This window comes from Agrococcus sp. DT81.2 (assembly GCF_049844935.1).
Taxonomy (GTDB): domain Bacteria; phylum Actinomycetota; class Actinomycetes; order Actinomycetales; family Microbacteriaceae; genus Agrococcus.
In genome coordinates this window covers 101,134-156,256 of record NZ_JBNCLZ010000004.1, presented here as the reverse complement: position 1 = coordinate 156,256, position 55,123 = coordinate 101,134, and the positions used below count along the sequence as shown (strand labels likewise).

General features: G+C 71.9%; 56 protein-coding genes (1 of these 56 cut by a window edge). 43 read left to right on the top strand and 13 right to left on the bottom strand.

Going from position 1 to position 55,123, the window contains the following annotated elements:
- From ACLQ21_RS09370 to rplQ, 8 genes are all read left to right on the top strand, one after another.
- On the top strand, nucleotides 1-841 hold the 3' portion of the coding sequence (locus ACLQ21_RS09370) for a mannitol-1-phosphate 5-dehydrogenase (protein ID WP_425663083.1). It extends 278 nt beyond the left edge of the window; only the last 841 of its 1,119 coding nucleotides appear in the window; its start codon lies beyond the left edge, outside the window; it ends in the stop codon at nucleotides 839-841.
- Between the two features lie 54 nt (nucleotides 842-895).
- Nucleotides 896-1,789: a hypothetical protein gene (locus tag ACLQ21_RS09365; protein ID WP_425663081.1), complete on the top strand. Its 894-nt coding sequence runs from the start codon at nucleotides 896-898 to the stop codon at nucleotides 1,787-1,789.
- Between the two features lie 134 nt (nucleotides 1,790-1,923).
- A complete protein-coding gene (gene infA, locus ACLQ21_RS09360) occupies nucleotides 1,924-2,145 on the top strand; it encodes a translation initiation factor IF-1 (RefSeq protein ID WP_123697078.1) in 222 nt (73 codons plus the stop codon).
- 68 nt (nucleotides 2,146-2,213) lie between these two features.
- Entirely contained in the window at nucleotides 2,214-2,327 is a 114-nt protein-coding gene (gene rpmJ / locus ACLQ21_RS09355; protein ID WP_004008316.1) for a 50S ribosomal protein L36, read from the top strand.
- Between the two features lie 268 nt (nucleotides 2,328-2,595).
- On the top strand, nucleotides 2,596-2,973 hold the full coding sequence (gene rpsM, locus ACLQ21_RS09350; RefSeq protein ID WP_425663078.1) for a 30S ribosomal protein S13: 378 nt from the start codon (nucleotides 2,596-2,598) through the stop codon (nucleotides 2,971-2,973).
- A 24-nt stretch (nucleotides 2,974-2,997) separates the two neighbouring features.
- Complete coding sequence (gene rpsK, locus ACLQ21_RS09345; protein ID WP_297344016.1) at nucleotides 2,998-3,396, top strand: 30S ribosomal protein S11; 399 nt, start codon at nucleotides 2,998-3,000, stop codon at nucleotides 3,394-3,396.
- A 98-nt stretch (nucleotides 3,397-3,494) separates the two neighbouring features.
- Nucleotides 3,495-4,484, top strand: a complete 990-nt coding sequence (locus ACLQ21_RS09340; RefSeq protein WP_425663076.1) for a DNA-directed RNA polymerase subunit alpha — start codon at nucleotides 3,495-3,497, stop codon at nucleotides 4,482-4,484.
- A gap of 36 nt (nucleotides 4,485-4,520) precedes the next feature.
- Nucleotides 4,521-5,198, top strand: coding sequence for a 50S ribosomal protein L17 (rplQ, locus tag ACLQ21_RS09335; RefSeq protein WP_425663074.1), 678 nt, complete (start codon nucleotides 4,521-4,523; stop codon nucleotides 5,196-5,198).
- Nucleotides 5,199-5,263: 65 nt separating this feature from the next.
- Here the strand turns inward: rplQ and ACLQ21_RS09330 are convergent, their stop codons facing one another.
- Complete coding sequence (locus ACLQ21_RS09330) at nucleotides 5,264-7,057, bottom strand: glycoside hydrolase family 15 protein (RefSeq protein WP_425663072.1); 1,794 nt, start codon at nucleotides 7,055-7,057, stop codon at nucleotides 5,264-5,266.
- 76 nt (nucleotides 7,058-7,133) lie between these two features.
- Between ACLQ21_RS09330 and truA the strand changes: the two genes are divergently transcribed.
- The gene (gene truA / locus ACLQ21_RS09325) at nucleotides 7,134-7,958 is read left to right on the top strand and encodes a tRNA pseudouridine(38-40) synthase TruA (RefSeq protein WP_425663070.1); all 825 of its coding nucleotides are present in this window, start codon (nucleotides 7,134-7,136) and stop codon (nucleotides 7,956-7,958) included.
- Nucleotides 7,959-7,973: 15 nt separating this feature from the next.
- Here truA and ACLQ21_RS09320 read toward each other — a convergent pair whose 3' ends face one another.
- Nucleotides 7,974-8,618, bottom strand: a complete 645-nt coding sequence (locus ACLQ21_RS09320) for an HAD hydrolase-like protein (RefSeq protein WP_425663068.1) — start codon at nucleotides 8,616-8,618, stop codon at nucleotides 7,974-7,976.
- Between the two features lie 287 nt (nucleotides 8,619-8,905).
- Here ACLQ21_RS09320 and rplM point away from each other — a divergent pair, with 287 nt between their 5' ends.
- Genes rplM through glmM form a run of 3 tightly spaced genes read left to right on the top strand, consistent with a single transcriptional unit; the run spans nucleotide 8,906 to nucleotide 11,207 of the window.
- On the top strand, nucleotides 8,906-9,352 hold the full coding sequence (gene rplM, locus ACLQ21_RS09315) for a 50S ribosomal protein L13 (protein WP_425663066.1): 447 nt from the start codon (nucleotides 8,906-8,908) through the stop codon (nucleotides 9,350-9,352).
- A gap of 19 nt (nucleotides 9,353-9,371) precedes the next feature.
- Nucleotides 9,372-9,851: a 30S ribosomal protein S9 gene (rpsI, locus tag ACLQ21_RS09310; RefSeq protein ID WP_425663064.1), complete on the top strand. Its 480-nt coding sequence runs from the start codon at nucleotides 9,372-9,374 to the stop codon at nucleotides 9,849-9,851.
- 3 nt (nucleotides 9,852-9,854) lie between these two features.
- Nucleotides 9,855-11,207: a phosphoglucosamine mutase gene (glmM, locus tag ACLQ21_RS09305; RefSeq protein ID WP_425663063.1), complete on the top strand. Its 1,353-nt coding sequence runs from the start codon at nucleotides 9,855-9,857 to the stop codon at nucleotides 11,205-11,207.
- Nucleotides 11,208-11,277: 70 nt separating this feature from the next.
- On the opposite strand, the gene ACLQ21_RS09300 is transcribed toward glmM, so the two are convergent.
- Complete coding sequence (locus ACLQ21_RS09300; RefSeq protein ID WP_425663062.1) at nucleotides 11,278-12,648, bottom strand: APC family permease; 1,371 nt, start codon at nucleotides 12,646-12,648, stop codon at nucleotides 11,278-11,280.
- A gap of 51 nt (nucleotides 12,649-12,699) precedes the next feature.
- Entirely contained in the window at nucleotides 12,700-13,233 is a 534-nt protein-coding gene (locus tag ACLQ21_RS09295) for a CGNR zinc finger domain-containing protein (protein ID WP_425663061.1), read from the bottom strand.
- Between the two features lie 105 nt (nucleotides 13,234-13,338).
- On the opposite strand from ACLQ21_RS09295, the gene ACLQ21_RS09290 reads away from it, so the two are divergent.
- A complete protein-coding gene (locus ACLQ21_RS09290) occupies nucleotides 13,339-14,310 on the top strand; it encodes an EamA family transporter (protein ID WP_425663059.1) in 972 nt (323 codons plus the stop codon).
- A 164-nt stretch (nucleotides 14,311-14,474) separates the two neighbouring features.
- On the opposite strand, the gene coaA is transcribed toward ACLQ21_RS09290, so the two are convergent.
- Entirely contained in the window at nucleotides 14,475-15,410 is a 936-nt protein-coding gene (coaA, locus tag ACLQ21_RS09285) for a type I pantothenate kinase (RefSeq protein WP_425663057.1), read from the bottom strand.
- A 34-nt stretch (nucleotides 15,411-15,444) separates the two neighbouring features.
- Here coaA and glmS point away from each other — a divergent pair, with 34 nt between their 5' ends.
- The 9 genes from glmS (at nucleotide 15,445) to ACLQ21_RS09240 (ending at nucleotide 23,499) form a co-directional block, all read left to right on the top strand.
- Nucleotides 15,445-17,289: a glutamine--fructose-6-phosphate transaminase (isomerizing) gene (gene glmS, locus ACLQ21_RS09280; protein WP_425663055.1), complete on the top strand. Its 1,845-nt coding sequence runs from the start codon at nucleotides 15,445-15,447 to the stop codon at nucleotides 17,287-17,289.
- Nucleotides 17,290-17,346: 57 nt separating this feature from the next.
- Nucleotides 17,347-17,712, top strand: coding sequence for a holo-ACP synthase (locus ACLQ21_RS09275; RefSeq protein WP_425663053.1), 366 nt, complete (start codon nucleotides 17,347-17,349; stop codon nucleotides 17,710-17,712).
- Nucleotides 17,712-19,610: a tRNA (adenosine(37)-N6)-threonylcarbamoyltransferase complex ATPase subunit type 1 TsaE gene (tsaE, locus tag ACLQ21_RS09270; RefSeq protein WP_425663052.1), complete on the top strand. Its 1,899-nt coding sequence runs from the start codon at nucleotides 17,712-17,714 to the stop codon at nucleotides 19,608-19,610. Before ACLQ21_RS09275 ends, tsaE begins: the two co-directional genes overlap by 1 nt.
- On the top strand, nucleotides 19,607-20,176 hold the full coding sequence (tsaB, locus tag ACLQ21_RS09265) for a tRNA (adenosine(37)-N6)-threonylcarbamoyltransferase complex dimerization subunit type 1 TsaB (protein WP_425663050.1): 570 nt from the start codon (nucleotides 19,607-19,609) through the stop codon (nucleotides 20,174-20,176). Before tsaE ends, tsaB begins: the two co-directional genes overlap by 4 nt.
- Nucleotides 20,173-20,643 carry a ribosomal protein S18-alanine N-acetyltransferase gene (gene rimI / locus ACLQ21_RS09260; protein ID WP_425663049.1) on the top strand — a complete coding sequence of 157 codons (471 nt, stop codon included), beginning with the start codon at nucleotides 20,173-20,175 and terminating at the stop codon, nucleotides 20,641-20,643. The genes tsaB and rimI overlap by 4 nt, the downstream gene beginning before the upstream one ends.
- On the top strand, nucleotides 20,640-21,722 hold the full coding sequence (gene tsaD / locus ACLQ21_RS09255) for a tRNA (adenosine(37)-N6)-threonylcarbamoyltransferase complex transferase subunit TsaD (protein WP_425663047.1): 1,083 nt from the start codon (nucleotides 20,640-20,642) through the stop codon (nucleotides 21,720-21,722). Before rimI ends, tsaD begins: the two co-directional genes overlap by 4 nt.
- 84 nt (nucleotides 21,723-21,806) lie before the next feature.
- Nucleotides 21,807-22,172, top strand: a complete 366-nt coding sequence (locus tag ACLQ21_RS09250; protein ID WP_425663045.1) for a DUF4190 domain-containing protein — start codon at nucleotides 21,807-21,809, stop codon at nucleotides 22,170-22,172.
- A 95-nt stretch (nucleotides 22,173-22,267) separates the two neighbouring features.
- Nucleotides 22,268-23,188 carry a hypothetical protein gene (locus ACLQ21_RS09245; RefSeq protein ID WP_425663043.1) on the top strand — a complete coding sequence of 307 codons (921 nt, stop codon included), beginning with the start codon at nucleotides 22,268-22,270 and terminating at the stop codon, nucleotides 23,186-23,188.
- On the top strand, nucleotides 23,185-23,499 hold the full coding sequence (locus ACLQ21_RS09240; protein WP_425663041.1) for a hypothetical protein: 315 nt from the start codon (nucleotides 23,185-23,187) through the stop codon (nucleotides 23,497-23,499). The genes ACLQ21_RS09245 and ACLQ21_RS09240 overlap by 4 nt, the downstream gene beginning before the upstream one ends.
- 33 nt (nucleotides 23,500-23,532) lie before the next feature.
- Here ACLQ21_RS09240 and ACLQ21_RS09235 read toward each other — a convergent pair whose 3' ends face one another.
- Nucleotides 23,533-24,699 carry a THUMP-like domain-containing protein gene (locus ACLQ21_RS09235; RefSeq protein WP_425663040.1) on the bottom strand — a complete coding sequence of 389 codons (1,167 nt, stop codon included), beginning with the start codon at nucleotides 24,697-24,699 and terminating at the stop codon, nucleotides 23,533-23,535.
- A gap of 155 nt (nucleotides 24,700-24,854) precedes the next feature.
- Here ACLQ21_RS09235 and groES point away from each other — a divergent pair, with 155 nt between their 5' ends.
- Nucleotides 24,855-25,151 carry a co-chaperone GroES gene (groES, locus tag ACLQ21_RS09230; protein WP_123697098.1) on the top strand — a complete coding sequence of 99 codons (297 nt, stop codon included), beginning with the start codon at nucleotides 24,855-24,857 and terminating at the stop codon, nucleotides 25,149-25,151.
- 68 nt (nucleotides 25,152-25,219) lie between these two features.
- Entirely contained in the window at nucleotides 25,220-26,131 is a 912-nt protein-coding gene (gene rarD / locus ACLQ21_RS09225; RefSeq protein ID WP_425663038.1) for an EamA family transporter RarD, read from the top strand.
- Nucleotides 26,132-26,147: 16 nt separating this feature from the next.
- Here the strand turns inward: rarD and ACLQ21_RS09220 are convergent, their stop codons facing one another.
- Nucleotides 26,148-27,281 carry an AI-2E family transporter gene (locus tag ACLQ21_RS09220; RefSeq protein ID WP_425663037.1) on the bottom strand — a complete coding sequence of 378 codons (1,134 nt, stop codon included), beginning with the start codon at nucleotides 27,279-27,281 and terminating at the stop codon, nucleotides 26,148-26,150.
- Nucleotides 27,282-27,523: 242 nt separating this feature from the next.
- On the opposite strand from ACLQ21_RS09220, the gene ACLQ21_RS09215 reads away from it, so the two are divergent.
- Nucleotides 27,524-28,813: an ABC transporter substrate-binding protein gene (locus ACLQ21_RS09215; protein WP_425663035.1), complete on the top strand. Its 1,290-nt coding sequence runs from the start codon at nucleotides 27,524-27,526 to the stop codon at nucleotides 28,811-28,813.
- 194 nt (nucleotides 28,814-29,007) lie between these two features.
- Here ACLQ21_RS09215 and ACLQ21_RS09210 read toward each other — a convergent pair whose 3' ends face one another.
- The 4 genes from ACLQ21_RS09210 to ACLQ21_RS09195 are packed head-to-tail and all read right to left on the bottom strand — an operon-like array spanning nucleotide 29,008 to nucleotide 33,184.
- Complete coding sequence (locus ACLQ21_RS09210; RefSeq protein WP_425663033.1) at nucleotides 29,008-29,808, bottom strand: ABC transporter ATP-binding protein; 801 nt, start codon at nucleotides 29,806-29,808, stop codon at nucleotides 29,008-29,010.
- Complete coding sequence (locus tag ACLQ21_RS09205) at nucleotides 29,805-30,821, bottom strand: ABC transporter ATP-binding protein (RefSeq protein ID WP_425663031.1); 1,017 nt, start codon at nucleotides 30,819-30,821, stop codon at nucleotides 29,805-29,807. Before ACLQ21_RS09205 ends, ACLQ21_RS09210 begins: the two co-directional genes overlap by 4 nt.
- Nucleotides 30,814-31,830, bottom strand: a complete 1,017-nt coding sequence (locus ACLQ21_RS09200; RefSeq protein ID WP_425663029.1) for a branched-chain amino acid ABC transporter permease — start codon at nucleotides 31,828-31,830, stop codon at nucleotides 30,814-30,816. Before ACLQ21_RS09200 ends, ACLQ21_RS09205 begins: the two co-directional genes overlap by 8 nt.
- A gap of 1 nt (nucleotide 31,831) precedes the next feature.
- Entirely contained in the window at nucleotides 31,832-33,184 is a 1,353-nt protein-coding gene (locus tag ACLQ21_RS09195) for a branched-chain amino acid ABC transporter permease (RefSeq protein WP_425663027.1), read from the bottom strand.
- A gap of 220 nt (nucleotides 33,185-33,404) precedes the next feature.
- Between ACLQ21_RS09195 and guaB the strand changes: the two genes are divergently transcribed.
- The 11 genes from guaB (at nucleotide 33,405) to ACLQ21_RS09140 (ending at nucleotide 45,506) form a co-directional block, all read left to right on the top strand.
- Nucleotides 33,405-34,913 (top strand): IMP dehydrogenase, encoded by a 1,509-nt coding sequence (guaB, locus tag ACLQ21_RS09190; protein ID WP_425663025.1) that lies wholly within the window; start codon nucleotides 33,405-33,407, stop codon nucleotides 34,911-34,913.
- Nucleotides 34,914-35,269: 356 nt separating this feature from the next.
- A complete protein-coding gene (locus ACLQ21_RS09185; protein ID WP_425663023.1) occupies nucleotides 35,270-36,136 on the top strand; it encodes a DUF4097 family beta strand repeat-containing protein in 867 nt (288 codons plus the stop codon).
- Complete coding sequence (locus tag ACLQ21_RS09180; protein ID WP_425663021.1) at nucleotides 36,133-36,864, top strand: PadR family transcriptional regulator; 732 nt, start codon at nucleotides 36,133-36,135, stop codon at nucleotides 36,862-36,864. Before ACLQ21_RS09185 ends, ACLQ21_RS09180 begins: the two co-directional genes overlap by 4 nt.
- 34 nt (nucleotides 36,865-36,898) lie before the next feature.
- Nucleotides 36,899-38,023, top strand: coding sequence for a GuaB3 family IMP dehydrogenase-related protein (locus ACLQ21_RS09175; protein WP_425663020.1), 1,125 nt, complete (start codon nucleotides 36,899-36,901; stop codon nucleotides 38,021-38,023).
- 37 nt (nucleotides 38,024-38,060) lie between these two features.
- Entirely contained in the window at nucleotides 38,061-39,848 is a 1,788-nt protein-coding gene (locus ACLQ21_RS09170; RefSeq protein ID WP_425663018.1) for a glycerol-3-phosphate dehydrogenase/oxidase, read from the top strand.
- Nucleotides 39,849-39,873: 25 nt separating this feature from the next.
- A complete protein-coding gene (locus tag ACLQ21_RS09165; protein WP_425663016.1) occupies nucleotides 39,874-40,719 on the top strand; it encodes an SURF1 family cytochrome oxidase biogenesis protein in 846 nt (281 codons plus the stop codon).
- Nucleotides 40,720-40,728: 9 nt separating this feature from the next.
- Entirely contained in the window at nucleotides 40,729-41,247 is a 519-nt protein-coding gene (locus ACLQ21_RS09160; RefSeq protein ID WP_425663015.1) for a DUF3817 domain-containing protein, read from the top strand.
- Complete coding sequence (guaA, locus tag ACLQ21_RS09155; protein WP_425663014.1) at nucleotides 41,247-42,818, top strand: glutamine-hydrolyzing GMP synthase; 1,572 nt, start codon at nucleotides 41,247-41,249, stop codon at nucleotides 42,816-42,818. Before ACLQ21_RS09160 ends, guaA begins: the two co-directional genes overlap by 1 nt.
- 207 nt (nucleotides 42,819-43,025) lie before the next feature.
- Nucleotides 43,026-43,733 (top strand): hypothetical protein, encoded by a 708-nt coding sequence (locus tag ACLQ21_RS09150; RefSeq protein ID WP_425663012.1) that lies wholly within the window; start codon nucleotides 43,026-43,028, stop codon nucleotides 43,731-43,733.
- Between the two features lie 44 nt (nucleotides 43,734-43,777).
- Entirely contained in the window at nucleotides 43,778-44,227 is a 450-nt protein-coding gene (locus tag ACLQ21_RS09145) for a YciI family protein (RefSeq protein WP_425663011.1), read from the top strand.
- 4 nt (nucleotides 44,228-44,231) lie between these two features.
- Nucleotides 44,232-45,506, top strand: a complete 1,275-nt coding sequence (locus ACLQ21_RS09140) for an RNA polymerase sigma factor (RefSeq protein ID WP_425663009.1) — start codon at nucleotides 44,232-44,234, stop codon at nucleotides 45,504-45,506.
- Between the two features lie 4 nt (nucleotides 45,507-45,510).
- Here ACLQ21_RS09140 and ACLQ21_RS09135 read toward each other — a convergent pair whose 3' ends face one another.
- Nucleotides 45,511-46,296 (bottom strand): alpha/beta fold hydrolase, encoded by a 786-nt coding sequence (locus ACLQ21_RS09135; protein ID WP_425663008.1) that lies wholly within the window; start codon nucleotides 46,294-46,296, stop codon nucleotides 45,511-45,513.
- Nucleotides 46,297-46,352: 56 nt separating this feature from the next.
- Here ACLQ21_RS09135 and ACLQ21_RS09130 point away from each other — a divergent pair, with 56 nt between their 5' ends.
- The 5 genes from ACLQ21_RS09130 (at nucleotide 46,353) to ACLQ21_RS09110 (ending at nucleotide 50,245) form a co-directional block, all read left to right on the top strand.
- Entirely contained in the window at nucleotides 46,353-47,657 is a 1,305-nt protein-coding gene (locus tag ACLQ21_RS09130) for a SufS family cysteine desulfurase (protein ID WP_425663007.1), read from the top strand.
- The gene (gene sufU / locus ACLQ21_RS09125) at nucleotides 47,654-48,100 is read left to right on the top strand and encodes a Fe-S cluster assembly sulfur transfer protein SufU (RefSeq protein ID WP_425663006.1); all 447 of its coding nucleotides are present in this window, start codon (nucleotides 47,654-47,656) and stop codon (nucleotides 48,098-48,100) included. The genes ACLQ21_RS09130 and sufU overlap by 4 nt, the downstream gene beginning before the upstream one ends.
- A gap of 70 nt (nucleotides 48,101-48,170) precedes the next feature.
- Nucleotides 48,171-49,163: a bile acid:sodium symporter family protein gene (locus ACLQ21_RS09120; RefSeq protein ID WP_425663005.1), complete on the top strand. Its 993-nt coding sequence runs from the start codon at nucleotides 48,171-48,173 to the stop codon at nucleotides 49,161-49,163.
- Between the two features lie 78 nt (nucleotides 49,164-49,241).
- Nucleotides 49,242-49,640, top strand: coding sequence for a VOC family protein (locus ACLQ21_RS09115; protein WP_425663004.1), 399 nt, complete (start codon nucleotides 49,242-49,244; stop codon nucleotides 49,638-49,640).
- 5 nt (nucleotides 49,641-49,645) lie between these two features.
- On the top strand, nucleotides 49,646-50,245 hold the full coding sequence (locus ACLQ21_RS09110; RefSeq protein ID WP_425663003.1) for a class I SAM-dependent methyltransferase: 600 nt from the start codon (nucleotides 49,646-49,648) through the stop codon (nucleotides 50,243-50,245).
- A gap of 53 nt (nucleotides 50,246-50,298) precedes the next feature.
- Here the strand turns inward: ACLQ21_RS09110 and ACLQ21_RS09105 are convergent, their stop codons facing one another.
- The gene (locus ACLQ21_RS09105; RefSeq protein ID WP_425663002.1) at nucleotides 50,299-51,279 is read right to left on the bottom strand and encodes a Bax inhibitor-1/YccA family protein; all 981 of its coding nucleotides are present in this window, start codon (nucleotides 51,277-51,279) and stop codon (nucleotides 50,299-50,301) included.
- A gap of 132 nt (nucleotides 51,280-51,411) precedes the next feature.
- Between ACLQ21_RS09105 and ACLQ21_RS09100 the strand changes: the two genes are divergently transcribed.
- A complete protein-coding gene (locus ACLQ21_RS09100) occupies nucleotides 51,412-52,401 on the top strand; it encodes a glycerophosphodiester phosphodiesterase family protein (protein ID WP_425663001.1) in 990 nt (329 codons plus the stop codon).
- Nucleotides 52,402-52,444: 43 nt separating this feature from the next.
- Nucleotides 52,445-54,823 (top strand): ATP-dependent helicase, encoded by a 2,379-nt coding sequence (locus tag ACLQ21_RS09095; protein WP_425663000.1) that lies wholly within the window; start codon nucleotides 52,445-52,447, stop codon nucleotides 54,821-54,823.
- Nucleotides 54,824-55,123 lie beyond the last annotated feature (300 nt).

Sequence of the window (55,123 nt, the reverse complement as noted above, 5' to 3'; positions counted from 1 at the left end):
GCTGCGCTTCATCGCGCCGGTGATCCGGGCGGGCCTCGCGCTGCGCGACGGCGAGCCGGTGACGGTGATGGCGTGCGAGAACGCGATCGGCGCGTCCGACACGCTGCGCGAGCTCGTGCTCGACGGCGCCCCGGAGGTCGCCGATCGGGCGGTCTTCGCCAACACGGCCGTCGACCGCATCATCCCGCCGCAGGACCCGCACGGGCTCGACGTCGTCGTGGAGGACTTCTTCGAGTGGTCGATCGATCGCACGCCCTTCGGGGGCAGGGAACCGGAGATCGCCGACGCGCACTTCGTCGACGACCTCGCCCCGTTCGTCGAGCGCAAGCTCTTCACCGTCAACACCGGGCACGCGACGACCGCCTACGCCGGCTGGGTCGCCGGCATCGAGACGATCGCGGAGGCGCTGCAGTCGCCCGAGATCCGGCGGGCGGTCGAGGCGTCGCTCGACGACACGTCGCGACTGCTCGTCGCGAAGTTCGGCTTCGACCCGGCAGAGCACGCCGCCTACGTCGCGCGCGCCATCGCGCGCTTCGAGAACCCGGCGCTGCCCGACACGTGCGAGCGCATCGGCCGCCAGCCGCTGCGCAAGCTCTCGCGGCACGAGCGATTCGTGCAGCCCGCGGTCGAGCTCGTCGAGCGGGGAGAGCGGCCGGATGCGCTCGTCGCGGCCTACGCGACGGCGCTGCGCTTCGACGCCGAGAGCGACGAGCAGGCGGTCGAGCTGCAGCGCATGCTCGTCGAGCTGGAGCCCGCGGCGTTCGTCGCGGAGGTGAGCGGCGTCGAGGATGGGCCGCTGCAGGCGGAGCTCGTGGCGGCGGTCCGCGCGGCTCGCGGCTGAGCGGCCTCGCACCTCGATGCGGCAGGATCGGGGCATGGGGATGGAGCACCGGCCGTGCTGACGCGCGGCTCCCGCCGCAAGGGCCGTTCGAGCGCGAACCCGCGGCAGCGGCTGCTGCACGGGTGGGACTGGGCTGACCCGCGCATCGAGCTCGAGGAACTCGCGCCCGCCAGCCGGGTCCTGGTCACCGCCGGGGCAGGCGAGGTGATCGCGACGCTCGCGGACGCCGGCCACCACGTCACCGCCATCGGGGCCAACCGCGAGCAGCTCGACTACGCCCGCCGGCGTGCGGCGGGCGGGCCCTTCGAGCCGGGCGCGGCGGAGCGCCTGTTCGAGCTCGGCCGAGGCATGGTGCGCGCGGCGAGCCCCGCGTGGAGCCGTCGCCGCGTGCGGCAGTTCCTGCAGGAGGACGATCCGATGCGGGCGACCGCCGTGTGGAAGGAGCAGCTCGACAACCGGACGCTCGCGTCGATCCTGCGCACGATGCTCGGACCGGCCGGCATGCTCTCGGCGCTCGTCCTGCGCGACTTCTCGACACCCATCCCGCCCCACTTCGACGAGGCGATCCGGGGACGCATCGCTCGCGCGCTGCGCAAGCACGCGCCGGCGGGCAACCCGTATGCGTGGCGCCTGCTGCTGGGGGAGGACCTGCCGGGACACCGGCTGCCGCGGGTCGACACGGCGTCGATCGCCTGGATCGACGCGCCGCTGCTCGACCACCTCGAGCGCGCCGACCCCGGCACGTACGACGCGATCTCGCTGTCGAACGTCGTGGACGGGGCGGACGAGCGATGGGTCCGCGACCTGCGCAAGGCGGCGATCCGCGCGGTGGCACCCGGTGGCCCGATCATCGCCCGCTCGTTCGCGACCACGATGGACGACGATGCGGCGAAGCGGGCGCGTCGGGACCGCGCGATGCTGTGGGGATCGATCGTGGTGATCCGGTGAAGCGGCCGGCGCCGGTGCGCGACACGCCCGGCTTGCACAACGATGCCGCTCCCGCGTAGAGTTGACCGTTGGTGTCGTGCGCGCTCTGTGCGCGGCACTCGCATGACCGGCAACCAAACGTTACAGAAGAGGCTATGGCCAAGAAAGACGGCGTCATCGAGATCGAAGGCTCGGTGATCGAGGCGCTCCCCAACGCGATGTTCCGCGTCGAGCTCTCGAACGGGCACGTGGTGCTCGCACACATCTCCGGCAAGATGCGGCAGAACTACATCCGCATCCTCCAGGAAGACCGAGTGATCGTGGAGCTGAGCCCCTACGACCTCAGCCGCGGCCGCATCGTCTACCGCTACAAGTAACCACTGGCTGCTGGACAAGGAACGGCTCGCGCACTCGCGCGAGCACGAGGCCAGCGAGGAAAGCACACATGAAGGTCAACCCCAGCGTCAAGCCCATCTGCGACAAGTGCAAGGTCATCCGCCGGCACGGTCGCGTGATGGTGATCTGCGAGAACCCCCGCCACAAGCAGCGGCAGGGCTGATGCCGCAGCGCTCAATGCGACGGAGTCGCGTTGAGCGCGGAGGCATCAGGATCGAGTAGCACGCGCCGAAGGCGCGCGCGTATCGAGATCTCGCCGTCCCAGACGGAGCAGACACAACTCAATACGAACCTCCTGGTCTCGATAGCTCGAGCACCGGGAGGGGAACCCCAGCAGCGGTAAGAGCTCTCATGCGAGAGCGACACCTTGGGGAGAGGCCCAGGCACCTCCGCTGCTCCATACCTCTCAACACTCCTGAAGGAGACACACGATGGCACGCATCGCAGGTGTCGACATCCCGCGCGAGAAGCGCGTGGAGATCGCACTGACGTACATCTTCGGCGTCGGCCGCACCCGGTCGATCGCAACGCTCGAGGCCACCGGCATCGATCGCAACACTCGCGTCAAGGACCTGTCGGACGACCAGCTCGTCCTGCTCCGCGACCACATCGAGGGCACGTTCAAGGTGGAGGGCGACCTCCGTCGCGAGGTCGCGTCAGACATCCGCCGCAAGGTCGAGATCGGCTCGTACGAGGGCATCCGCCACCGTCGCGGCCTCCCCGTCCGCGGGCAGCGCACCAAGACGAACGCGCGCACTCGCAAGGGCAAGAAGCAGACGGTCGCCGGCAAGAAGAAGGCCGGCCGCTAGGCCGCGGGGAAGAGGTAGAGAACAATGGCAGCTCCCAAGTCCGCGGTCCGCAAGCCGCGTCGCAAGGACAAGAAGAACGTCGCCGTGGGCCAGGCCCACATCAAGTCGACGTTCAACAACACGATCGTCTCGATCACCGACATCACGGGCGCCGTGCTCACGCAGGCGTCGGGCGGTGCGGTCGGCATGAAGGGCTCGCGCAAGTCGACGCCGTACGCCGCTCAGCTCGCTGCTGAGTCGGCTGCGCGTCAGGCGCAGGACCACGGCATGAAGAAGGTCGACGTCTTCGTCAAGGGCGCAGGCTCTGGCCGCGAGACGGCGATCCGCTCCCTCCAGGCCGCTGGCCTCGAGATCGGCGCGATCCACGACGTGACGCCGCAGGCGCACAACGGCGTTCGCCCGCCGAAGCCGCGCCGCAACTAGTCGCTCCTGCCGGGCAGGCGGTCCACGCCTGCCCGGCATTCCGCCGTCACTGAACACGCGAGTCATATAGCGGACTCGCGACCGAAAGGAACCGACACGTGCTGATCGCCCAGCGCCCCACTGTCACCGAGGAGATCATCGCAGAGCACCGCTCGCGATTCACGATCGAGCCGCTCGAGCCGGGCTTCGGCTACACCCTCGGCAACTCCCTCCGCCGCACCCTGCTGTCGTCGATCCCGGGCGCCGCCGTCACGAGCATCCGCCTCGATGGCGTGCTGCACGAGTTCTCGACGATCTCCGGTGTCAAGGAGGACGTCACCGAGATGATCCTCAACATCAAGCAGCTCGTCGTCTCGTCCGAGCACGACGAGCCCGTCGTCGCCTACCTCTCGCGCCAGGGCGCGGGCACGGTGACGGCCGCCGACATCACGGCTCCCGCCGGTGTCGAGATCCACAACCCCGAGCTGGTGCTCGCGACGCTGAACGACTCGGCGAAGCTGCAGCTCGAGCTCACGATCGAGCGTGGCCGCGGCTACGTCTCGGCTGCGCAGAACCGCGACGAGTTCGCCGAGGCCGGGGTCATCCCGATCGACTCGATCTACTCGCCCGTGCTCAAGGTCACCTACCGCGTCGAGGCGACGCGTGCCGGTGAGCGCACCGACTTCGACTCGCTGGTCGTCGACGTCGAGGCGAAGCCGGCCATCACGCCGCGCGACGCCATCGCATCCGCCGGCCGCACGCTCGTCGAGCTGTTCGGCCTGACGCGCGACCTGAACGCCGAGGCCGAGGGCATCGAGATCGGCCAGGCGCCCGCCGAGGCCATCGGCTCTGGCGAGCTCGCCACGCCGATCGAGGAGCTCGACCTCTCGGTCCGCTCGTACAACTGCCTCAAGCGCGAGGGCATCAACACGGTGTCCGAGCTCGTGGCGCTGAGCGAGACGCAGCTCATGAACATCCGCAACTTCGGCCAGAAGTCGGTCGACGAGGTGAAGGACAAGCTCACCGAGCTCGGCCTCTCGCTCAAGGATGCGGTGCCCGGCTTCGACGGCGCGCACTTCTACAGCGGTTACGACGAGGACGCTCGCTGAACGCGGGCCGACTGAAGAACTAGAGGGATACGAACCATGCCCAAGCCCACCAAGGGTCCCCGCCTCGGAGGCGGTCCGGCGCACGAGCGCCTGCTGCTCGCGAACCTCGCGGCCGCGCTGTTCACGCACAAGTCGATCAAGACGACCGAGACGAAGGCCAAGCGCCTGCGTCCGATCGCTGAGCGCCTCATCACGTTCGCCAAGCGCGGCGACCTGCACGCGCGTCGTCGCGTGCTCGGCGTGATCGGCGACAAGGGCGTCGTGCACGAGCTGTTCACGGAGATCGCGCCGCTCGTCGCGGAGCGCGAGGGCGGCTACACCCGCATCACGAAGCTCGGCTTCCGCAAGGGCGACAACGCCCCCATGGCGCAGATCGAGCTCGTGCTCGAGCCGGTGCAGAAGAAGGCCTCGAAGTCGAAGGCCTCCGCTGCCGCGACGTCGGCCGCCGCCGACCAGCAGGCCGAGGAGGCCAAGCGGACCGCGGAGCAGGTCGCCGAGGCAGCCGACGAGACGCCCGAGGTCGAGGGCGTCGAGGCGCCGGTCATCGCCGGTGCTGACGGCACGGACGCTGACGGCACCGAGGCGCAGCAGGCCGACCTGCAGGCGGACCAGTCCGCCGCGGAGGCCTCGAACGCCGCGACGGTCAACACGCAGGACGACGGCGAGATCGCCGCGACCCGGACCGAGCAGCAGCAGGGCCGCGACAACCTGTAGTCGCGAGCACGCATGCGCGAAGGGGCCCCGCACCAGCGGGGCCCCTTCCTGCATGCGCGGCGGACTCAGACGCTCGTGCGCTCCGCCCTCGCGATCTCGGTCGCAGCGAGCACGAGCCCGAGGTGCGAGAACGCCTGCGGGAAGTTGCCCCAGTGGTGGCCCGTCGTCGGATCGATCTCCTCGGCGAGGAGTCCCACGTCGTTGCGCAGCGCGACGAGTCGATCCATGAGGGCTCGGGCGTCGTCGAGCCGGCCGCACTGGGCGTAGGCGATGACGAGCCAGAAGGCGCACAGCACGAACGGATGCTCGTCGCCCGTCAGCCCGTCGAGGCCCGTCGTGCGGTACCGCAGCGGCAGCCCGTCGACGAGCAGCTCCTGCTCGATCCGGGCGACGGTGCCGAGGAAGCGCGGATCGCTGGCGTCGACGATGCCGATGGTCGGCAGCTGCAGCAGCGACGCGTCCACGTCGCTCGTGCCGTAGTGCTGACGGAACGAGCCGGTCGAGGCATCGAAGCCGTGCGTGAGCACCTCGTCGCGCAGCGCATCCCGCAGCTCGATCCAGCGGGTCGGGTCTCCCTCGCAGCCCTCCTCGATCGCGCGCACGCCGCAGTCGAACGCCGCCCACATCATGGCGCGCGAGTGCGTGAACCGCTGCGGCTCGCCGCGCATCTCCCAGAGCCCGTGATCCGGCTGCTCCCAGTGCGTCGCGAGCTCGTCGAGCAGCGCCCGCTGCAGATGCCAGGCGTCGAGGGTGTCCGCGCGCCCGATCGCGCGCAGCCGCTCGAGCGTGAGCATCACCTGGCCGAGAACGTCGTGCTGGCGCTGCCCAGCCGCGCCGTTGCCGATGCGCACAGGGCTCGCGCCGCCGTAGCCGGGCAGGTGGCGCAGCTCGCGCTCCAGCAGGTCGCGGCCACCGTCGCGGCGGTACATGATGCGCATGTCGGACGGGTCGCCGGCGATCGCGCGCAGGAGCCAGTCGCGCCACAGGTCGACCTTCTCGTCGAGCCGCACGGCGAGCATCGCGTCGACGGTGAGGGATGCGTCGCGCAGCCACGTGAACCGGTAGTCCCAGTTGCGCTCCCCGCCCGGCGTCTCCGGCAGCGACGTCGTCGGCGCGGCGAGGATGCCGCCGGTCGCGTCATCGGTGAGGGAGCGGAGCACGAGCACGCTCGTCTGCACCGCCTCGAGGTAGGGACCCTCGTAGTCGAGCGCCTCGAGCCACTCGGACGACTCGGCGATCGTCGTGCGCACGACCTCGAGCTCGCCGACCGGCTCCGCGATCGGCAGCCACGAGTGCTGCCAGCACAGGTCGAGCTCGAACCGCTCGCCCTCGCGCACCTCGAACGTCGCGTGGTGCCGGTGCGGGTGCGTGTGCGACCGCGGCAGCGGCGCCCCCCGCAGCACGAGCCGGTCGGGGCCCGCGATCGCGACGAGCACCTCCTCGCCGTGCTCGCGCATCCGCCGGAACCACGGCGGCACGCGGCCGTAGTCGAACCGCACCACGAGCTCCTGCTCGAGCTCGACGGTGCCGGAGACGCCCTCGATGATGCGCACGACGTCGGCGCGGTCGTCGCCCGTCGGCATCGCGTCGGTCACGCGCACCGTGCCGGTCGCCGTCTCGTGCGTCGTCTCGAGCACGAGGCTGCCCGGCAGGTACCGCCGCGTGGTGGATGCCTCGCCGGTCGGGCCGATGCGCCAGTGCCCGTGCTCGCGGTCGCCGAGGAGGGCGGCGAAGCACGCGTGCGAGTCGAAGTGCGGCAGGCACAGCCAGTCGATCGAGCCGTCGCGACCGACGAGCGCGGCGGTGGAGCGGTCGCCGATCACGGCGTAGTCCTCGATGGGCTGTGGGTGCGTGGGCATGCGGCGAGGCTAGCGAGCCGACCTCGACGTGGCGTCAACGGCGGGCGCCGGGATGCCGCATGCATAGGGTTGCTGCATGCCGCGCATCCGCCTCGACCTCGCGTACGACGGCGGCGGCTTCGCCGGCTGGGCGGCGCAGCCCGGGCAGCGCACGTGCCAGGGAGAGCTCGAGCGGGCACTCTCGACGATCGCTCGCGAGCCGGTGCGCGTGACGGTCGCGGGCCGCACGGATGCGGGCGTGCACGCGAGCGGGCAGGTCTCGCACGCCGATGTGCCGGACGCGCTCGCGGGGCTCGTCGCCGACCGCGGACCGCAGCTCGCACACCGGCTCTCCCGCCTCGCCGCCCCCGAGGGCGACCTCGTCGTGCGTGCGGCGGCGGTCGCGCCGCCCGGCTTCGATGCGCGGTTCTCGGCGGTCTCGCGCTCGTACCGGTACCGGATCGTGACCGGGCCGGCGGATCCGCTCGAGCGGCGCACCGCCGCGCACGTGCCGCAGCCGCTCGATGTCGACGCGATGCGCCGCTCCGCCGAGGCGCTCGTGGGGCTGCGCGACTTCGCCGCCTTCTGCAAGCCGCGGGAGGGCGCCACCACGATCCGCGAGCTGCGCTCCTTCTCGTGGGCGCAGGAAGGCCAGCTGCTGACGGCGTCGCTCACCGCCGACGCGTTCTGCCACTCCATGGTGCGGGCGCTGGTCGCCGCGTGCGTGCGGGTGGGGGAGGGCAGGCTCGGGCTCGCCCGCGCGGCTGCCCTGCTCGACGAGCGCCGGCGCTCGCCGCTCACGGGGCTCATGCCCGCCCGCGGGCTCACGCTCGTCGAGGTCGGCTATCCGCCCGACGACGAGCTCGCGGAGCAGGCGGAGCGGACGAGGGCGCGCCGCTCCGCCGACGACCTCGAGGACTGAACCGCGCGCGCCGGGTCAGGCTGCGAGCGCCTCGCGGAGCTCGTCGACCGAGTCGACGATCAGGTCGGCGCCGGCCGCGGCGAGCTCGTCGTGGCCGCCGTAGCCGTACGAGACGCCGATCGAGCGCACGCCGAGCTCCCGGGCCGATGCGATGTCGTTGATGCGGTCGCCCACCATGACGACCTCATCCGGGCGCATGCCGAGCGACGCCATCGCGCGGGCGATGACCGGAGCCTTCGAGTGGCCGGCCTCGCCGTCGACGCGGCCGTGCACGCCGCGGAAGCGGTGGCGCATCGCGTAGTGCTCGACGACGGTCTCGGCGTCGCGCTGGATCTTGTGCGTCGCGACCGCGAGCGGCCTGCCGGCCGCGTCGAGGTCGGCGACCAGGCGGTCGACGCCGGGGTAGAGGGTCGAGTCGACGAGGCCGCCGTCCGCCATGCGCGCGCGGAACGCGGTGAGCGCGACGGCGATCTCCTCGGGTGTCCTGCCCGTCTCGGCGAGCACGGTCACGAGCGGCGGGCCGAGCCAGCGCAGCAGCTCCTCGTCGCTCGGCTGCGCCCACCCGACCGCCTCGTGCATGTGGCGGAGGCTCGCGAGCAGCCCCTCCTTGGAGTCGGTGAGCGTGCCGTCGAGGTCGAAGATGATGCCGTGCGTAGTCATGTCCGTCCATTGTCCCAGCACGGCGAGCGCCGGCGGTCGGATTCCGCTCCGGGCTGAGGATGCCCTCGGCCCACGCGGGAACGGACGCGGAGCGGCGCGACCCCCGCGATCGATCGGTGACACGCCGTCCGATTGACCGGGCGGTCGGATCGAGGCTAGGATCGATCCTTGGTGCGTGCAGCCTGTGCGTGCCCGAATGAGCCCTCCACCGGATCGTTCCGTCGCATCGCGGCGCAGAACACCTCGGAGTGGGATTCACGACCATCCATTCGATCAGTGAGGCACCAATGACTCGCACCTACTCGCCCAAGGCGAGTGACGTCCAGCACGACTGGATCGTCATCGACGCCACCGACGTGGTCCTCGGCCGCCTGGCCAGCCACGCGGCTGCCATGCTCCGGGGCAAGCACAAGCCGACGTTCGCCCCCCACATGGACATGGGCGACTTCGTCATCATCGTGAACGCCGAGAAGGTGGCGCTCACGGGGCAGAAGCTCGCCAAGAAGGTGGCCTACCGTCACTCCGGCTACCCGGGCGGCCTCAAGGCCGTCGGCTACGAGGAGATGCTCGACCGCTACCCGGTCCGCACCGTCGAGAAGGCGATCCGCGGCATGCTGCCGAAGAACGCGCTCGGCCGCGCCCAGATCAAGAAGCTGAAGGTCTACGCAGGCCCGCAGCACCCGCACGCGGCGCAGCAGCCGACCCCCTACACGTTCGACCAGGTCGCCCAGTAGGGCGCGAGGAGAATCAGACATGGCGAAGATCGCAGACTCCATCGAGGCTCCCGAGAGCTTCTCGACCGAGACGCCCGCGGCTGAGGCTCCCAAGGCCCCCCGCGTCGTCAACATCGGCGGCCAGGCCGTCGGTCGCCGCAAGCAGGCCATCGCCCGCGTGCGCCTCGCTCCCGGCTCCGGCTCGTTCACCGTGAACGGCCGCACGCTCGAGGAGTACTTCCCGAACAAGCTGCACCAGCAGCTCATCAACGACCCGTTCACGCTCCTCGAGCTCGCGGGCAGCTACGACGTGATCGCCCGCATCTCGGGCGGCGGCCCCTCCGGCCAGGCCGGCGCGCTGCGCCTCGGCATCGCTCGTGCGCTCAACGAGATCGACGTCGAGAACAACCGACCGGAGCTCAAGAAGGCCGGCTTCCTCTCGCGCGACGCTCGCGTCATCGAGCGCAAGAAGGCCGGTCTCAAGAAGGCTCGCAAGGCGCCCCAGTACTCGAAGCGCTGATCGATGTCGCGCCTCTTCGGCACGGATGGCGTACGGGGCCTCGCGGGTCTCGACATCACGGCAGAATCGGCGTTGGCGCTGGCGCAGGGCGCCGCTCTCGTGCTCGGGCGAACAGCCCGGCAGGAGGGGCGGCGCCCTGTCGCCGTCGTGGCACGTGATCCGCGCATCTCCGGCGAGTTCATCACCGCCGCCGTCTCGGCCGGTCTCGCGTCGAGCGGCGTCGACGTGCTCGACGCCGGCGTCATCCCGACGCCCGCGGCAGCGTTCCTCGTCGCCGACATCGGCGCCGACTTCGGCGTGATGGTGTCTGCGTCGCACAACCCGGCGCCCGACAACGGCATCAAGTTCTTCGCGACCGGCGGCCGCAAGCTGCCCGACGCGATCGAGGACGAGATCGAGCTCGCGCTGACGGCGACGCCGCTGCGGCCGATCGGGGCCGAGGTCGGCACGGTGCACCGGTTCTCCGACGCGGAGGACCGCTACCTCGTGCACCTGCTCGGCACGCTCGACGTGAGCCTCGCGGGCCTGCACGTCGCGCTCGACTGCGCGCACGGCGCGGCGGCCGGCGTGAGCCCGCGCGCGTTCGCCGACGCGGGCGCGAAGGTCACCATCATGGGCAACGACCCGGACGGGATTAACATCAACCGCGAGGTCGGCTCGACGCACCTCGAGCAGCTGCGCGAGCTCGTGCGCTCCTCGGGCGCCGACTTCGGCATCGCCCACGACGGCGACGCCGACCGCTGCCTCGCGATCGATGCGAACGGGAGCGTCGTCGACGGCGACCAGATCATGGCGCTGCTGGCGGTCGCGCAGAAGCGCCGCGGTCGGCTCGCGCAGGACACCCTGGTGGCGACCGTGATGTCGAACCTCGGCCTCAAGGTCGCGATGGACGAGCACGGCATCGCCCTCGTGCAGACCGCGGTCGGCGACCGCTACGTGCTCGAGGCGCTCGGCGAGTACGGGCTCTCGCTCGGCGGCGAGCAGTCCGGGCACATCATCTTCTCCGACCACGCCACCACCGGCGACGGGATCCTCACGGGCCTGCAGATCGCCGCTGAGATGGTGCGCAGCGGGCGCTCGCTCGCCGAGCTCGCATCCGTCATGACGGTCTACCCGCAGGTGCTCGTCAACGTCTCCGGCGTCGACCGGCTCGGGCTGCGCGGCAACCAGCCGATCGCGGACGCCGTGGCGAGGGCGGAGGCGGAGCTCGGCTCCGACGGCCGCGTGCTGCTGCGCCCCTCCGGCACCGAGAAGATGGTGCGCGTGATGGTGGAGGCGCAGGAGCGCCACGTGGCGCGGACGATCGCCGAGGAGCTCGCGGCGCTCGTGCGTCGCGAGCTGTCCGTCACCGCCTGACCACTCGCATCCACGACAGCGGCCGCCGCCCCGAGGGGCGGCGGCCGCTGCCGTCATGCGGGGCGGCGGCCTAGCCGAGCGGGATGCTCGTGTTGGTGGGGTCGGCGGTGCCGGCGCGGTGCTCGCGGCGACGGGCGGCGCGGGCGATGAGGAACAGCACGGTGCCGACGACGACGTAGCCGCCGGCGATCAGCCACGTCTGCGCGCCCTGCTGCGTCAGCAGCGCGACCGAGGCGATGAGCGCGAGCACCGACACGATGCGGGGCGCGGTGAAGTGCTTGTGGGCGACCTTGTCCTTCTTCAGCACGAGCACCGACACGTTCGCCGAGATGAACACGAGCACGAGCAGCAGCACCGTCGTGTCGGCGAGCGTGCCGACGTCGCCGACGAACGACATCACCATCGTCACCGCGCCGACGACCACGATCGCGACCCACGGGGTGCGGCGGATGCTCAGCACCGCACCGAACGCCTTCGGCAGCAGCTTCGCCTCGGCGAGGCCGTAGGTGGCGCGGGAGGCCATCACGAGGAACAGCAGGGCACCGTTGCCGATCGCGACGAGCGCGATGATCGCGAACAGCCACGGCGGGAAGGCGAGGCCGGACGCGTCGATGACCTCGAGCAGCGGCCCCTCGGAGGTCGCGAGCTGGTCGAGCGGCACGACGACGGCCGCGCCGATCGCGATGAGCAGGTAGACGACCGCCGCGGTGAGGATGGCGCCGAACAGCGCGCGCGGGTACGAGCGGCTCGGGTCCTTGACCTCCTCGGCCATGTTCGCGGCGGCCTCGAAGCCGAGGAACGAGAAGAACGCGGTGATCGTCGCGGCGAAGGCGCCCGAGATCGGCGGCACGCCCTCCGCGAAGGTCGTGAGGCGCGTCGGATCGCCGCCACCGGAGCCGAAGACGATCGCGGCCACCGCGATGATGATGATGAGTCCTGTCATCTCGATGAGCGTCGCGCCGACGTTGGCCATGAGCGACTCCCGCACGCCGCGGATGCTGATGAGCACGAGGAGCGCGATGAACACGAGCGTCACGGGGATCGACGGCACATCCGGCACGAGGGCCTGGAGGTAGTCGCCGGCGAACGCGTTCGCGAGCGCGGCGGAGGTCGTGATCCCGGAGGCGATCATGAGCCAGCCGATGAGGAAGGTCACGTACGGCTTGTCGAACGCACGCTCGGCGAAGCGCGCAGCACCGCCGGCATGCGGGTACTTCGTGATCAGCTCGGCGTAGGTGCCGGCGGTGAGCAGCGCGAGCACGAGCGCGAGGATCAGCGGGATCCAGATCGCCCCGCCCACGTCCTGCGCCATCGAGCCGACGAGCGTGTAGATGCCGGCGCCGAGGGTGTCGCCGACGATGAAGAAGAACAGCAGCAGGGTCGTGATGCCCTGCTTGAGCCTCGTGGAGGGGACCGGTGCGGAGGACGTGGTCGTCGTCATGGTGGACAAGAGTGCCACGCCGAGACCTCGGAGCGCGTGTGCGTGTTTGCGCTAGGAGTGACGCGCCCGGAACGCGGCCACGTTCGTGCGCGACTGGCAGGTGGTGGAGCAGAACCGCCGCGACCGGTTGCGCGACTGGTCGAAGAACATCCGCTCGCACCGGTCGTCGCCGCAGCGCTTGCAGCGAGCGGTGTCGTCGGCGCGCACGAGGTCGATGAACGCCATGGCGGCATTCACCACGATCGCGTCCGCGATCGGTGCCTCCGCGGGCAGGCCGTGCAGGTGCCAGTCGAGCCCGTCGTGGCGCACGAGGTGGGGGCGAGCGCCCGCCTCGCTGAAGATGCGGTTGACCATGACGGCGACGGCGTCGCGATCCTGGTCCCAGAGCGCCTCGATCGTGCCCAGGTGCGACCAGGTCGCATCCGCATCCGCCTTCGACAGTGCGCCCGCTCCCGGGAACGTCCAGGTCGCGCACAGGTCGCGGAGGCTCGCTGCGGTCGTGAGCAGCCCCTCGCGGCGCCGGTTGCACAGCTCCGCGCTGAACTCCAGCGATCGCATCAGCTCGCGGGGGTACGGCAGCGACACGGGTCTTCCTCGATTAGGCTCACGAACTGTCAGGGCCAACGGTCATGACTGCGTGCCCGCCGTGGTGAGCACGATCGTAGCCCTTCGCACCGCTGTGAGCCGCCCATGCACTCTCGTCGTCCCCTCGGGTTCGCGTTCGCGCTCGCGAGCTCGGCGTCGTTCGGCCTCTCGGGCATCTTCGCCTCGGCGCTGCTCGCGAGCGGCTGGACCGCGGGCGCCGTCACGACCGTGCGCATCGCAGGCGCCGCGCTCGTGCTGCTCGCTCCCACGCTGTGGCTGCTGCGCGGCCGCTGGGGCGCGGTGCTGCGGTCGTGGAAGGAGGTGCTGCTGCTGGGGCTCATGGCCGTGGCCCTCTGCCAGCTCGCGTTCTTCAGCGCCGTCGCCTACATCGAGCCCTCGCTCGCGCTCCTCATCGAATTCCTCGGGCCGGTGCTGCTCGTCTTCTTCGGCTGGGCCGTGACGAGACGGGCGCCCGCGGCGCTCACGCTCGCCGGAGCGGGCGTCGCGCTCGTCGGTCTCGCGCTCATCTCGGGCATCGGCGGTGAGGCGCTGCACCCGCTCGGCGTGCTCCTCGCGCTCGGCGCCGCGGTCGGCAATGCCGCCTACTGGGTCGCCGCCTCGAAGGCGGACTCGGAGCTGCCTCCCATCGCGCTCGCGGGCCTCGGGCTCGTGGTGGGCGCGCTCGTGCTCGGCATCGCCTCGGCGACCGGCATCCTGCCGTTCGCGGCGACCGACGCGCCGGTCGTGCTCGCCGGGCAGACCGTGCCCGCCGGGGTCGTGCTGCTGCTGCTGGTGCTCATCGCGACGGCCTCCGCCTACGTGCTCGGCATCCTGGGCGGCCGTCGGCTCGGCGCGACGCTCGCGAGCTTCGTCGGCTACTCCGAGCCGATGTTCGGCATCCTCTGGACGGCGGTGCTGCTGTGGATCCTGCCCTCGGGCATGCAGTGGATCGGCGCCGCCGCGATCATCGCGGGGGTGGTGCTCGTGCGCCTGGGACAGGTCGAGCGGCCGCGCTCCGCCGGTACGGCGGCGGCCATCGCATCCCCCAACGCGGTCGAAGGAGTGCCGGGGCCGTAGGTTGCCTCGAGAGGTCCTGGCACGCGCGCCGCTGCGCGGCGAGCTGCTCGACCTTGAGCGCTCGGGGCGGCGCAGGTCTCGGTACGCGCGCCGCTGCGCGGCGTGCTACTCGACCTTGAGCGCTCCGGGCGCAACGCCGCTCCGCGGCATTGCGTCCTGCGCGCTCAAACCTTGCGCAGCAGGACCGACCGGATGGTGTGGTCGTCCGCCTTCCGCAGCACCAGGTCGGCGCGCGGCCGCGTCGGCAGGATGTGCTCGACCAGGTTCGGGCCGTTGATGGAGTCCCACACGTCCTGCGAGTACGCCCGCGCCTTCGCGTCGGACATGTCCGCGAAGCGGTGGAAGTACGACTGCGGATCCTGGAAGGCGCTCGCCTTCAGCGCGAAGAACCGCTCGACGTACCACTCCCGGATCGCGCTCGTGCGGGCGTCCACGAAGATCGAGAAGTCGAACAGGTCCGAGACCGCGAGGTGGGAACCGGACGTCGGCGGCGGCTGCAGCACGTTGAGGCCCTCGACGATGAGGATGTCGGGCCGGCGGATGACGACCTCCTCGCCGGGCACGATGTCGTACGTCAGGTGCGAGTAGACGGGCGCCCGCACCTCGGCCTCGCCCGACTTCACCCGCGAGACGAAGCCGAGCAGCGCCCGCCGGTCGTACGACTCCGGGAAGCCCTTGCGGTCCATCAGCCCGCGCTCCTCGAGCACCCGGTTCGGGTGCAGGAAGCCGTCGGTCGTGAGCAGGTCGACCTTGGGGGAGCCCTCCCAGCGGCGCAGCAGCTCCTTCAGCAGCCGCGCGGTGGTCGACTTGCCGACGGCCACCGAGCCGGCGACGCCGATGACGAAGGGCGTCGGCTGCGCGGTGCCGCCGAGGAAGGCGGTCGTCTCGCGGTGCAGCCGCGCGGCGGACTCCTGGTAGAGGCTCACGAGCCGGGACAGCGGCAGGTAGACCTCCGCGACCTCGCGCAGCTCGAGCCGGTCGCCCGTGCCGCGCAGCCGCCGCACCTCCTCCTCCGTGAGGGGGTTCGGCATGCGGGGGGCGAGGCGCGCCCAATCGGCACGCTCGATCTCGACGAAGGGCGACTGGATCGGGTGCGACATCGGTGGCGAGCCTATCGCCGCTAGGATCGAGCCCATGTGTGGAATCGTTGGCTATACCGGTGACCGTGGCACCGTCGAGGTGCTGCTCGAAGGTCTGAGCCGACTGGAGTACCGCGGTTACGACAGCGCGGGGGTGTCCGTCATCGACGGCGAGAGCATCGCGCTGCGCAAGAAGGGCGGCAAGCTCGCCGTGCTCCGCTCGAGCCTCGAGGACGCGCCGCTGCCCGCCTCGGCGACCGGCATCGGGCACACCCGCTGGGCCACCCACGGCGGACCCACCGACGAGAACGCGCACCCGCACCTGGGCGACGACGGCAAGCTGTCGCTCATCCACAACGGCATCATCGAGAACTTCGCCGCCCTGCGCGCCGAGCTCGAGGCCGACGGCGAGGCCTTCGCGAGCGAGACCGACACCGAGGCCGCGGCCAAGCTGCTCGGCCGCGCCTACCGCGAGACCGGCGACCTCACCGACGCGATGCAGCGCACCGTCGGCCGGCTCGAGGGCCAGTTCACGCTGCTCGCGATGCACGCGGAGCAGCCGGGCGTCGTGGTCGGCGCCTCGCACAACTCCCCGCTGCTCGTCGGCTACGGCGAGGGCGAGCACTTCCTCGGCAGCGATGTGAGCGCGTTCGTGAAGTTCACGCCGAGCGCCGCGGCCCTCGACAACGACCAGATCGTCACCATCACCGCCGACAGCGCATCCGTCACCGACTTCGACGGCAACCCGTCGGAGCCCAAGCGCTTCGAGGTCGACTGGGACTCGTCGGCCGCCGACAAGGGCGGCTGGTCGTCGTTCATGGCCAAGGAGGTCTCCGAGGGACCGGTCGCGGTCGAGAACACCATGCGCGGCCGCCTCACCGAGCGAGGCGTCGACCTCGACCTCGGCGTGCTCGACGCCGACGTGCTGCGCGGCATCCACCGCATCGTGATCGTCGCGTGCGGCACCGCCGCCTACTCCGCGATGGTCGGCAAGTACGCGATCGAGACGTGGGCGCGCGTGCCTGTCGAGGTCGACCTCGCGCACGAGTTCCGCTACCGCGACCCGATGCTCGACGAGCACACGCTCGTCATCTCGATCTCGCAGTCCGGCGAGACGATGGACACGAAGATGGCCGTGCAGCACGCGGCGTCGCGGGGCGCTCGCACGCTCTCGATCTGCAACACGCAGGGCGCGACGATCCCTCGCGAGTCGGAGGCGGTGCTCTACACGCACGCGGGCCCCGAGGTCGCCGTCGCGTCGACGAAGGCGTTCCTCGCGCAGGTCATCGGCCAGCTGCTGTTCGGCCTCCACCTGGCGAAGCTGCGCGGCACGATGACCGACGACGCGATCGCCGAGATCGTCGCCGAGATGCGCGAGCTGCCCGACGAGCTGCGGGAGGTGCTCGCGCACCAGGAGTCGGTGCACGAGCTCGCGCACTGGATGAGCGACACCCGCTCGGTGCTGTTCCTGGGTCGCCACGTCGGGTACCCGGTGGCGCTGGAGGGCGCGCTGAAGCTCAAGGAGATCAGCTACATCCACGCGGAGGGCTTCGCGGGCGGCGAGCTCAAGCACGGCCCGATCGCGCTCATCGAGCCTGGCCAGGTCGTCTTCGTCGTCGTGCCGAGCCCGCGCAACGAGCCGCTGCTGCACTCGAAGATCGTCTCGAACATCCAGGAGATCCGTGCTCGCGGTGCCCGTGTGATCGCGGTCGCCGAGGTGGGCGACGCCGCGGTGCTGCCGTACGCCGACGTCGTGCTGCGCGTGCCGCTCACGCTGCCGATGCTCGAGCCGGTGCTGCAGGTCGTGCCGCTGCACATCTTCGCGCTCGAGCTCGCCACCGCGAAGGGCCTCGACGTCGACCAGCCCCGCAACCTGGCGAAGTCGGTCACGGTCGAGTGAGCCTGCTGGGCTGCGGATGAGCGGGCCGGGGTCGAGCGTGAGCGTCTGGCTGCGGTCGTGATCGTGGGGCTCGGCGTCGACGTCGTCGACGTCGCCCGCTTCGAGCGCGCCGTCACCCGCACGCCGCGGCTCAAGGAGCGGCTGTTCGCGCCCGACGAGCTCGTCGTGGACGGCCGCGAGCGCTCCGTGCACTCGCTCGCCGCGCGGTTCGCGGCGAAGGAGGCCGCGCTCAAGGCGCTCGGCGCGAACGCCGGCATGCGCTGGGTCGACCTCGTCGTCGTGCAGGGGCCTGGCGGTGAGCCGTCGCTGGAGCTGCGCGGCAGCGCCGTCGAGCGCGCGGCGGCGATCGGCGCCGCCCGGCTGCACGTGTCGATGAGCCACGACGGCGGCATCGCGACCGCGACGGTCATCGCGGAGTCCTGATGCGCGTCGAGGTCGACCCCGCCGCGATCGCGGCGAACGTCCGCTCGCTCGCGGCGCGCGTCGGCGTGCCCGTGTGCGGCGTCGTGAAGGCCGCCGGCTACGGTCACGGCGCGCTCCTCTCCGCGCGCGCCATGCTCGACGGCGGCGCCGCGATGCTGGGCGTCGTCGACCTCGCCGAGGCCGTCGCGCTGCGCGAGGCCGGCATCGACGCACCGCTGCTCGCGTGGCTGCACGGGCCGGGTGTCGACTTCCGCGTCGCGGCCCGCCACGGCGTCGAGGTCGCCGTGAGCTCGATCGCGCAGCTTGAGGCGGCCGCCGACGCGGGCGCCACGATCCACCTCAAGCTCGACACGGGCCTCGGCCGCAACGGCATCGCGCGCGGCGACCGCGCCGCCGCCATCGAGCGCGCGATCGCGCTCGCTGATGGCGGCGCCCGCATCCGCGGCGCGATGTCGCACCTCGCGGGTTCGGGCCGCGACGCCGACCTCGCGCAGGTGCGCGACTTCGCGGCGGCGCTCGAGGCGGCGGCACCGCTCGGCCTCGAGGTGCGGCACCTCGCGGCGTCCGCGGCGGCGCTCGGCCTGCCCGAGGCGCGCTTCGACATGGTGCGCATCGGCATGGCGGCCTACGGGATCGATCCGCTCGGCCCCGCCGCGGGCGACGGCGCGGGAGCCGCCGCGCTCGGGCTCGTGCCGGCGATGCGTGTCCTGGTCGGCTTCGCCGGCGGCGTCGCGACCGCGGGCCTCGACGACGGGCTGCTGCCCGCGATCGGCGCGCCGGTCGTCGTCGGCGGGCAGGCTGCGCGCGTCGTCGCCGTGGACCCGTGCTCTGTGCGCATCGCACCGGCGCTCAGCGGCGAGGGCGTGCTGTGGGGCGATCCAGCGCGGGACGAGCCGAGCGCCGACGCATGGGCTGCGGCCGCGGGCACGATCGGCTACGAGGTCGTGACCCGGATGGCCGGGGCCGGCCGGGGCGCGGGCGTCGTCGCCGCGGGCCCCGCGCTCGCCCCGCGGCGGGTGCTCGAGCTCGGCCTGGACGGCGAGCCGCGCCGGCTGCTCGCGGAGGTCGTCGGCGTGAAGCGCGTCGAGCCGGGCCTCGGCGTCTCCTACGGCGGCGAGCACGTCACGGCCACCGAGACGACGCTCGCGCTCGTCGGCGCCGGCTACGCCGACGGCGTCACCCGCGCCGCGACCGGCAGGCCCGTCACGCTCGGCGGCGTCGCGCAGCCCATTCGCGGTCGCGTCGCGATGGATCAGGTCGTGCTCGACATCGGCGACCAGCAGGCCAGCGTGGGCGACCCGGTCGCGCTCGAGCACGCCTCCGCCCCCGAGCTCACCGGCATGATCGGGCCGCGCGTCGCGGTGGAGGTCGCGGGCGTCGTGCCCGACACCGACGCCATGGAGGCGCTGGGGGAGCGCATCGGCGGCGTGCTCCGCGCCGGCGACGCCGTGCTGCTCGTCGGGCCGCTCGGCGCCGGCAAGACCACCCTCACCCGCGGCATCGGACGCGCGCTCGGCGCTCGCGGCACCGTGCAGAGCCCGACGTTCGTGATCGCGCGCACGCACCGCACCGCCGCCGGCCCCGACCTGCAGCACGTCGACGCGTACCGGCTGCTCGACGAGCGGCTCGAGGGCGACGAGGCGGCGCTCGACGACCTCGACCTCGACCTCGAGGGCGCCATCACGGTCGCCGAGTGGGGCGCGCCGCTCGAGCACGCCCTCGACTCGTGGCTGCGCGTCGAGCTCGAGCGGGGCGCCGACACCGGCGACGACGACGAGGACGCGCCGCGATTCGTGCGGCTGCGCGGGCACGGGCAGGATTGGGACGCCGCCCGCGTCCGTTCGCTCGCACGCGCATCCGCGGCATCCACCTTGAGCACCGACGGGAGCCCCGCGTGATCCTCGCGATCGACACCTCGCTCGGCACGGCGGTCGCCGTCGTCGACGGCGACGCGGTGGTCTTCCGCGAGCACGCCGCCGACACGCGCCGCCACGCCGAGCACCTCGGCGGCATGCTGTCGCGCGCCCTCGAGGGCCGCCGCGACCGCATCGAGCTCGTGGTCGCGGGCATGGGGCCGGGCGCGTTCACCGGCCTCCGGGTCGGCATCGCCGCCGCGCGCGCCGTCGCGCTCGGGCTCGGCGTGCCGTGCCGCGGGATCGCGAGCCACGCGGGCGTGACCGACGGCACGGCGCAGGTGACGACGGATGTGCGACGCCGCGAGCGCGCATGGAGCGTCGTGGTCGACGGCGCGGTCGCCGACGGCCCGCACCTGGCGCCCGCCGACGCGGTGCCGTCGCCCACCGGCGAGCACGCGCTCGTGCCGCGCATCGACGCCGACGCCATCGATGCGGCGCTGCTCGCCGGCGCGGCCGCCCGCGGCGCCCGCGAGGTGCAGCAGGCGCTCTACCTGCGGGACGCCGACGCGACGCCGTCGACCGGTCCGAAGCGGGTGAGCCAGCGATGATCGAGCCAGGAGGCGCCGGCGTCCGCATCCGCACCGCGACCGACAGCGACCTCGACGCCGTGATGGCGCTCGAGCAGGCGTCGTTCCCGGCGAGCGCTTGGGAGCGCGGGACGATGCAGGCCGAGATCGCGAGCGAGTGGGGCCGGTACATCATCGCGGTCGACGGCGACGGCCGTGCGCTCGGCTACGCGGGGCTGCGCGCCGTCGGCGTCGAGGGGGACGTGCAGACGATCGCGGTCGCCGAGGGCGCGCGCGGTCGCGGCATCGGCAGGGCCCTGCTCGCCGAGCTGCTCGCCGAGGCCAGCAGGCGCGGCGTGCGCGAGCTGTTCCTCGAGGTGCGGGCCGACAACGACGTCGCTCGCGGCCTCTACGCGTCGGTCGGCTTCGAGGAGATCGGCGTGCGCCCGCGCTACTACCAGCCCGAGGACGTCGACGCGGTCGTCATGAAGCGGACGGAGCAGCCGTGAGCGGGCAGGCGGGAGGCGGGCACGCTCGGGGCGGGAGCGCGCCGGTCGTGCTCGGCATCGAGACGAGCTGCGACGAGACGGGCGTCGGGATCGTGCGCGGCACCGAGCTGCTGGCGAACCGGATCGCCTCCTCCATGGACCTGCACGCGCGCTTCGGCGGCGTCGTGCCCGAGATCGCCGCGCGCGCGCACCTCGAGGCGATGGAGTCCACCATCCGGGCCGCGCTCGCCGACGCAGGCATGACGCTCGACGACATCGACGCGGTCGCGGTGACGGCGGGGCCCGGCCTCGCCGGCGCGCTCATGGTCGGGATCGGCGCGGCGAAGGGCCTCGCGACGGCGCGCGAGCTGCCGCTCTACGGCGTCAACCACCTCGTCGGGCACGTCGCCGCCGACGTGCTCTCGGGCGAGCCGCTCGAGCTGCCGACGATCGCGCTGCTCGTCTCCGGGGGGCACACGTCGCTGCTGCTGGTGCGCGACCTCGCCGGTGATGTCGAGCTGCTCGGCGAGACGATCGACGACGCCGCGGGCGAGGCGTTCGACAAGACGGCAAGGCTGCTCGGCCTCAGCTACCCCGGCGGGCCCTCGATCGATCGCGCGGCCGCCGACGGCGATGCGCAGGCGATCCGCTTCCCGCGCGGCCTCACCGCGCCGAAGGACCGCGACCGGCACCGCTGGGACTTCTCGTTCTCGGGACTCAAGACCGCCGTCGCCCGTCACGTCGAGCGGGCGGAGGCGGCGGGGGAGCCGCTCCCCGTCGCCGACGTCGCGGCGAGCTTCCGCGAGGCGGTCGTCGACGTGCTCGTGGCGAAGGCGCTCGACGCGTGCGCCGAGCACGGCATCCCGCGACTGCTGCTCGGTGGCGGCGTGGTCGCGAACCGGCGGTTGCGCGAGGTCGCCGAGCAGCGCGCCGCCGACGCCGGCGTGCGCCTGAGGATCCCGCCGCTCGAGCTGTGCACCGACAACGGCGCGATGATCGCGGCGGTCGGCGCGATGCTCGTCGCCCGCGGCGACGCCCCGAGCTCGCCCGGGTTCGCGGCGGAGTCGACCCTCGACGCGAGCACCGTCCAGGTGGTCTGAGGCCCACGGCGCGCGTACAACCCGGGGGCGGATGCACAGGCCGACCTGGCAGGATCGGTGTCGAAGAGCGACGAAGGGGCAGGCATGAGCGCGACCGCATGGCAGCAGGGCTGGGGGATGCAGCCGCCGCAGCCCGCTCAGCCGCAGCAGCAGGCCTGGGCCGCGCCCACGCATCCGGGCCCGAAGACGAACCTGCTCGCGGTGCTCGCCATCGCCGCCGCCGCCTCCGGGACCACCGTCCTGCTGGGGTTCGGCAGCATCGCCGCGATCATCCTCGGCGCGATCGCACTCTCGCAGCTGCGCCGCACGGGCGAGGACGGCCGGCTGCTCGCGATCTGGGCCATCGTGCTCGGCGTCGTGACGCTCGTCGGGCTCGTCGCGGCGACCGCCTCCGGCATCGCCATGATCGTCTCGCTCGTCGAGCAGGCGCAGGCGCTCGGCGGCGTCTGACAGCGGGGGCTGGCCCGGCCCGGGATGCAGGTTCAGCCGCGCTCCGGCAGGATACGGTGGTGCTCGCGCAGCAGGCGCATCGCAAGGAGGATCCCGTGAGCGACCAGTACCCGGCCGAGGGCCGTTTCCGCCGGCCCGAGCAGGACGGCGCCGCCTCGGGCGATGCCCCTGACGGCGCCCAGCCCACCGCGGACTTCGGTCAGCAGCCGGAGCAGTCGCCGTCGTTCGGCCAGGCGCCCGCGGCTCAGACGGCACCCTCGTTCGGTGAGCAGCCAGGGTACGGCGAGGCACCCTCGTACGGCCAGGCGCAGGCGGCGGCACCGGCCTACGGCCAGGGACCGGACGCGTCCCAGGGCAATGGCGCCAGCGCGCCCGCCTACGGTCAGCAGCAGCCGTACTCCCAGCAGCCCGGCTTGCAGCAGCCCGGCCCGCAGCAGCCCGGCTACGGCCAGGCATCGGCGCCGGCCGACCAGGGCTACGGACAGCCGGCCTACGGCCAGCCGGCGTACGGGGAGCAGCCCGCATACGGGCAGCAGCCGGGGTACGGCCAGCAGCCGGCATACGGCCAGCCGGGATACGGCGAGCAGCCCGCGTACCAGGCGTCCGCACCGGCGGACCAGGGCTACGGCCAGCCCGCCTACGGGCAGCAGCCCGCGTACGGCCAGCAGGCCGGCTACGGCCAGCAGACCGGCTACGGCGACCCCGCGCTCGCGGGCTACTCGCAGCCCGGCTTCGCCCAGCCAGGCGAGAAGCGGCTCAAGCCGCTCACCGTCTGGGCGCTCGTGCTGTCGGGCCTCGGCCTCGTGCTCTCGTTCGTGTTCGGCCTGGGCTTCCTGCCGGCGCTCATCGGCTGCATCCTCGGCTTCGTCGCCATGCGCAAGAACCCCGAGGCCAAGCCCTGGCCGCTCGTCGCGGCGATCGTCGGCGGTGTCGCGACCATCCTCTCGCTCGTGCTCTCGATCATCAACGCGGTCCGCCTCGTCCAGTGGATCGAGTACTACTCGCTCAACGTGTGACCGGTCGCTCGCCGCAGGAGGCGCGCTCCTCCGAGGAGCGGGCGCGTCCGCGGCTGAGCGACCTCACGGTGGTGTCGCTCATCCTCGCTGCGCTCGGGCTCGCGCTCGCGATGGTGAGCGGCGTCGGGCTGCCCGTCGCGGCGGCGGGCGTGGCCTGCGGTGCGGTCGCGATGCGCCGGCGTCCCGCCGAGCGTCCGTGGCCGCTGATCGCGGTCGTCGTGGCATCGCTCGGCGTGGTGATCGCCGCGATCCTGCTCATCATCGCGGCGACGGTCTGGCTGCCCGAACTGCCGAGGCTGCTCGCGGGCTGAGGAGCGCCGGCGAGCAGCCGCCGGGTCGCAGTGCTAGGGGCGGTCGGCCAGGATCGCGCGGTGCCTGCCACCGACCCGTGTCGCGATGAGCGTCGCCCGGCCGTCGCCCTTGAGCTTCAGCCGCTTGCGGAGCGCCGCGGGGTCGACGTCGGCGCCGCGCTTCTTGATCTCGAGGTCGCCGATGCCCAGCTCCCGCATCCGCTGCGCGATCCTCCGCTCGTCGAGCGGCAGCGTCTCGCGCACCCGGAACGCCTGCACGAGCGGCGTCTCGACGAGGCTGTCGCCCGTGAGGTAGGCGAGGCCCGGGCTGACGCTCCTGGCGGAGAGCCGCTCCGCGAGCGCACCGATGAGCTCGGCGCGGATCACGGCGCCCGCGGGCTCGTAGAGCCACTCCCCGAGCGGGCCGGGCTCCGGGTGGCTCGCGTCGCCCGTGAGCTCCGCCGCCCCGCCGTCGGTGAGCACGAGCGCGCTGCGGGCGACGCTCGGCCGCGCGAGCGCGCCGGTCCAGACGACCGTCTCGACCGTCTCCAAGCCGTCCGTGACCCACTGGTGCTCCGCATCCATCGGCAGCAGGCCGCGATCGATGCCCGGCGCGAGCTTCACGCCGGACGAGTGTGCCGCCGCGCGGGCGAACACCGCGTCGAGCGCGGGGGACCAGTCGGCAGGGTCGTTCAGCCGCCGAGCGCCGTCGCGGCGAGCGGGGTCGAACCAGAGCGCCTCGGCGTCCACCGCGGTCTCGAGCGCGTCGCCGTGCAGCACCGTCGCGTGCCACGCGGCGAGGTTGAAGGCGGCGATCGCCGCCGTGACCTCGTCGCGCTCCACGGCCGTCACCTCGAGCCCGAGCGTCGCGAAGGCGAGCGCGTCGGCGCCGATGCCGCAGCCGAGGTCGGCCACCGAGACGATGCCGGCCCGACGCATCCGGCCGGCGTGGTGCGCTGCCACGCGCAGCCGAGTCGCCTGCTCGAGGCCCGCCTCGGTGAAGAGCAGCTCGCTGGCGAACTCGCCGAACTTCGCGCGGGCGCGCCGTCGCAGCCTCGCCTGCGACAGCACCGCGGTCACGAGCGCCGGGTCGTGGCCCTCGGCGCGCAGCCGTGCCACCTCGCGCACGACGTCGGAGCGGTCGTCGACCTGCACCTCGACGCGCTCGAGCAGCGCGAGGCCGTCCCTCGACAGCAGCAGTCGCAGCTCTTCGGCGTCCATCGCTCCAGTCAATCACCGTCGCGGCGGCGAGCGCGGCCGCCGCGGCGAGCACCGATTGGCACTCATGTTGACCGAGTGCCAATCGACCGCCTAGGCTTGCCCTGGCGTCCGACAGGTTCGGACGCGCCCCAGAGTCTGACAAGAAAGAGGCAACCGTGTCGGTTTCCATCAAGCCGCTCGAGGACCGCATCGTCATCAAGCAGGTCGAGGCAGAGACGACGACCGCGAGCGGTCTCGTCATCCCTGACACCGCCAAGGAGAAGCCCCAGGAGGGCGAGGTCGTGGCGGTCGGCCCCGGTCGCATCGACGACAACGGCAACCGTGTCCCGATCGATGTCGCCGTCGGCGACAAGGTGCTGTACTCCAAGTACGGCGGCACCGAGGTGAAGTTCGGCGCCGACGAGTACCTCGTGCTCTCGGCACGCGACGTGCTCGCCATCGTCGAGCGCTGACGCTCCACCGACCCAGTCGGCGGCGCCCCCTGCTGGGGGCGCCGTCTTCGTTCTTCCCAGGAGCAGCGATGAGCGAGCAGCGCACGAGGTCCGGCCTCTGGTACGCCGTCTTCGCGTACGCGTTCTGGGGCGTCGTGCCCGTCTACCTCCAGCTGACGAAGGGGATCGACGGCTTCGAGCTGATCGGCTGGCGCGTCATCGCGTCGGTCGCCGTCGCGTTCGCCCTCGTCGCGATGACGCGCGGCTGGGGTCGGCTGCGCGGCATCCTCCGCAGCCGGCGCGACACCTGGACGCTCGTGATCGCGGGCAACGCCGTGCTCATCAACTGGACGGCGTTCATCGTCGGGGTGCTCGCCGACAAGGTGCTCGAGACGAGCCTCGGCTACTTCCTCAACCCGCTCGTGAGCGTCGTGCTCGCGGTGCTCTTCCTGGGCGAGCGGCTCCGGCGCGCGCAGTGGGTCGCGGTCGGGCTCGGCGCCGTGGGCGTGCTCGTGATGATCATCGGCTACGGCGAGGTGCCGTGGATCGGTTTGACCGTCGCGCTCTCCTTCGGCGTCTACGGCCTCATCAAGAAGCGCGTCGGCGGATCCGTGGATGCGCTATCGGGCTTCACCGTCGAGACCGTCGCCGCACTGCCCGCGTCGCTCGTGATGCTCGCCGTCGCCATCAGCATCAACGGCGTGACGGTGGGTGCCAACGGCGCGGCCGGCATCTGGGCCACCGCCGGCATCGGCCTCGTCACCGCCATCCCGCTGCTCGCCTTCGCGTCCGCAGCGCGCCGCATCTCGCTCACCGCGCTCGCGTTCACGCAGTACCTCGCGCCGATCATCTCGTTCCTCTTCGGCGCCTTCGTGATGCTGGAGCCCATGCCGCTCGAGCGCTGGATCGGCTTCGCGCTCGTGTGGGCGTCGCTCGCGCTCGTCTCGGTCGACCTGCTCGGCCGCCGCATGCGACGGCCCCGCGTGGCACCCGCGGCCTGACGCCCGCGCGACGCCGCTACGCGACCTCCGGCCGCTTCTGCCGGAACATCCGCGCCGGCCTGTCATGGCCGTCCCAGACCTGCACGATGCCCCACGCGACCGCGGCGATCGGCACCGACAGCACCGCGCCGACGATGCCGCCGAGCACGGTGCCGATCGTGAGGGCGATGAGGACGACCAACGCGTGGAGGCGCAGCGACCTGCCCATGACGACGGGCTGGAGGAAGTTGCCCTCGAGCTGGTTGACGAGGATGACCGCACCGAGGACGATCAGCGCGACGACCTCGCCGTTGGCGACGAGCGCGACGAGCGTCGCGAGCGCGCCTGCGACGGTCGCGCCGACGAGCGGCACGAACGCGAGCAGGAAGACCAGCACCGCGAGCGGCAGGGCGAGGGGCACCTGCGCGAAGGCGAGCACGAGGCCGATGCCGACCGCGTCCACCGCCGCGATGAGCGCGGTGCCGCGCACATAGCCGCCGAGCGTCTCGACCGTCTTCTCTCCGATGCGCTTGCCACGCGCGTATCGCTCGCCCTCGAACGGGCGCAGCATGAACTCCCAGATCGCGGGCCCGTCCTTGAGGAAGAAGAACAGGACGACCACCATGAGCGCGAAGCCGGTGAGGAAGTTCGCGGCGGCGCTCACACCGGCGAGGGCGCCCGAGCCGAACTGGGCGCTCGTGAGGAAGTCGATGATCGCGTCGCGGCCCTGCTGGATCTGCTCCGCCGTCGGCGCGAACGGCAGCGTGGAGACCCACTCGATCACCCTGTCGATGCCCTCCGACGCCTGCGCGACGAGATCGTCGAGCTGCGACCGCACGGCGTTGACGATGAGCCACCCGACGGCGCTGAGCACAGCGACGATCGCGAGCAGCGCGATGGCGGTCGCGAGCGCGCTCGGCACGCCCCTCCGCCGCATCCAGCGCATCGCCGGAGCGAAGGCGGATGCGAGGATGAGCGCGATCGTCACCGGGATCATCACGAGCGTCAGCTGGGTCATCGCGAAGACGAGGCCCGCGACCGCGACGACGACGATGATGCCCTGCAGCGCCCTCGTGGCGAACCGGCCGAAGCTGTCGCCCCAGACCGACGGCGTCGCGACCGGCACGCGGAGCGCGTCCCGCGGTGCTTCCCTGTCTCCGAACAGCCCCATGGCTCCCTCTCGTCGTGGCGGCAACGGTACCGCGGCCTCGCTGAGACGCCGTGGCAGAGCCCTACCGCCGCTTGACTTGAGGACGGCTCAGGACTGGCGCAGGACTCCTACAGTGCGGGTCGTGTGCGCCAAGACCGTTACCAGGACGTAACGCGGAACGGCCGATTTTCGCGCGGCCCTCGCCTACTGTTGTGCCAACGCGCGTACCAGCACGCGTCCTCCCAGAGGAACATAGGAGCACAATGCAGTCCTTCCTTCGCACCAAGGGGCAGCACCCCCGTCGTGCCGCGGCCCTCGGCGCCGCAACCGCCGGCATCCTGCTGCTCGCGGCCTGCGCCGGTGGCGGCACGCCCGCCCCGTCCGGATCCGCCGGCACCTCGGCCGGCCCGACGGAGGGGGGCGGCGAGACCGACACGTCCTTCGTCGTCGGCTCGATCCTGCCCCAGACGGGCAACCTCGCGATCCTCGGCCCGCCCGAGTTCGCGGGCATCGACCTCGCGGCCAAGGAGCTCGAGGAGGCCGGGTTCGAGTTCGACATCACCGTCGAGCACCGCGACTCGGGCGACACGACGACCGACATCGCGACGCAGTCGGCCGACGAGCTCATCGGGCTCGGCGCCGACACGATCATCGGCGCCGCGTCCTCCGGCGTGTCGCTCACGTTCATCGACCGCCTGATCGACGCGCAGGTCGTGCAGATCTCGCCGGCGAACACGGCGTCCGACTTCATCGACTACGAGGACGACGGGTTCTACTGGCGCACCGCGCCGAACGACCTGCTGCAGGGCCGCGTGCTCGCGAACCAGATGCTCGCGAACGGCGCGACGTCGGTCGGCTTCGTCACGCTGAACGACCCGTACGGCACGGGGCTCGAGGGCTATGTCACCGAGACGTTCGAGGAAGCTGGCGGCACCGTCACCGGCAGCGTCCTCTACAACCCGGGCGACTCGAACCTCGGGTCGCAGGTCGCGGAGCTCGTCGCAGGCGGACCGGACGCCATCGCGATCCTCGCGTTCGCCGAGACCCAGCAGATCGTCCCTGAGCTCGTGACGGCCGGGTTCCCGTCCACCGGCATGTACTTCGTCGACGGCAGCCTCTCGAACAGCTACACGTTCCCCGAGGGCACCCTGACCGGCGCGTACGGCACGCTGCCGGGCAACCAGGCGGACGACACGTTCCAGGACCGCATGCTCGAGATCAACCCCGACCTCGAGGACTTCTCCTACGGCCCGGAGTCGTACGACGCTGTCGTGCTGGCAGCGCTCGCCGCGGTGCAGGGCGGCAGCGCCGACCCCATCACGATCCGCGACAACCTGCAGTCGGTCTCGCGCGATGGTGAGAAGTGCACGACCATCGCGGACTGCCTCGCGCTGCTCGAGGAGGGCGAGGACATCGACTACGACGGTGCATCCGGCCCCGTCACGTTCGACGACGTCGGCGACCCGACCGAGGCGTTCATCGGCATCTACCAGTACGGCGCCGACAACAAGTACACCTTCGTGAAGACGGAGTTCGGTTCGCTCGTCGAGTGAGCTGACGGAACGACACGAGAGGGCCCCGCTTCGGCGGGGCCCTCTTCGTGTGCCGGCCGGAGCGAGCGCCACGCGAGCTGTCCCGCCGCGACGCCGCGGGCGCTGCGAGCAAGCCCCGGCTCCGCTTGGGGACGACGCTTGGCGCCCCACGACGAAGGGCCCCGCTCCCGCGGGGCCCTTCGTCGTCGCTGCGGCTACTCGGCAGGCGGCTGCACCGTCTGCGACTCTGTGCGCGCCTTGTCCTCGACGTCGGTGGCGAGCGTGCCGAGGTAGAGCTGGATGACCTTCGGGTCGTTCAGCATCTCGCGGCCTGTGCCCGTGTACGCGTCCTTGCCCTGGTCGAGCACGTAGGCGCGGTGGGCGATCTGCAGGCAGCGGCGCGCGTTCTGCTCGACCATGACGATCGTCACGCCGTGGCTGTTGATCTCCGCGACGCGCAGGAACGTCTCGTCCTGCCGCACGGGGCTCAGTCCGGCGCTCGGCTCGTCGAGCAGCAGCACCGCGGGGTCCATCATGAGCGCCCGGCCCATCGCGACCATCTGGCGCTCGCCGCCGGAGAGGCTGCCTGCGCGCTGCCGGCGCCGCTTGACGAGCTCGGGGAAGAGCGCGCCCACGAACTCGAAGCGCTCCTTGAACATCTTGGGCTGCTGGAACAGGCCCATCTCGAGGTTCTCCTCGATGGTGAGCGAGGGGAACACGTTGTTGTTCTGCGGCACCATGCCGACGCCCTTGCCGACCAGCTTGTCGGCCTTGAGCCCGGTGATGTCGTCGCCGTTCAGCAGCACGCTGCCCTCGCGGATGTTCACCTGCCCGAAGACGGCCTTGAGCAGCGTCGACTTGCCCGCGCCGTTCGGGCCGATGATCCCGATGAGGTCGCCCTGATTGGCGACGATCGAGCAGCCGTTGAGGATGTTGACGCCGGGCAGGTAGCCGGCGATGAGCTCCTTCGTCTCGAGCACCGGTGTCGTCGCGCTCGTGCTTCCCGTCGTGGTCATCGCTGTGCCTCCTGGCCGTCGGCGTCCGTGGCTCGGGCTTCGGACGCATCCCTCGGCGCCACGGTCGCGCCGCCGGTGGATGCGCCGTCATCGGGAGCGTCGGGGTCGATCGGCACCTCCTCCTCGGCGGCCTCGTGGATCTGCGCGACCTGCTGGTTCGTGAGGGTGCCGAGGTCGGTGTCGTGGTGCGCACCGAGGTAGGCGTCGACGACGGCCTTGTTCTGCATGATCGTCGCGGGCGGACCCTCGGCGACCACCTTCCCCTCGGCCATCACGATCACCCAGTCGGAGATGTGGCGCACCATGTGCATGTCGTGCTCGACGAACAGCACGGTCATGCCGTCGTCCTTCAGGCCGCGCACATGGTCGAGGAGCGACTGCGTGAGCGCGGGGTTCACGCCGGCCATGGGCTCGTCGAGCATGACGAGCGTCGGCTGGCTCATGAGTGCTCGCGCCATCTCGAGCAGCTTGCGCTGGCCGCCCGACAGCGATGCCGCGTAGTCCTCGCGCTTCGTGTCGAGCTTGAACCGGGCGAGCAGGTTGTCGGCGCGCTCGGTGTTGGCCTGCTCCTGCGCCTTCCACAGCGGCCGCACGAGGGCCGCGAACAGCCCCTCGCCGCGCTGGTCGCGGGCGCCGAGCAGCATGTTCTGCAGCACGGTGAGGCGGCCGAGCGACTTCGTCAGCTGGAACGTGCGCACCATGCCGCGTCGCGCCACCTTGTGGCTGGGCACGTGGGCGAGCGACTGGCCCTCGAAGGACCACGAGCCCTTGTTCGGGCGGTCGAAGCCGGTGAGCAGGTTGAAGAACGTCGTCTTGCCGGCGCCGTTCGGGCCGATCAGCGCCGTGATCATGCCGCGCGGGATCTCGAGGTGCTCGACGTCGACGGCGGTGAGGCCGCCGAACTGACGGACGACGCCGTCGGCGACGACGATCGGGTCGACCTTCTTGCAGCCCGGTCCGACCTCCCCGTCGACGAGGGCATGCGTTGTGGGGGGCGTGGTCGTCTCAGACATTGAACGACAGCTCCTTCTTATTGCCGAGGATGCCCTGTGGTCGGAAGACCACGAGCGCCATGAGGGCGAGGCCGACGATCACGAAGCGCAGCTGGCCGGCCTGTGTCGCGGTCATGTCGCCGAACGCACCGATGGAGTGCAGCCCGACGATGATGCCGCCGGTGAGCGACAGCAGCACCCAGAAGAGCACGGAGCCGAGCAGCGGCCCGAACACCGTGGCCGCGCCGCCGAGCAGCAGCGCCGTCCAGATGTAGAACGTCAGCGTGGTCGCGAAGTTGTCGGGCTGGACAGCGCGCGGCAGCACGAAGAGCACGCCGGCGAGCGCGCCCATCGATCCGCCGAGCACGAGCGCCTGCATCTTGTATGAGTAGACGTTCTTGCCGAGCGAGCGGACGGCGTCCTCGTCCTCGCGGATGCCCTTGATGACCCGGCCCCACGGGCTGCGCATGAGCAGCCACACGAGGATGAGCGCGACGATCACGATCGACCACGCGATGATGCGGATCCATGTGTCGTACGCGGTCGCCGTCCACGGGCCGAAGCCGTAGGTGCTGCCGGTGAGCGGGTTGAGCGCCTCGATGTCGCCCTTGTAGCTGGCACCGGTGAGGCCCTGCGAGCCGCCCGTGACGGCGGTGAGGTCCTGCGTCCTGACGGTGAAGCGGATGATCTCCGCCGCCGCGATCGTCACGATCGCGAGGTAGTCGCCGCGCAGGCGCAGGGTCGGGATGCCGAGGATGAGGCCGAAGACCACCGCGGCGAGGATCGAGACGAGCACCGCCGAGAGGAACGACAGCCACACCGGCCAGCCGAGCGTCGCCGTCGGGTCGGCCATGATCGTGAAGATCGCGAAGGCGTAGGCGCCGACGGCCATGAAGCCCGCCTGGCCGAAGTTCAGCAGGCCCGAGTAGCCGAAGTGGATGTTGAGGCCGATCGTGGCGAGCGCGAACGCCGCCGTGGTCGGCGACAGGATCTCGCCCGCCGCGTTGTTGAAGATTGCGAGGAAGTCCATGTCAGCCGATCCTTTCCCGGCGACCGAGGATGCCCTGCGGTCGGAACAGGAGCACGAGGATGAGCACCAGCAGCGCCACCGCGTAGCGCAGGTCCGGTGCGAGGAAGAGGGTCGACAGCTCGGTGACGATGCCGATGATCACGGCACCGACGAGCGCGCCGAACGCACTGCCGAGGCCACCGAGCGTCACGCCGGCGAACAGCAGCAGCAGGATGGTGAAGCCCATGTCCCACTTGATGTTCGCGCCGATGAAGTAGGTGTAGAGGATGCCTGCGCCGCCGGTCAGGATGCCCGCGAGCACCCAGACGATGCGGATCACGCGGTCGACGTCGATGCCGGATGCAGCCGCGAGGCTCGCGTTGTCGCTCACCGCTCGCGTCGCCTTGCCGATGCGTGTGCTGGTGAGGAACCATCCGACGGCCGCCAGCACGACGATGGCGATCGCCGTGCTCACGATGTTCGACGTCGTCATCGCGACGGGGCCGACCTGCACGACCGCGCCGCGATCGACCGAGAGGCCCTCGATGCCGCCGCCGATCAGGAACTGGAAGAAGTAGCGGAGCGCGATCGACAGGCCGATCGTGACGATCAGCACCTGCACGAGGCCGACGCGACGTCGACGCAGCGGCTTGAAGATGCCCCAGTCGTGGAACCAGCCGAACGCTGCCGAGGCGACGAGCGTGGCGATGATGGCGATCCAGACCGGCCAGTTCGCCACCGTGGTGGTGAAGTAGAAGATGATGCCGCCGAAGGTCAGCAGCTCGCCGTGCGCGAAGTTGTTGACGCCGGTGGTGCCGAAGATCAGCGTGATGCCGATCGCCGCGAGCGCGAGCAGCAGGCCGAAGCCGAGGCCTGAGATGAGGCGAGCGAGCACCTGCGACCCGAAGTCGTTCGATGTCGCGCCTGCGCCGGTGCCGGCGCCGGGCTCCGCGCCCGGCGCGGGCGTCGCTTCGCCGCCCGTGCCGCCGTCTCCGCCCCCGCCGCCTGCGGGTGCGCCGAACGGGAACAGCACACCGACCGACGTCGACGTGCTGATCTCGAGCTCCCGGCTCTCGAAGGAGGGGTCCCGCAGCGTGACGCCCTCGGGGAGCGTCGACGTGTCGATCGCGACCGTGTACGTGCCCTGTGCAGGCACCCCGACGACCCAGCGGCCATCGGCACCCGTGGCGACGGTCTCGTCGACGCCGTTGCCGGTGACGGTGATCTCGACCCCCTCGAGGGGCGTCTGCCCGTCCCGGATGATGCCGTTGAAGTTGTAGGGGGCCGGCTGCTCGGTCAGGGACAGGGGCGCGGCCGCGACCGCGGTCGCACCACCCGCCACCATGCCCATGACGGCCAGGGCGACGGCGATCACTCGCCGCAGCCCGCTCCGTCGCGGTCTGCTGGACGTCTTCACATGTCCTCCATGCTGTGGGGCTGCGCAGGCACAAGGGAATGCGGTGCGCATGATGCCCGTTACATCGGTGGTGAAACAGTAGCGGCCGCACGAGCCGCCCCCGTCCACTTTCCGGTCTCTTGTGTGCTTCTTCATGCGGATGCCGCACGACCGTTACCGAATAGATACGATGAGAGCGATGGAGATGCGCAACCCGTTCGGCCCGATCGGCCTGACCTACGACGACGTGATGCTGCTCCCGGGCCGCACCGATGTGATCCCCAGCGAGGCCGACACGGGCACCCGGCTGTCGCGGAACATCCGGCTGGCCATCCCGCTCGTCTCGAGTGCGATGGACACGGTGACCGAGGACCGGATGGCGATCGCGATGGCCCGCCAGGGTGGCATCGGCATCGTGCACCGCAACCTCTCGGTCGCCGACCAGGCGGCGATGGTCGACCGCGTGAAGCGGTCGGAGTCGGGCATGATCACCGACCCGCTCACGACCCACGCCGACGCGACGATCGAGGATGTCGACCGCATCTGCGGCGAGTTCAAGATCTCCGGCCTGCCGGTGGTCGACGCCGACGGTGTGCTCGTCGGCATCGTCACCAACCGCGACATGCGCTTCGTCCCGCGCGAGGAGTTCGCGACGACGCTCGTGCGCGACGTCATGACGCCCGCGCCGCTCAAGACGGCGAAGGTCGGCATCTCCCGCGAGGACGCGTTCGCGATCTTCCACGAGACGAAGCTCGAGAAGCTGCCGCTCATCGACGACGAGGGTCGCCTGGGCGGCCTCATCACCGTCAAGGACTTCGACAAGGTCGAGCAGTACCCGAACGCGACGAAGGATCCGCAGGGCCGCCTGCGCGTGGGCGCGGCGATCGGCTTCTTCGGCGACGCGTTCGACCGCGCGGTGGCGCTCGCGGAGGCGGGCGTCGACGTGATCGTCGTCGACACCGCCAACGGCGAGAGCCAGGGCGTGCTCGACATGGTCGCGCGGCTCAAGGGCGACGAGCGATTCGAGGGGATCGACATCATCGGCGGCAACGTCGCGACCTACGAGGGCGCCGCGGCGCTCATCGAGGCGGGCGTGGATGCCGTGAAGGTCGGCGTCGGACCGGGCTCCATCTGCACGACGCGCGTCGTCTCCGGCGTCGGCGTGCCCCAGGTCTCGGCCATCTACGACGCCGCTCGGGCCGCGCACGACGCGGGCTCCGACATCCCGATCATCGCCGACGGCGGGCTGCAGTACTCGGGCGACATCGCGAAGGCGCTCGTCGCGGGTGGCTCGTCGGTCATGCTCGGATCGCTGCTCGCCGGCACGAACGAGAGCCCGGGCGACCTCGTGCTCGTCAACGGCAAGCAGTACAAGACGTATCGCGGCATGGGCTCGCTCGGCGCGATGCAGACGCGCGGCAAGAAGACCTCGTACTCGCGCGACCGCTACTTCCAGGCCGACGTTCCGAGCGACGAGCAGCTGATCGCCGAGGGCATCGAGGGCCAGGTGCCCTACCGCGGGCCGCTCGGCTCGGTCGCGTACCAGCTCGTCGGCGGCCTGCGGCAGTCGATGTTCTACACCGGCGCGCGCACGATCGACGAGCTGCAGCAGAAGGGCCGCTTCGTGCAGATCACGGCAGCCGGCCTGAAGGAGTCGCACCCGCACGACATCCAGATGGTCGTCGAGGCACCGAACTACCGCCGCTAGGCGTCGGGTCCCGCGCGGCCGCGCTCCTGAGTACCACGGGGCGCCAGCTGCTCGCGCGTCCGGCGATTCCGGCAGGGACGCGAAGTTCCCCGCGCCCCGGTACGGATCTGCGGGTCCCGTCGGGCGGAACCCGCAAGGCGGTACCAGCAACCCGGACGCTGAGCGCGGCCTTGTACCGATCTGCGGGTGCTGCGCTCAGCGACCCGCAACTCAGTACCGCAAACTCGCCGCGGCTCCATCATCCCGGCTTCTTCACCCTTCTCCAGGAGGGCCTTGCGCTCCCGCGAACACGCGATATATCGTGTCTCGGAGCAGATGCGATATATCGCGAGTGGACCAGCAAGGGAGCAGGAGCCATGGACCAGCAGCACGAGACGGGCGACACGAGGCCGCGCAGCGCATCCGGCGCCGCGGCGTCGGGGGCGGACACGATCACCGAGCGGTGGGCGATCAGCGAGGGGCAGAGCCGTGTCATCGACCTCGACGCGGTGACATCGCTGCGCGTCGGCATCGTCGGCGGCAGCGTCGACATCGTCGCGCACGACGAGCCGACCGCTCGCGTCGAGGTCCACCGCGTCGAGGGTCGCGACCTCACCGTCACCCTCGAGCAGGGCCGCCTGTCGATCTCGCACCCGCGGATGAGCTGGGACGACGTGTGGCAGTCGGTCAAGGCGCTCGTGGGCGTGCGCGCCAAGGTCGAGCTGAGCATCCTCGTGCCGCGGCACGTCGTGCTCTCGCTCGGCCAGGTGAGCGCATCCGCCCTCGTCACGGGCCTCGGCTCGCGAGCGAGCCTCAGCACGGTGTCGGGCCCGATCCAGGTGGCGTCGCACCGCGGCGACCTCGAGCTCAACACCGTCTCGGGTGACATCGAGGTGTCGGGCGGCGCGGGTCGGCTCTCGGTGCACGGCGTCTCGGCGAACGTCACCGCCTCCGGCGAGCTCACCGAGCTCGGCATCGACACGGTGAGCGGCGAGGTGCTGCTCGACGTGCACGGCGCGCCCCGCAGCATCACCGTGAACTCCGTCTCGGCCGACATCACCGTCCGCCTCGACGCCGGGCAGGGCGTGCGCGCCACCACCCGCACCGTCTCCGGGCGCGGCACCATCGTCGGGCGGGCCGTGCCGAAGCGCGGCGGCTCCGAGGTCGTCGACGGCGCGGACGTGTTCCCGTTGAGCGCCAACACCGTCTCGGGCTCGGTGACGGTGATGCGGAGGGACGCATGACCCCCGTCTTCGGCCACGGCGCCCTGCGCCTCTACCTGCTGAGCCTGCTCGCCGAGGCGCCGCGGCACGGCTACGAGCTCATGCAGGCGCTCAGCGACCGCTTCGGCGGCACCTACTCGCCGAGCGCCGGCACCATCTATCCCCGGCTCGCGAAGCTCGAGGAGGAGGGGCTGCTGACGAAGTCGGCCGACGGCCGCAAGACCACCTACGAGATCACCGACGCCGGCCGAGCCGAGCTCGCCGCCCGGGAGGGCGAGCTGCGCGAGCTCGAGACCGAGATCACCGACTCGGTGCGGCGGATGGCCTCCGACGTCAGGGCGGGCGTGCGCAGCGCGATGCAGGCGCTGCGGGCCGACCTCGCCGCGGCCGAGCGCGAGGCCCGCAGCGCGCCGAGCGCCCCGAGGCCGGAGCAGGCGTGGCACGAGGCGCCGACGCGCCCCGACGTGCCGACGCGCAACGACGCATCCGCCCCGGTCTCGAACCCGTGGCCGCGGCCGGCCTCGTCGGCCCCGGACGCGCCGGGCCCGGATGCGTCCCACACGGCCGAGCAGGCGGCGGCGCGCATGGCGGTCCACGACATCGACCTCGCCCTCACCGACTTCCGGCAGCAGGTGCGCGACGCGGCCCGCGCCGACCGGGGCGAGCGCATGAGCACCGCCAAGGCGGCGACGGTGCGCGATGAGCTCGAGGCCGCGCTGCTGCGCATCAAGAGTGTGCTCGGCTCCTGAGGCGTCCTCGCCACCCGCGGGATAGGCTGAGACGGTGACGGAGATCGAGATCGGCCGCAGCAAGCGCGCCCGCACCGGGTACGGGTTCGACGACATCAGCATCGTGCCGTCCCGCCGCACCCGGGACAGCGACCTCGTCTCGCTGCAGTGGCAGATCGACGCCTTCCGGTTCGAGACCCCCGTGATGGGCGCGCCTACCGACTCCGTCATGAGCCCCGCGACCGCGATCGCGCTCGGCAGGGCGGGCGGCCTCGGCGTGCTCAACCTCGAGGGCGTCTGGACCCGCTACGACGACCCCGAGCCGCTGCTCGCCGAGATCGCGCGCCTCCCGGCCGATCTCGCGACGAGCCGCATGCGCGAGATCTACGCCGAGCCGATCAAGCCGGAGCTCATCCGCGACCGCCTCGCGCAGGTGCGCGATGCCGGCGTGCCCGTCTCCGGCAGCCTCAGCCCGCAGGCCGTGCAGCAGCACTACGAGACGGTGCTGGCCGCCGGCGTCGAGCTCATGGTCATCCGCGGTGCGACGGTCAGCGCCGAGCACGTCTCCGCCGAGCGCGGTGCTCCGCTCAACCTCAAGCAGTTCATCTACGAGCTCGACGTCCCGGTCGTGGTCGGCGGCGTCGTGACGTACACGGCCGCCCTGCACCTCATGCGCACCGGTGCCGCCGGCGTGCTCGTCGGCTTCGGCGGCGGCGCCGCCTCCACGAGCGAGAAGGTGCTCGGCGTCGCCGCACCCATGGCGACCGCCGTGAGCGACGTCGCCGCTGCGCGCCGCGACTACCTCGACGAGTCGGGCGGCCGTTACGTGCACGTCATCGCCGACGGCTCGCTCGGCACCTCCGGCCAGGTCGTGAAGGCGCTCGCGTGCGGCGCCGACGCGGTCATGCTCGGCACCGCCCTGGCCCGCGCGACGGATGCGCCCGGCCGCGGCTGGCACTGGGGCCCGGAGGCGCACAACCAGAAGCTGCCTCGCGGCAATCGCGTGCAGGTCGACCAGGTCGGCCCGCTCGATGTCGTGCTGAACGGACCCTCACCGGTCGCGGACGGCACGGCGAACATCATGGGCGCTCTGCGCAAGGCCATGTCGACGACCGGCTACAAGGATCTCAAGGAGTTCCAGCGGATCGACGTGGTCGTGGAGAGCAGCCCGCCGCGCTGAACCGCCCGACCCCGGGCGCCGCATCCAAGGAGGATCCATGGCTGAGACCACCAACAGCGTGAGTCGGTCGAGGAAGCTCGGCCCGGAGGAGCGCGCCGCCGCGATCGCGTCGATGCGCGATCACGAGGTCGACGTGCTCGTCATCGGCGGAGGCATCGTCGGCACGGGGGCGGCGCTCGACGCGGTCACCCGCGGCCTGCGCGTCGGCCTCATCGAGGCGCGCGACTTCGCGTCCGGCACGTCGAGCCGCTCGTCGAAGCTCATCCACGGCGGCATCCGCTACCTCGAGCAGATGAACTTCGGGCTCGTGCGCGAGGCGCTCATCGAGCGGGGCCTGCTGCTCCAGCGCATCGCGCCACACCTCGCGAAGCCGGTGCGCTTCCTCTACCCGCTCGACAAGCCGTTCATCGAGCGCGCCTACATCGGCGCGGGCATGGCGCTCTACGACGCGTTCAGCTACACGGGCTTCATGAAGCCGGGCGTGCCCATGCACCGGCACCTCACGAAGAAGCAGGTGCTCAAGCAGATCCCGTCGCTCGACCCCGACGCCATCGTCGGCGGCCTCACCTACTACGATGCGCAGGTCGACGACGCCCGCTACGTCGCGGAGCTCGCGCGCACGGCATCCTTCTACGGCGCCCACGTCGCGAGCCGCGTGCGAGCGGAGGGGTTCCTCAAGGTGGGTGAGCGCGTCGTCGGCGTGCAGGCCCACGACTACGAGACCGGCGAGCAGTTCGAGATCCGGGCGAAGCAGGTCGTCAACGCGACCGGCGTGTGGACGGGCGAGACGCAGGCGATGGTCGGCCACCGCGTCGAGTTCAAGGTGCGCGCCTCGAAGGGCGTGCACCTCGTGGTGCCGCGCGACCGGTTCCACTCCGAGATGGGCCTGCTGCTGCGCACGGAGAAGAGCGTGCTCTTCGTCATCCCGTGGGGCCGGCACTGGATCCTCGGCACGACCGACACCGACTGGAACCTCGACAAGGCGCACCCCGCGGCGACGGCGGCCGACATCGACTACATCCTCGACCACGTCAACCGGGTGCTCGCGACCAAGCTCACGCGGAGCGACGTCGAGGGCGTCTACGCGGGCCTTCGCCCGCTCCTCGCCGCGGCTGGCGAGGGCAGCTCGACCGCCAACCTCTCGCGTGAGCACCACGTCTCGCACCCCGTGCCGGGGCTCGTGCTGATCGCGGGCGGCAAGTGGACCACCTACCGGGTGATGGCGAAGGATGCGATCGACGAGGCCACGAGCGCCATGGACGGCAAGGTCCCCGAGTCGTGCACCGAGCAGATCCCGCTGCTTGGCGCCGTCGGGTACCGCGCGGCGTGGAACAAGCGGGGGAGGATCGCCCGCGCGTTCGGCGTGCACAAGCACCGCATCGAGCACCTGCTGAACCGCTACGGCACCCTCACCGACGAGCTGCTCGACATCATCCGGCAGCACCCGGAGCTCGCCGACCCGCTGCCCGGCGCCGACGACTACCTGGGTGCCGAGGTGCGCTACGCGTGCACGCACGAGGGTGCCCTGCACCTCGACGACGTGCTCGCGCGGCGGACGCGCATCTCGATCGAGGCGTGGGACCGCGGCGTCTCGGCCGCCCCGGTCGCGGCACGGATCATGGCGGAGGCGCTCGGCTGGGACGACGCCCGCGTCGAGAAGGAGATCAACACCTACAACAAGCGCGTCGCCGCGGAGCTCGCGAGCCAGGAGCTGCCGGACGACGCGTCGGCCGACCGCGCCCGGCGCGAGGCGCCGGAGATCGTGCCGCTGAGCGCGCTGCCGACGGCGAGCGCGGTGGGCACGAGGCCGGAGCCGGTCGCCTGACCGGACGGTAGGATGGGGGGTGCCCATGAGCACCCCTCCTCCCACCTTCCGGCAGGTCGCGACGCGGCCCCGCTGGATCGGCGTGCTCGTCGCGTGCCTCGTGGTCGCCGCGGTGTTCGCGCTGCTCGGCCAGTGGCAGATCGATCGGGCCGTCGAGCAGGGCAAGACCGACGAGCGCGACACCGAGACGGCGGTGCCGCTCGAGAGCGTCGCGCAGCCGAGCTCGACGCTCACGACCGAGGCCGGCGGCCGCATGGTCGCGTTCTCGGGCACGTGGGTGCCCGAGGACTTCGACACGCTCGCCGGGCGCAAGCAGGACGGCCGCACCGGCACGTGGGTGATCGGGCGCGTGCTCGTGCCGCAGTCGGCGGGGGAGCCCGTGTCGCTCGCCGTCGCGCTCGCCTGGTTCGAGGACGCCGCCGCGGCCGACGCGCTCTCGGCTCGGCTGTCCGGTGCGGGTGCGGATGCGGCCGACGACCTGGTGGGACGGCTGATGCCGACCGAGGCGCCGACGCAGGGCGACGTCCAGGGCGACACGGCCGACGCGATGAGCGTCGCGGCGCTCATCAACGAGTGGGACGCGTACGACGGTCGCGTCTACGGGTCGTACGCGATCCTCGACGCGGCTTCGGCAGACGCATCCGGCGCCCTCGTCGACGGCGCCGAGCCGATCGTCTCGTCGCGCCCGACCGTGAACACGCAGCTCAACGCCCTCAACATCTTCTACGCGATCGAATGGGTCGCGTTCATGCTCTTCGCCTTCTACCTCTGGTACCGCCTCGTGAAGGACGCGCTCGAGCGCGAGCACGAGGCGATCGAGGACGCCGAGGCGGAGGCCGCCGCAGCGGGCGGCGAGACGGCCCGCGGATAGGCTGGAGACGTGCCGAGACCCATCGAACAGCTGCCGCAGATCCGCACGGCGATCACGTTCTACCGCGTGATGTCGTGGGTGACGGGCGTCTTCCTGCTGCTGCTCGTGGCCGAGATGGTGCTGAAGTACTCGCCGACGCACGTCGAGGTCTTCGCGTTCGGCGCGAGCGGCCCGCTCGCGCTCGAGGCGGTCGTGCCCGGCGCGGGCTGCCAGTGGTACTCGCTGTTCGTGCCCGGCGGCATGGGCTGCGAGATCGTCTCGCTCGGCGAGGGCGTCAACGTCTCGCTCGCCATCCTGATCGTGCACGGCTGGATCTACGTCGTCTACCTGCTCGCGTCGTTCCGGCTCTGGAGCCTGCTCCGCTGGCCGTTCAAGCGCCTGTTCGCGATGGCGCTCGGCGGCGTCGTGCCCTTCCTCTCCTTCTTCGTCGAGCGCCCGCTGCACCGCATCGCGCTCGCCGACCTCGCCCGACTGGAGGCCGAGAAGGCCGCCAGGTCGGCGGCCGCGCCCGCTCCTCAGGAGGCATGATGTCCGACACCGTCCAGCGCCCCGTGCTCGTCGTCGACTTCGGCGCGCAGTACGCGCAGCTCATCGCCCGCCGCGTGCGCGAGGCCGATGTCTACAGCGAGATCGTCCCCTCGACGATCACCGCCGAGGAGGTGCGCGCCAAGGACCCCGCGGCGATCGTGCTGTCCGGCGGACCCTCGAGCGTCTACTCCGAGGGTGCCCCGCGCCTCGACGAGGAGATCCTCGAGCTCGGGGTGCCCACGTTCGGCATCTGCTACGGCTTCCAAGTGATGGCGGCGCAGCTCGGCGGCACGGTCGCGAAGACCGGCAACCGCGAGTACGGCTCGACGGCCATGACGGTCGAGGGCGGCGGCGCGCTGCTGAACGGCCAGCCGGACGCGCAGACGGTGTGGATGAGCCACGGCGACTCGGTCGCGGAGGCGCCCCAGGGCTTCACCGTGCTCGCCGCGACCGCCGACACTCCCGTCGCCGCGTTCGAGGACCGCGACCGCAGGATGGCCGGAGTGCAGTGGCACCCGGAGGTGCGGCACTCGGAGCACGGCCAGCGCGTGCTCGAGTCGTTCCTGCACGACATCGCCGGCCTCCCGGGCGACTGGAAGACCGGCAACGTGATCGAGGAGCAGGTCGCGCGCATCCGCGAGCAGGTCGGCTCCGGCCGCGCGCTCTGCGGGCTCTCCGGCGGCGTCGACTCCGCCGTCGCGGCGGCGCTCGTGCACGAGGCGATCGGCGACCAGCTGATCTGCGTCTTCGTCGACCACGGCCTGCTGCGCCAGGACGAGCGGCGGCAGGTGGAGGAGGACTACGTCGCCTCCACCGGCGTGCGGCTCGTCACGATCGACGCGCGCGAGCGGTTCATGGCGGCGCTGAAGGGCGTCACCGACCCGGAGGAGAAGCGCAAGATCATCGGGCGCGAGTTCATCCGCGCCTTCGAGCAGGCCGAGCGCGACCTCGCCGCCGAGGCAGCCGCCGACGGCGAGCCGATCCGCTGGCTCGTGCAGGGCACGCTCTATCCCGACGTCGTCGAGTCCGGCGGCGGGAGCGGCACCGCGAACATCAAGAGCCACCACAATGTCGGCGGCCTGCCCGACGACCTGCAGTTCGAGCTGATCGAGCCGCTGCGGGCGCTGTTCAAGGATGAGGTCCGCGCGATCGGCCGCGAGCTCGGCCTTCCCGAGGCCATCGTCTCCCGTCAGCCGTTCCCGGGACCGGGACTCGGCATCCGCATCATCGGCGAGGTCACCGAGGAGCGGCTCGACACCCTGCGGCGAGCGGATGCGATCGCGCGCGCCGAGCTGTCGGCCGCCGGCCTCGACGGGGAGATCTGGCAGTGCCCGGTCGTGCTGCTCGCCGACGTGCGCTCCGTGGGCGTGCAGGGCGACGGCCGCACCTACGGCCACCCCATCGTGCTGCGTCCCGTCTCGAGCGAGGACGCCATGACCGCCGACTGGACGCGTCTGCCGTACGACGTGCTCGCGCGCATCTCGAACCGCATCACGAACGAGGTGCCCGAGGTGAACCGGGTCGTGCTCGACGTGACGTCGAAGCCGCCGGGCACGATCGAGTGGGAGTGACGCGGTAGCGCGCCTCCACGAATGGCGAGCTGCTGCTGAAGTGTCGCGGCACTCGAGCCGATAGCCGACACTCGGACGTGCGCCGGTCCGGCGGGTGTCGGGATCGTGCTCGGGTGTCGCGACACTCGAGCCGTTCGCCGACACTCCGCGCCACGGGGGGAGCGGTCGCCGTGCGGCTTGCGAGGCCGGGGGAGTAGCGTCGCTCGCGTGGTGACGACCCAGCGGGGACGCGAGCGCTCGGCCCGCGCGGCCGCCCTCTGGCTGCTCGTGATCGGCTTCGTCGCCAGCTCCCTGCTGAGCCTCGCGCCGACGAGCTGGCTGCAGCAGCGGCTGCGCTTCGGCTGCGAGCTGTCGGCCGGCGACTGGAGCTGCGACGACCAGGCCGTGCTGCTGTGGCCCGCGCTCGGCGGCATCGTGCTGGCCGCGCTAGCGCTCGGCGCTGTCGCGCTCCTGGTTCGCGCCACGTGGGATCGCGCCCGCCTCCGCGCGGAGTGGCTGAGCTTCACGGCGCTGATCGGCGTGCTTCCGAGCCTCCTGCTGAGCGGGCTGCTGCTGGTCGACGCGGTCGCGCATGACGCGGCCGGCGTGGCGATCGACGACAGCCGCGTCGCCATGTGGGCGGAGCGGGCGATGCTGTCGGCGCTCGCGACGGCGGTCGCCGGTGTCATCGCGGCCTCCGGGCTGCGGATGCGCGCCCGCGGCCGGTCTCCACGGGTCGCGTTCATCCACCTGCCGGCCGCGCTCCTGCTGCTGCTGCTCTCCGCGGCGATGTCGTCGCTCGGCACGCTGCCGTCGGGAATCGTCGCCGCGACCGCGATCGGCGCCGGCTGGTACATCGCCGCGGGCGCCTGGCCGATCCGTCGGAAGAATCCTGACGGCGATGTCGATCCGGAGCATTCCCGTTCGACGTCCTGAGTGAGAGGGTCGAAGGACGACCCCGCAGAGTCAAGGAGACCATCGTGCAGTACATGCTGATCATGCGCTCGAACGACGAGGCTGTCGAGGCGTACAAGCAGATCCCCTTCGAGCAGGTCATCGAGGCGATGGGGAAGTACAACGAGTCGATGATGGAGGCCGGCGTGATGATCGGCGGCGAGGGGCTCAGCGACGCGAGCGAGGGCTTCGTCGTCGACTTCTCCGCAGACCCGCCGCTCGTCACGGACGGCCCCTACGGGGAGACGAAGGAGCTCTTCAACGGCTTCTGGATCCTCGACGTCGCCTCGAAGGAGGAGGCGGCGGAGTGGGCGAAGCGCTGCCCGCTCGGGCCGGGCGCGAAGCTCGAGGTGCGTCGCGTCCAGGGCGCCGACGACTTCCCCGCCGACAACGAGTGGATCCAGAAGGAGGAGGGCTGGCGCGAGGAGCAGGCGGCCCGCAAGGCTGCGAGCACCCCCGGCGGCAGCGCGGGCTGACCCGTTGACGGCTGACGAGACGGCGCGCCGAGCGGAGGAATCCGCCCGGCGCGCGGTCGTCGCCGTCTGGCGCATCGAGTCCGCCCGCATCGTCGCGACGCTCACCCGCTTCACCGGCGACTTCGCGCTCGCCGAGGACCTCGCGCAGGACGCGCTCGCGGAAGCGCTCGCCCAGTGGCCGGCGCAGGGCGTGCCGCGCAACGGCGCCGCGTGGCTCACGGCGATCGCGAAGCGCAGGGCCATCGACCACTGGCGCCGGCGCGAGCGCTTCGAGGATCGCATCGCGGCGCTCGCCCACGACCTCGAGCGGGAGCAGGACGACGCGGCGGATGCGCTGCCCTGGGATCCCGACGAGATCGACGACGACGTGCTGCGGCTCATCTTCACCGCCTGCCACCCGCTGCTCTCCCAGCAGGCGCGCGTCGCCCTCACGCTGCGAGTCGTCGCCGGGCTCGAGACCGCCGAGATCGCCCGCGCCCTCCTCGTGCCCGTCACGACCGTGCAGCAGCGCATCGTGCGGGCGAAGCAGGCGCTCGCGGGCGTCCCCTTCGAGACCCCGCCGCGCGCCGAGCGCCGCCAGCGGCTGACCGCCGTTCTGGGCGTGCTGTACCTGATCTTCACCGAGGGGCACGCGGCCACCGCGGGCGACGACTGGATGCGTCCCGACCTCGCGCGAGAGGCGATCCGGCTGACGCGCATCCTGGCCTCGCTCCAGCCCGACGAGCCGGAGGTGCACGGGCTGCTCGCGCTGCTCGAGCTCACTGCCGCCCGCTTCCCCGCGAGGGTCGACGCGAACGGCGAACCGGTGCTGCTCGCCGACCAGGATCGCCGCCGCTGGGACCGCGGCGCGATCCGCCGCGGGCGAGCGGCGCTCGCCCGGGCGGAGGGGTTCGGCCGCGGGCTCGGCCCGTACGCGCTGCAGGCGGCGATCGCGGAGTGCCACGCGGTCGCATCCGATGTCGGGTCGACCGACTGGGCCCGGATCGTCGCCGCCTACGAGGCGCTCGAGCGGGTCGCGCCATCGCCGGTCGTGTCGCTCAACCGGGCCGTCGCGGTGTCGATGGCCGACGGGCCTGCGGCGGCGCTCGCGATCGTCGACGCGCTCGCCGGCGAGGAGGGGCTCGCGATCGGGCACCTGCTGCCGTCCGTGCGGGGCGAGCTGCTGTCACGGCTCGGCCGCGACGCGGAGGCGCGCGAGGCGTTCGCGCTCGCCGCCGAGCGCACCGCGAACGCGCGTGAGCGCGCGGTGCTGCTGGCGAAGGCGGCGGCGGGCCGCTGAGCGGTCAGGCCGACAGGCTCCCGCAGAACTGCCGCACCGCCCGGTTGAACGCCTCCGGCTGCTCCATGTTGCTGAGGTGCCCGCAATGGGGGAGCACGACGAGCGAGGAGTGGGGGATCACCCGCCCGAACTCGCGCGCCACGGCGAGCGGCGAGCGCGCGTCGCGGTCGCCCCACACCAGCAGCGTGGGCACGGCGATGCGTGCCAGCACCTCGCGCAGGTCGGTCGACGCCATGATCGCGACCTGCGCGCGGAGCGTCGCGGGGCGCGCCGACGTCGCGAGCTGGCGCAGCAGCGGCACGTGCTCGGCGGGCGGCTCCCCGGCGAACAGCCCCCAGGCGAAGACGCTGCCGTCGCGCGGCCCGGTGAGGTGCGCCTCGGCGGCGGCGACCCTCGCGGCGACCTCCGGCTCCGGCAGCGAACCCTGCCAGCCGGCGTACGTGTCGGCCAGCACGAGCGCCGAGACGAGTGCGGGATGCCGCCGGCACAGCTCGAGCACCACGGTGCCGCCCCAGGAGATGCCGCACACGACCGCCGGTTCGCCGACCGCCTCGATCACGGCCGCCAGGCAGTCCGCGTAGTCGGCGAGCCCGAAACCGGACGGGATGTCGGCGGAGCGGCCGGAGCCCGGCTCGTCCCACGCGACGACCGTGCAGGCGTCCGCGAGCCCATCGAGCTGCGCCCGCCACACGCGGTGGTCGTCGCCCGCGCCATGCACGAGCACGAGCGTCGGACCGGTCCCGTTGCGCTCGAAGGCGATCTCGAGCCCTCGCGCGTGGATCGCTTCCACGCCGTCAGCGTACTCCGGGCCCAGCCGGGCGCGCCCCGGGCGGCTACCGTGGAAGGGTGACGAGCACAGTGACGGCAGGGCTGACCGAGGAGCGGGTGCTGCGCCTGCGCGACGACTTCCCGATCCTCGCCGAGCAGCCGGCGGGGGTGCCGCTCGTGTACCTCGACTCGGGTGCGACGAGCCAGCAGCCGCGGCAGGTGCTCGACGCGGAGTGGGCGTTCCGCACGCAGCGCAACGCCGCCGTGCACCGCGGCGCGCACACGCTCGCGGCGCTCGCGACCGACGACTACGAGTCGGCGCGCGACCGCATCGCCCGCTTCGTCGGCGCGAAGCCGACCGAGATCTCCTGGGCGATGAACGCGACGGATGCGCTCAACACCGTCGCGCTCTCCCTCGCCGAGGCCAACCGGGCCCATGCCGACGGTGCCGATGCGGTCGACCCGATGCTGCGCATCCGCGAGGGCGACGAGATCCTCGTCACCGAGGCCGAGCACCACGCGAACCTGCTGCCGTGGCAGCGGCTGGCCGACGAGACCGGCGCCACCCTGCGGTGGATCGAGGTCGACGACGACGGGGTGTGGACGACGGATGCGGCGCTCGCCGCGATCACGGAGCGCACGCGGGTCATCGCGGTCGCGCACGTCTCGAACGTCACAGGGCTCATCGCGCCGGTCGAGCAGCTCGTCGCCGCCGCGAGGGCGGTCGGCGCGCTCGTCGTGCTCGACGCGTGCCAGTCGGTGCCGCACCGCCCCGTCGACCTGCACGCGCTCGGCGTCGACGCCGCCGCCTTCAGCGGCCACAAGATGCTCGGCCCGGGTGGCATCGGGGTGCTGTACCTCGCGGAGGCGCTCGGCGCCGCGCTGCCGCCCGCGCGCGTCGGCGGCTCGATGATCACGACCGTGACGATGACCGAGCGGGAGTTCCTGCCGGCGCCGCAGCGCTTCGAGGCGGGCACGCAGCCCGTCTCGGCGATCGTCGGCCTCGCCGCCGCCGTCGACTACCTGGAGGCGGTCGGCATGCCCGCCATCGAGGCGCACGAGCTCGCGCTCGGCGAGCGGCTCGCTGCAGGGGCCGCGTCGATCGAGGGCGTCCGGCTGATCGGGCCGCGCCCGGGTGCCGAGCGCGCCGGGCTCGCGAGCGTCATCGTCGACGGCGTGCACGCGCACGACGTCGGCCAAGTGCTCGACGCGCAGGGGATCGCCGCGCGCGTCGGCCACCACTGCGCCCAGCCGCTGCACCGCCGGCTCGGCGTCGCCGCGACGACCCGCGCATCCGCCTACCTCTACACGACCGAGGACGAGGTCGACCGGTTCCTCGACGCGCTCTCGGGTGTCCGGGCCTACTTCGGAGCCGGACGATGAGCGTCGACCCGCTCGCCGGTCTCTACCAGGAGCTCATCCTCGAGCACGCGAAGCGCCGCGAGGGGGAAGGGGCGATCGAGCCCTTCGACGCCGAGCGATTCCTGCGCAACCCGACGTGCGGCGACGAGATCCGGCTGCGGATCCGCGTGCGGGACGGCGCGGTGGATGCGCTCGGCTGGGAGGGGCAGGGCTGCTCGATCTCGCAGGCCTCAGCCTCGGTGCTCGCCGAGCAGGCGCCCGGGCTGTCGGTCGCCGACGCGCGGGAGCGCATCGAGGCGATGCGAGCGCTGCTGCGCTCGCGCGGCGCCGAGGAGCCCGACGAGGAGCTGCTGGGGGACGCGGTCGCGTTCGCGGGCGTCGCCAGGTTCCCCATGCGGGTGAAGTGCGCCATGCTCGCGTGGGTCGCGCTCGAGGAGGCGCTCACCGAGCTCGACCTCCGCTGAGCCGGGCGCGGAGCGGCGCTCGGGGCATGCCTCCTGTGATGGGATGAGACTTCCCCACCGGAGGTCAGATATGTCCAGCAGCACATCGGTCGGCGAGCGCATCGGGCGCCTCGCCGGCACGTGGTTCCCCCTCGTCGTCCTCGCCGCCGCGGCGATCGCGATCCTCGCCCCGCCGGTCTTCCTGCCGATCGCTCCGTGGATCAACACGCTGCTCGGCATCATCATGCTCGGCATGGGGCTCACGCTGCAGCCGGTCGACTTCACGGTGATCGCGAAGAAGCCCAAGGCGTTCATCGTCGGCGTCGTCGCGCAGTACGTGATCATGCCGCTCACCGCGATCGGCCTCGCGCTCGCGTTCCAGCTGCCGCCCGAGCTGCTGGTCGGCGTCGTGCTCGTGGGCTCGGCGCCCGGTGGCACGGCCTCCAACGTCATGGTCTACCTCGCGAAGGGCGACACGGCGCTCTCGGTCGCGATGACGACCGCGTCGACGCTCATCGCACCGGTGCTGACTCCGCTGCTCGTGCTGTGGCTCGCCGGCTCCTACCTCCCCGTCGACGCGTGGGGCCTCTTCCAGTCGATCATCTTCATCGTGCTCATCCCGGTGGTCGTCGGCGTGCTGCTGCGGATGCTGCTGCCGAAGGTCGTCAAGGCGATCCTGCCCTGGCTGCCGCTCGTCTCGGTGCTCGGCATCACGCTCGTCGTGCTGGCCGTTGTCGCGGGCTCCGCCGCGACGATCCTGTCGGTCGGCCTGCTCGTCGCGCTCGTCGTCATCCTCCACAACGGCGTCGGCTACGGCCTCGGCTTCCTGGCGGCGAAGGCTGTCGGCCTCGACGAGAGCGCTCGCCGCGCCGTCGCGATCGAGGTGGGCATGCAGAACTCGGGCCTCGCCGCGGGCCTCGCCCGCACGCACTTCACGCCGGAGTCGGCGCTGCCCGCCGCGATCTTCTCGGTGTGGCACAACGTCTCGGGCTCGCTGCTCGCGTCGTACTGGTCGCGGCGCCCGCCGAAGGACGCCGCGCGCGCCGTCGAGTCGGCGCTCGACGATCAGCCCGCCGCCAGCTGAGCCGAGCGCACTGACGCCCCGCCGCCCGTATGGGTGGCGGGGCGTTACGCTGTCGCGCATCCGACTCGAGGAGGCCCGATGGCGCTGCGCTGGTATTCGAACGTGATCGAGTCGACGGACACCCGCCGGCTCGCCCGGTGGTGGGCGGAGGCGCTCGACTGGCAGATCATCTACGAGGCAGAGGACGAGGTCGTGCTCATCCCAAGGTGGGCGCAGGAGCTGCGGCCGAAGCTCTCCTTCGAGCAGGTGCCACCGGGGCTCACGTTCGTGCGCGTCGAGCACGAGAAGCGGTCGAAGAACCGCATCCACATGGACCTCGCCCCGCACTCGAGCGACGACCGCGACGCCGAGATCGCCCGGCTGGAGTCGCTCGGCGCCAAGCGCATCGACGTGGGCCAGGGGCCCGACGTGTCGTGGACCGTGCTCGCCGACATCGACGGCAACGAGTTCTGCGTGCTGTCGAGCCGGGAGCAGTAGGGACCATGGGCATGTATCCCGTGCTCTACCGACTCGGGATCCGTCCGTGGGAGCGCTACGCCGAGGCGTCGAGCAACCACGTCGCCGCCCGGTTCGACGCGGAGCTGGCCGACCGGCCGGACCCGCCGGGGCGTGCGCTCGACCTCGGCTGCGGTCGCGGGATGCACACACCGGCCCTGGCCGCTCGCGGCTGGGAGGCCGTCGGGGTCGACCTGGTGCCGACCGCCATCGACCAGGCACGGCGGCGAGATCCGACGTCGACCTACGCTGTGGGCGACGTCACGGCCCTGCCGGACAGCCTCGGCACCTTCGACCACTTCGTCGATATCGGCTGCTTTCAGGCGCTCGATGCTGACCAGCGGCGTGCGGCCGGTCGCAGCATCACGGCGCGGGCGCGCGATGGGGCGACCCTGCTGATGCTCGAGTTCGGCCGGGTGTGGTTCAGCTTCGAGGGCACGTCCCGCGCCGAGGTCGAGGAGGCGTTCGGCGGCTGGGACCTGCTGGGAGTCGAGCCCGCGCCCACGGAGGGGCTCGGGTGGCCGCTGAGTCGCACGCGACCCTCGTGGTATCGCCTGAGGCTGCGCGAGCGAGCGGCTGGAGCATGACGAACGCCCCGGCGCAAGCCGGGGCGTTCGTCGTGCTGCAGCGAATGGAGTCGCTAGTTGTTCCCGCGCAGGATGGCGATGATGCGGAGGATCTCGACGTACAGCCAGATGATCGTCATCGTGAGGCCGAACGCGGCGGACCAGCCGTACTTCTTGTGCACGCCGCGCTTGACGCCCAGCTCGATGCCCTCGAAGTCCATGACGAGCGAGTAGGCGCCGAGCAGCACGGCGAGGCCGCCGAGCAGCACGCCCCACGGGATGCCGAAGAGCGGGCTCGGCTCCGAGCGCAGGCCCCACGGGCTGTCGGTGGCGCCGAAGAGCATGAGACCGAAGTTCACGAGCGAGAAAAGCGCGTAGCCGATCATCACGATGAAGAAGATCTTGTTCATCCGCGGCGACGTGCGCACGATCCGGAACGCGTAGAGCGCGAGCGTCGCGGCGATCACGCAGGCGGTGGCGAGCAGCGCCTGGAAGATGATGCCGTCGAGGCCCATGCCGAACTCGAGGATGCCCGAGAAGCCACCGAGGAACAGGCCCTGGGCCGCGCCGTAGGCGAGCACGAGCGCGGGGCTGGGCTCCTTCTTGAAGATGTTCACGAGCGCGAGCACGAAGCCGACGAGCGCGCCGCCGTAGGTCAGCACGAAGAACGGCGCCGACGTGCCGCTGACGAACAGCATGCCGAGCGTGATGACGAAGCCGACCGCCGTCGCACCGAGCGTCAGCAGCGTCTTCATGATCACGCCGTCGTACGTGAGCCGCTCGGTCTCGAGCGGGCCCGCCGACGGGCGGCCGAACTGCTGGTTGAGCTGCTCGGGGCTGGGGATGCCGGGCTGCTGGCCGTAGGGCGCGCCGCCGTACTGCATCGGCTGCCCGTACTGCTGGGGCTGCTGGCCGTAGGGTGCCTGACCGTAGGGCGCCTGTCCGTACGGTGCCTGGCCGTAGGGTGCCTGCTGGCCGCCGGGGGCGGCCTGCGCAGCGCGCTGCGCATTCTCGGTGAACGCGGGCGAATTGCGGAACGCCGGGTTGCCTGCCAAGGGATGTGCTCCTGTCGGGAAGTGCTGGTGGCCGCCTCGAAGAGCGGACGCGCTCAGGCTACCCGCAGATGCCAGGGATTCGCTGTGCGGGGGCGCCGATTCGCCGCCAGCGCACCCCGCTAGCCTGACGCCGTGCATCCCACCCGCGTCATCGCCCACCGCGGCGCGTCCGGGTGGGCACCGGAGCACACCGAGACGGCCGTGCGGCTCGCCGCGGCGCTCGGCGCCGACGCCGTCGAGCCCGACCTCGTGGCGACGCGCGACGGCGTGCTCGTCGTGCGCCACGACAACGAGCTGAGCGAGACGACCGACATCTCCGACCGAACGGAGCTCGCCGACCGGCGCCGCACTCAGACGATCGATGGGATCGAGCTGACCGGCTGGTTCGTCGAGGACCTGACCTGGGCGGAGGTCGCGACGCTCCGCGCCCGTGAACGGCTGCCGGCGCTCCGCCCGCTCAGCGCTCGCCGCGACGGTCGCGACGGCATCCTGCGCTTCGCCGACCTGCTCGACATCGCCGACCACACGGGCCTTGACGTCGTCGCCGAGCTCAAGCACGCCGCCCACCACGCCGCGGTCGGCCTGCCGCTCGACGCGCTGCTGGCGGATGCGGTGGCCGGTACCCACTGGGCGTCGAGCGAACGCTTGACGGTCGAGAGCTTCGAGGAGTCGGCGCTCCACGCGGTGCGGGAGCGCGGCGTGGGCGCGCGGCTCGTCTACCTCATGGACGACGAGGGCACGGCGGCCGACCTCGCGGCGGCGCGAGGGGACGGCGACGAGACATCCGCCCCGACGTACGCCGAGCAGCGCACCGACGCGGCGCTCGCGGCGCTCGGTCGCCGGGTCGACGCGATCAGCGTCGCGAAGTCGGTGCTGTTCGCTCGCGGCTCGGGAACCCTGGAGGCGAGCGATCTCGTGGAGCGCGCGCGAGCGGCTGGGCTCGGCACGATGACGTGGACGCTGCGTCCGGAGAACCGCTTCCTCGAGCCGGAGCACCGGCTCGGCGCGCACGAGGCAGCGTGGGGCGCCTGGACGACGGAGTGGCTGATGCTCGCCTCGCTCGGGCTGGAGGCGGTCTTCGTCGACCATCCCGACCTCTGGCGGCGACTGCCGGAGAGATGAGTGGCCGCGTCGGGTGTCACCGGCGGCTCGTAGACTTGGTCTGATGAGCGACTTGTGGGGGCTGGGCGACGACGGCTTCGGCGATGTGCAGCGGCCGTCGCCGATCGGACCGCGTGGCGACGCCATCCCCGAGCACCTGCTCGAGGGCCTGAACCCGCAGCAGCGCGAGGCGGTGCTGCACCGGGGACCCGCGCTGCTCATCGTCGCCGGAGCCGGCTCGGGCAAGACGAAGGTGCTCACGCACCGCATCGCGGGCCTGCTCGCCACGCGCGAGGCATGGCCGAGCCAGATCCTGGCCATCACCTTCACCAACAAGGCCGCCGCCGAGATGCGCGAGCGCATCGGGGGCCTCGTCGGCGAGGAGTCGCGTGGCATGTGGATCCGCACGTTCCACTCCGCGTGCGTGCGCATCCTGCGCCGCGAGGCCGAGGAGTTCGGCTTCAAGCAGTCGTTCACCATCTACGACTCCGGCGACCAGCGCGCACTCATCAAGCGGCTCATCAAGGAGCGCGGCGCCGACATCCAGGGCCTCACGCCCGGCGGCGTCTCGTCACGCATCTCGATGGCGAAGAACGAGCTCCACGACGTCGACTCCTGGGCGCGCACCGCCAACCTCGAGAACCCGCTCGACGCGGCGTTCCTCGAGCTGTGGCGCGACTACGACCGCGAGCTGCGGCGCGCGAACGCGTTCGACTTCGACGACCTCATCTCGCAGACCGTGTTCCTGTTCCGCGCGTTCCCGCACGTCGCGGCGCAGTACCGCAAGCGGTTCCGGCACGTGCTCGTCGACGAGTACCAGGACACGAACGCGGCGCAGTACGCGCTCATCCGCGAGCTGACGCAGCCGGTGACGCGCGCCGACCTCCCCGACCTCCGCGCCGACCTGCCGGGCGCATCCCTCACCGTCGTGGGCGACTCCGACCAGTCGATCTACGCCTTCCGGGGCGCCGACATCCGCAACATCACCGACTTCGAGCGCGATTTCGCCGGTGCTCGCGCGATCCTGCTCGAGCAGAACTACCGCTCCACGCAGAACATCCTGTCGGCGGCCAACGCCGTGATCGGCAACAACTTCGACCGCCGCGAGAAGCGGCTCTGGACCGATTCCGGCGACGGCGCGAAGATCGTCGGCTACACCGGGTACTCCGGCTACGACGAGGCGCAGTTCGTCGCCGACGAGATCGTCGAGCTGACCTCCGGCGGCATGGCGTACAGCGACATCGCCGTGTTCTACCGCACGAACGCGCAGACGAGAGCGCTCGAAGAGGTGCTCATCCGCACCGCCATCCCCTACAAGGTGATCGGCGGCACGAAGTTCTACGAGCGCGCCGAGATCAAGGATGCGATGGCGTACCTGATCACGGTGGCGAACCCCGCCGACCCCCTGAGCCTGCGCCGCATCATGAACGTGCCCAAGCGCGGCATCGGCCCGGCCACCGAGGCGGCGCTGCAGGCGTTCGCCGACGAGCACCAGACCACGCTGCGCGATGCCATGCGCCGCGTCGACGAGATCGCGCTCGGACCGAAGGTCGCCGCGGCGATCAAGGACCTCGCCGCGCTGCTCGACGAGTGGAGCGCCAGGCCGGCCGCCGACCCGGGGGAGGTGCTGCGCGAGCTGCTCAGCCGCTCCGGCTACACCGACCAGCTGCGCCGCTCGACCGACCCCCAGGACGCGGCGCGGCTCGAGAACGTCGAGGAGCTCGTCGCGGTGACGCGCGAGTACCGGCGCCAGAACCCCGAGGGCAACCTCATCGACTTCCTCACCGAGACGGCGCTCGTGGCCGCGGCAGACGAGCTCGACGACTCGGGCGGGCAGGTGTCGCTCATGACGCTGCACACCGCGAAGGGCCTCGAGTTCGAGGCCGTGTTCATCACCGGCATCGAGGAGGAGCTGCTGCCGCACCGCATCTCCGCGCAGGAGCCGGGCGGCCAGGCGGAGGAGCGGCGGCTGTTCTACGTCGGCATCACGCGCGCGCGCCAGCGCCTGCACCTGTCGCTCGCCATGACCCGCGCCCAGTTCGGGACCGTCGAGCCGGCGGCGCCGAGCCGATTCCTCGAGGAGATCCCCGCGGAGCTCATCGATTGGCGCACGCCGCCGTCGGCGATGCGGCCGTCGCCGCAGCGCGCGCTCGCGGGTCGGTGGCGCGACGAGCCGCGAGAGCAGTTCGTCACGGGCTTCCGCGAGCCGAAGCCGCTGCCCAAGGCGCCGCTGAAGCAGTTCGCGAACACCATCACCGAGGTGCGCGACAACTCCGGCCTCGAGCTCGAGCCGGGCAGCCGCATCCGCCACAAGGACTTCGGCGAGGGGCGGGTGCAGGCGGTGACGGGCGCGGGCGCGAAGCGCATCGCGGAGGTGCTCTTCGATGCGGCCGGCAGGAAGCGGCTGCTGATCAAGATCGCGCCGATCGAGAAGCTGGGCTGACCCCTCCGTTGGTCGAGTAGCTGCCGGCGGAGCCGGCCGCGTATCGAGACCGGGATGGCCGTAGCACTCGTGATCTCGATACGCGGCCTGCGGCTGCTACTCGATCAGCGGGGAGGGGTGCGCCGGCCGCCCCCTCCCGCTCGTCGAGTAGCTGCCGGCGGAGCCGGCCGCGTATCGAGACGAGTCGAGCGGGTGGGCGGCGTCGATCTCGATACGCGGCCTTCGGCTGCTACTCGATCAGCGGGGAGGGGTGCGCCGGCCGCCCCCTCCCGCTCGTCGAGTAGCTGCCGGCGGAGCCGG

What these genes read in the sequence shown, in the direction of transcription:
- infA (WP_123697078.1), top strand. Translation starts at nt 1,924, where the DNA reads ATGGCCAAGAAAGACGGCGTCATCGAGATCGAAGGCTCGGTGATCGAG.
- rpmJ (WP_004008316.1), top strand. Translation starts at nt 2,214, where the DNA reads ATGAAGGTCAACCCCAGCGTCAAGCCCATCTGCGACAAGTGCAAGGTC.
- rpsM (WP_425663078.1), top strand. Translation starts at nt 2,596, where the DNA reads ATGGCACGCATCGCAGGTGTCGACATCCCGCGCGAGAAGCGCGTGGAG.
- rpsK (WP_297344016.1), top strand. Translation starts at nt 2,998, where the DNA reads ATGGCAGCTCCCAAGTCCGCGGTCCGCAAGCCGCGTCGCAAGGACAAG.
- rplQ (WP_425663074.1), top strand. Translation starts at nt 4,521, where the DNA reads ATGCCCAAGCCCACCAAGGGTCCCCGCCTCGGAGGCGGTCCGGCGCAC.
- ACLQ21_RS09330 (WP_425663072.1), bottom strand. Translation starts at nt 7,057, where the DNA reads ATGCCCACGCACCCACAGCCCATCGAGGACTACGCCGTGATCGGCGAC.
- truA (WP_425663070.1), top strand. Translation starts at nt 7,134, where the DNA reads ATGCCGCGCATCCGCCTCGACCTCGCGTACGACGGCGGCGGCTTCGCC.
- ACLQ21_RS09320 (WP_425663068.1), bottom strand. Translation starts at nt 8,618, where the DNA reads ATGACTACGCACGGCATCATCTTCGACCTCGACGGCACGCTCACCGAC.
- rplM (WP_425663066.1), top strand. Translation starts at nt 8,906, where the DNA reads ATGACTCGCACCTACTCGCCCAAGGCGAGTGACGTCCAGCACGACTGG.
- rpsI (WP_425663064.1), top strand. Translation starts at nt 9,372, where the DNA reads ATGGCGAAGATCGCAGACTCCATCGAGGCTCCCGAGAGCTTCTCGACC.
- glmM (WP_425663063.1), top strand. Translation starts at nt 9,855, where the DNA reads ATGTCGCGCCTCTTCGGCACGGATGGCGTACGGGGCCTCGCGGGTCTC.
- ACLQ21_RS09300 (WP_425663062.1), bottom strand. Translation starts at nt 12,648, where the DNA reads ATGACGACGACCACGTCCTCCGCACCGGTCCCCTCCACGAGGCTCAAG.
- ACLQ21_RS09290 (WP_425663059.1), top strand. Translation starts at nt 13,339, where the DNA reads ATGCACTCTCGTCGTCCCCTCGGGTTCGCGTTCGCGCTCGCGAGCTCG.
- coaA (WP_425663057.1), bottom strand. Translation starts at nt 15,410, where the DNA reads ATGTCGCACCCGATCCAGTCGCCCTTCGTCGAGATCGAGCGTGCCGAT.
- glmS (WP_425663055.1), top strand. Translation starts at nt 15,445, where the DNA reads ATGTGTGGAATCGTTGGCTATACCGGTGACCGTGGCACCGTCGAGGTG.
- tsaE (WP_425663052.1), top strand. Translation starts at nt 17,712, where the DNA reads ATGCGCGTCGAGGTCGACCCCGCCGCGATCGCGGCGAACGTCCGCTCG.
- rimI (WP_425663049.1), top strand. Translation starts at nt 20,173, where the DNA reads ATGATCGAGCCAGGAGGCGCCGGCGTCCGCATCCGCACCGCGACCGAC.
- ACLQ21_RS09250 (WP_425663045.1), top strand. Translation starts at nt 21,807, where the DNA reads ATGAGCGCGACCGCATGGCAGCAGGGCTGGGGGATGCAGCCGCCGCAG.
- ACLQ21_RS09235 (WP_425663040.1), bottom strand. Translation starts at nt 24,699, where the DNA reads ATGGACGCCGAAGAGCTGCGACTGCTGCTGTCGAGGGACGGCCTCGCG.
- rarD (WP_425663038.1), top strand. Translation starts at nt 25,220, where the DNA reads ATGAGCGAGCAGCGCACGAGGTCCGGCCTCTGGTACGCCGTCTTCGCG.
- ACLQ21_RS09220 (WP_425663037.1), bottom strand. Translation starts at nt 27,281, where the DNA reads ATGGGGCTGTTCGGAGACAGGGAAGCACCGCGGGACGCGCTCCGCGTG.
- ACLQ21_RS09215 (WP_425663035.1), top strand. Translation starts at nt 27,524, where the DNA reads ATGCAGTCCTTCCTTCGCACCAAGGGGCAGCACCCCCGTCGTGCCGCG.
- ACLQ21_RS09210 (WP_425663033.1), bottom strand. Translation starts at nt 29,808, where the DNA reads ATGACCACGACGGGAAGCACGAGCGCGACGACACCGGTGCTCGAGACG.
- ACLQ21_RS09205 (WP_425663031.1), bottom strand. Translation starts at nt 30,821, where the DNA reads ATGTCTGAGACGACCACGCCCCCCACAACGCATGCCCTCGTCGACGGG.
- ACLQ21_RS09200 (WP_425663029.1), bottom strand. Translation starts at nt 31,830, where the DNA reads ATGGACTTCCTCGCAATCTTCAACAACGCGGCGGGCGAGATCCTGTCG.
- guaB (WP_425663025.1), top strand. Translation starts at nt 33,405, where the DNA reads ATGGAGATGCGCAACCCGTTCGGCCCGATCGGCCTGACCTACGACGAC.
- ACLQ21_RS09185 (WP_425663023.1), top strand. Translation starts at nt 35,270, where the DNA reads ATGGACCAGCAGCACGAGACGGGCGACACGAGGCCGCGCAGCGCATCC.
- ACLQ21_RS09180 (WP_425663021.1), top strand. Translation starts at nt 36,133, where the DNA reads ATGACCCCCGTCTTCGGCCACGGCGCCCTGCGCCTCTACCTGCTGAGC.
- ACLQ21_RS09170 (WP_425663018.1), top strand. Translation starts at nt 38,061, where the DNA reads ATGGCTGAGACCACCAACAGCGTGAGTCGGTCGAGGAAGCTCGGCCCG.
- ACLQ21_RS09165 (WP_425663016.1), top strand. Translation starts at nt 39,874, where the DNA reads ATGAGCACCCCTCCTCCCACCTTCCGGCAGGTCGCGACGCGGCCCCGC.
- guaA (WP_425663014.1), top strand. Translation starts at nt 41,247, where the DNA reads ATGTCCGACACCGTCCAGCGCCCCGTGCTCGTCGTCGACTTCGGCGCG.
- sufU (WP_425663006.1), top strand. Translation starts at nt 47,654, where the DNA reads ATGAGCGTCGACCCGCTCGCCGGTCTCTACCAGGAGCTCATCCTCGAG.
- ACLQ21_RS09120 (WP_425663005.1), top strand. Translation starts at nt 48,171, where the DNA reads ATGTCCAGCAGCACATCGGTCGGCGAGCGCATCGGGCGCCTCGCCGGC.
- ACLQ21_RS09115 (WP_425663004.1), top strand. Translation starts at nt 49,242, where the DNA reads ATGGCGCTGCGCTGGTATTCGAACGTGATCGAGTCGACGGACACCCGC.
- ACLQ21_RS09110 (WP_425663003.1), top strand. Translation starts at nt 49,646, where the DNA reads ATGGGCATGTATCCCGTGCTCTACCGACTCGGGATCCGTCCGTGGGAG.
- ACLQ21_RS09095 (WP_425663000.1), top strand. Translation starts at nt 52,445, where the DNA reads ATGAGCGACTTGTGGGGGCTGGGCGACGACGGCTTCGGCGATGTGCAG.